Consider the following 56,014-nt stretch of genomic DNA (forward strand, 5'->3'; position numbering starts at 1 on the left):
GGCGGGACCGACGGCGAGTCGCTGCGCCGTGGCGCTGGCGCGGGTGCGTCACGCGGGCGTACGCTCGCACCGTGAGCCAGACGCAGCCGGCAACCGACCGCGTGCACAGCACGCTCGCCACCGTGGACTGGCGTCGGATGACCTTCGACCTGTACCGCCGGGTCCGGGCCACGCCCGATCCGGAGACGGCGCACGCGCTCTGGCGCGAGACGCGGGACGCGATGTTCGGGGAGCACCCGGCGAGCCCCCTCCTCGACGAGGACGCCCGTGACTTCGAAGCGCTCCCGGTTCCGGACTACGACCCGTCCTGGCGTTTCCACGCACGCATCGAGGCCACGGAGCCGGCGAGCATGGACGTCGAGACCGGAACCGACGGCATCGTGCACTTCGACCGTCTCGGAGCGGTCCGGCTGCCGGGCATCGGTTCGCTCGACGTGTGGTCGCACGGCGGGTACGCCGGGGGCGTGTTCATCCCCGTCAAGGACGCCAGTGCCGGCAAGGCCCGCGGGACCTACGGCGGTGGACGGTACCTGATCGACACGATCAAGGGCGCCGACCTCGGGGGCGAGGACGCCGAGATCGTCCTCGACTTCAACTTCGCGTACAACCCGTCGTGCGCGTACGACCCGGCGTGGGCGTGCCCGCTCGCGCCGCCCGGCAACACCGTCGACGTGCCGATCCCGGTCGGCGAGCAGTACGACTTCTAGGGTGGTCCACATGTCGACGACCGGACTCGTGGCGCTGGACGCCGGCGGGCGCGTCCCGCCCTTCGAACAGGTGCGGTCGCAGATCGCAGCGCAGATCGCCGCGGGCTACCTGGTCGACGGCGAACGGCTGCCGAGCGTGCGCGGCCTGGCCGAGGAACTCGGTCTCGCGGCGGGGACCGTCGCGAAGGCCTACCAGCTGCTCGAGGAGTCCGGGCTGGTCGAGACCGCGCGGGGTGCGGGGACCCGGGTCGTGCGGCCCGTGTCGGTGCCGGCCCCGGTGACGGAGGCGGCGCACGCGTTGGCCGTCGCGGCACGGGAGGCCGGGTTGTCGGCCGATCAAGCCGCTGCTGCGCTCCGGGACGCCTGGCCCGCGTAGAGGCTCCCGGGCGGGTGCAGCGGGCACGCAGGGTCGCGGCGCCGATCCGGGGTGTGCGTCAGCAGTGCTCGAACACGTGGGCCGGGTCGGACGCCGGCACGAGCTCCCGGTCGCGCAGGATCGTCATCGCGGGCCGGTCGTGGGAGGCGCAGACGCTCGACCACTGCCGCTCGAGCGTGTCCGAGTACTCCACGTCGATGACCCGCGCGCCGTAGGCCGTCGTGTAGGCGCCGCACTCCTGGTACTGCACGCACTCCTCGGCCACGACGAAGTCGAACCCGGTCTGCTGCCGCCCGGCCTTCCCGAGCTGTGGCGTGTTCTTCTGCCCGACCGCGAGGTGGTGCTCGTGCCCGACCTGGACGAGCGCCACGGCGAGTGCCAGGTTGCCGGACCGCTTCAGCGCCCCGTGGGACCGCGTCCACGAGTCGAGGTTGTCGAACTCCACGGCGTCGAACCCGCGGTCGGCGCAGCGGGCGATCGTGCGCGTGAGGACCCCGACGATCTCCGAGCGTTTCGCGGCGGTCGTGGTGTCGAGCAGCATCTCGTCCGGCCACCCCGGGTCGGACACCGGCTTGCCGTCGGCACCGCGCAGGATCGCGTCCGGGTGATCCTGGAGCCACGCGTGGGCATCGCCCGGCTGCGTCTGGAAGCCGTTGACGTAGCAGATGCCGTACTTCCCGGGGGCCGGCCGGTCGGTGCTGTCGCGCTCGACGATCGTGACGCCCGCTGGCGGCGTCGAGGGCCCGCCGAGCTGGTAGTCGGGCAGTCCTGAGGTCGGCAGGTTCGTGTACCGGGGCGCGGGCGATGAAGCCGCCGCCGATCCTGCGGACGACGGGGCGCATCCGGAGAGTCCGAGGACGGCGACGACGGCGACGGTGACGGGCAGCAGGAAGGTCCGGAGGAGCACGTCGGCATCCTCGCACGTGGACCCGGACAGTCTCCTCCTGGGACGCTTCCTGGGGTTTGGGCCCGATCACCGCTATGCTGGTCGTACTCGAGGCGCCGATCGCCTCGTGCGTCGTACGGACGCCCCGAACTCCCGACCACTCGATCCCCGGATCGCGGTCGATGTATCGTGCACCACCTCGTGGTGCCAGGCTCTCTGCTGCGGCGAATGCGCCAGCCACTCGTGCTGGTGCGCATCCCGCCCGCGCGCCCACCTCGCAGCGCGCCCACGGCCGGTTCCCGTACCGGCCCGAAAGGTCACCATGACCGACATCACCTCAGACCTCCGTTTCTCCGACCTCGGCGTCCCCGCGCCGATGGTCGACGTCCTGGCCAAGCAGGGCAAGGACATCGCCTTCCCGATCCAGGCGGACACGCTCCCCGACTCCCTCACGGGCAAGGACGTGCTCGGCCGCGGCCGCACCGGGTCCGGCAAGACGATCGCCTTCGCGATCCCGCTCGTCGCCCGCCTCGCCGGCAACCCGCGTCAGCGTCGTGCCGGCCGCCCGCGTGCCCTCATCCTCGCGCCGACCCGTGAGCTCGCGACCCAGATCGACGCGGTGGTCGCACCGCTCGCCCACGCCATGGGCCTCACCACCACGACCGTCTTCGGTGGCGTGGGTCAGGGCCGTCAGGTCGAGGCCTTCAACCGCGGCGTCGACATCGTCGTGGCGTGCCCCGGCCGCCTCGCCGACCTCATGCAGCAGGGGCACGTGAAGCTCGACGCGATCGAGGTCACCGTCCTCGACGAGGCCGACCACATGGCCGACATGGGCTTCCTGCCCGGTGTCACGAAGATCATGCAGGCGACGCCGGAGAAGGGGCAGCGCATGCTGTTCTCCGCCACGCTCGACAACGGCGTGGACAAGCTCGTCAAGAAGTTCCTGCACAACCCGGTCATGCACTCCGTCGACGAGGCGAACAGCCCCGTCGAGGCGATGACCCACCACCTGTTCGAGGCCGCTGACGCCGACGGCAAGAAGGACCTCGTCCACGCGCTCGCTTCGGGCACCGGTCGTCGGATCCTGTTCATGCGCACGAAGCACCACGCCAAGCGCCTGGCGAAGCAGCTCTCCAGCCAGGGCATCCCGGCGGTCGACCTGCAGGGCAACCTGTCGCAGGGCGCCCGTGAGCGGAACCTCGCGAAGTTCTCCTCCGGCGAGGCCCTCGTGCTCGTCGCCACCGACGTCGCCGCCCGCGGTGTGCACGTCGACAACGTCGAGCTCGTCGTGCACGTCGACCCGCCGACCGAGCACAAGGCGTACCTGCACCGTTCCGGTCGCACCGCCCGCGCGGGCTCGTCGGGTGACGTCGTCACCGTGACGCTGCCGTCCGAGCGTCGTGACGTCGCGCAGATGATGCGTGCCGCCGCGATCAAGGTCACCCCGCAGCAGGTCACCGCGAAGTCCCCGGCCGTCGCGTCGCTCGTCGGCGAGGTCGCTCCGATCCGCCACGTCGAGGAGCAGCCGGTCCAGCAGCAGCGCCAGCGCCAGCCGCGCGTCGGCGAGTCCGATGGTGACGGCGGCGGTCGTCGCCGTGGCCGCGGTGGACGCACGGGAGGCGCGGCCCAGGCCCCGCAGACCGCCTCCGCCGGGTCGTCGGCTCGTTCGGGCGGTCGCCGTGGTGGCGCTCCGCGCGCCGACTCGGCAGCCTCCGCCGGCCGCGGTGGGGCGCCGGCCGCTGGCGGCCAGCGTCGCGCCGGCGGGAGCCGTCGCGCATCGAGCGACGGCGTCCGCGGTGGCTCCGCACCGGTCTGGTCCTCGGAGGGCGGCTACGCCGCCGGTCGTGGTGACGACTCGGCGTCGGGTGCTCGTCGTGGCTCGCGCCGCGCCTCCCGGCCGGCCGGTTCCGCTCGCTGACCCTGCCGTCTCGGCGCAACCTCCACGTCGGCTCCGAACACCACGGCTGCTGAGGCGTACGGTTCTGGTCACCGGATGCCGCGCGAGCGGCTGACGGGGAATCGTCCCCTGTTGGAAGGAGTGCCTATGGCTGGCATGGAAGACATCAAGAACGCCGGCGAGAAGCTCGGCGGCAAGGCCAAGGAAGCTGCTGGCGACGCGAGCGGTAACGACCACCTCAAGGCAGAGGGCAAGACCGACCAGGCCAAGGCCTCGGCCAAGCAGGGCGTGACCGACGTCAAGGACGCCGCGAGCGGCGTTGCTGACAGCCTCTCGGACAAGAAGTAAGCCGGTCACACCGACCGTGCTGCGAAGCCCCCGGATCCGCAAGGGTCCGGGGGCTTCGTCGTACCCGATGCCAGGGCGGCTCCGTCACAGAGCGGCTCCGTCACAGAGCGGCTCCGTCACATGAGGGCGCCGACCGAGGCGAGCCCGGCCTTCAGCAGCGTGCCGCGCCCGCCTTCCATGTCGTCGGCGACGGACACGGAGGCGGCTTCGCTCGGGCTCATCCACGTGAGTTCGAGTGCGTCCTGCCGGGGCTCGCACGTGCCGGTCACGGGGACGACGTACGCCAGGGAGATCGCGTGCTGCCGCTCGTCGGTGAACACCGAGGCGCCCGGCAGCGGGAAGTACTCCGCCACGGTGAACGGCGTCGGGCTGGAGGGCAGCTGCGGGAACGCCATCGGACCGAGGTCCTTCTCGAGGTGGCGGAACAGCGCCGTCCGGATCGATTCGCCGAACATCACCCGCCCGGAGACCAGCGTGCGGACGATCGAGCCGCTCGGTGCGACCCGCAGGAGCACACCGACCTCGGTCACGACGCCGAGGCCGTCGGTGCGGACGGGGATCGCCTCGACGTAGCAGATGGGCAGTCGACGACGCGCGTTCGCGAGTTCTTCGTCGGACAGCCAGCCGGAGTCGGGGTCGGGGGTTTGCAGCGAGGCCATGGGTCGTGTCTACCAGTGACTCCGGCGAGTTCAGCGCACGGCGCGGACGTTGGGGATGGTTAGCGTTGTCCACATGATCGATCAGGACATCGTGCAGTGGACCCGCGACCGCGCCGGACGAGCGGGCACGCCGCTCCTCGTCGCGCTGCACGGGGTGGGGTCGAACGAGCTCGACCTGCTCGGGCTCACCCCCGCGCTCCCGGCCGCGTGGACGATCGCGTCCCTCCGGGCGCCGATGCCGTGGGGCCAGGGCTTCTCGTGGTACCCGCTCGGGACGCCGGGCACCCCCGCGGTCGAGGACGTCGACCGAGCGGTCGAGCAGGTCCTCGCGTGGATCGACGCCGTCGCCGACGAGCACCCGCGGATCGGACTGCTCGGGTTCTCGCAGGGTGGGTCGATGGCGCTGCAGCTGCTGCGCGCCCGACCGTCGGCGTTCGCGTTCGCGGTGTCGCTGTCCGGGTTCGTGGTGCCGGGCGTGACGGACGCTCGTGATGAGGCGGTCGCGGCGGTGCGCCCGAAGGTGTTCCTGGGGCACGGGGACCTCGATGCGGTGATCCCGACGGAGGCCACCACTCGGACGCAGGTGTGGGCCGCCGAGCACACGGACGTGACGGACCGCACCTACGAGGGCCTGCCGCACGCGGTGTCGGCCGAGGAACTGGCCGACGTGTCCGCGTTCATCGCGGCCGCGTAGCGCGGCGGCGCGCCCGTCCGTTCTGTGGTTGCGCTAGTCGGCGAGGATCTGCAGGAGGTCCTTGCGGAGCTGGTCGACCTTGGCGGTCGCCGCCTTGGCCTGCTCCTCCGTCGCGCTCGTCCGGTACATGTGCAGGACGCCCATGGTCTTCCGGAGCGCTTCGAAGAACTCGCGCTGGGCGTCGGGGATGCCGGGCGTGGACTCCCACGTCGCGGCGATCTCGTCCGCCTTGGCCTCGGCCTCGGCACGGCCGGCGTCGGTGAGCTCGAAGAGCGTCGTCCGCCCGTCCCCCGTGGAGACCACGAGGTCTTCGTCCACGAGCTGCTGGAGCGTCGGGTAGACCGAGCCGGGGCTCGGCTTCCAGGCGCCGCCGGTGCGTTCGGCGATGGTCTTGATCACGGCGTACCCGTTCTGCGGGCCCTCGGCCAGCAGACCGAGGATCGCCAGACGGACGTCGCCGCGGCGGCGGCGTTCCCGGCCGAAGCCGGGCCCACCGAAACCAGGGCCGCCGAAGCCCGGGCCACCGAAGCCGGGACCGAAGCCGGGACCGAAGCCCCGACCGAACCCGGGGCCGAAGCCGCGTCCGCCGTGGTCGTGGTCACCGCGGTCGCGGCCGGGGAAGCCGGCGCCGTGGTGCTGCCGCGCGCCGCCGAAGCGGGGGCCGCGCGGACCGATGCCGCGCTGGGCGCGGTGGGGCGTGTTGCTGTCGTCGTCATACACGGGGCGCATGATGACTCCTTCCTTGTTGCATGTCTGCTCGCGATTGGAGTATCGCGATGTGTCAACGATAGATCGGTACGTATCGGCATGTCAAGGGGTACCTCGCGCTGGGGCTGCTGTCGGTGGCGACGGGCAGGATGGGTCAGACGATGACGGACGTGCTCGAGCGCTTCTCCCCCGCGACCGCGGCCTGGTTCCGTGGCGCCTTCGCGGCACCGACCCCGGCACAGGCCGGCGCGTGGGACGCCATCTCGACCGGGCAGCACGCGCTCGTGATCGCGCCGACGGGGTCCGGCAAGACGCTGGCGTCCTTCCTGTGGTCGATCGACCGCCTGATCAGTGCCACGGACCGTCCGCCCGCCAAGCAGCGCACCCGCGTGCTCTACGTCTCACCGTTGAAGGCGCTCGGCGTCGACGTCGAGCGGAACCTGCGCAGCCCGCTGGTCGGCATCACGCAGACCGCCAGGCGGCTCGGCACCGAACCGCCCGACGTCACGGTCGGGGTGCGGAGCGGTGACACCCCGTCGTCCGACCGGCAGAAGCTCCTGCGCCAGCCGCCGGACATCCTGATCACCACGCCCGAGTCGCTGTACCTGATGCTCACGTCGCAGGCCCGCGAGACCCTGGTGAACGTCGACACCGTCATCGTCGACGAGGTCCACGCGGTCGCGTCGTCCAAGCGCGGGGCGCACCTGGCGGTCTCGCTCGAGCGCCTCGACGACCTGCTCGAAAAGCCCGTCCAGCGCATCGGGCTGTCGGCGACCGTCCGCCCGGCAGAGGAAGTAGCGCGGTTCCTCGGTGGGCGAGCCCCGGTGACGATCATCGCCCCGCCCGCGCAGAAGACCTTCGACCTGCGCGTGGTCGTGCCGGTCGACGACATGACCGAACTGGGGGCACCGCCGGTCGGTGCGGATGCCTCCGACGCCCCGACGAACGGGTCGATCTGGCCGCACGTCGAAGAGCGCGTCGTCGACCTGGTGGAGCAGCACCGGTCGACGATCGTGTTCGCGAACTCCCGGCGGCTGGCCGAGCGGCTGACCGCCCGCCTGAACGAGATCCACGAGGAGCGCGTCCTGGCGGCCGCGGGCGACGGCGTCTTCGTCCCCGCGGGTGCGTCCCCGGCCGACGACGGACTGCCCGTCGCCCGGGCGCAGTCGCCGGCCCGGATGTCTGCGCACTCGCGGCCGCCGGCGCAGCTGCTCGGCGGATCCGGACAGACGCAGGGCGGCGGTTCGGACACCACGGTCCCCGTGCTCGCCCGCGCCCACCACGGCTCGGTCTCGAAGGACCAGCGCGCGATCATCGAGGACGACCTGAAGTCCGGACGGCTCCGGTGCGTCGTCGCGACGAGCTCCCTCGAGCTCGGCATCGACATGGGCGAGGTCGACCTGGTCGTGCAGGTGGAGGCGCCACCGTCGGTCGCGAGCGGGTTGCAGCGCGTCGGTCGCGCGGGTCACCAGGTCGGCGAGATCTCCCGCGGCGTCCTGTTCCCCAAGCACCGCGCCGACCTCGTGAACAGCGCCGTCACCGTCGAGCGCATGGTGTCCGGGCAGATCGAGTCCATCTCGGTCCCCGCCAACCCGCTCGACGTCCTGGCGCAGCACACCGTCGCCGCCGGGGCCATCGACACGCTCGACGTCGAGCACTGGTTCGAGCTGGTGCGGCGGAGCGCCCCGTTCAGTGGGCTGCCCCGCTCGGCGTTCGAGGCCACGCTCGACCTGGTCACCGGCCGGTACCCGAGCGACGAGTTCGCCGAGCTCCGCCCACGCCTGGTCTGGGACCGTGTGCACGGCACACTCACCGGTCGTCCCGGGGCCCAGCGGCTCGCGGTGACGAGCGGTGGGACGATCCCGGACCGCGGCATGTTCGGCGTCTTCATGGTCGGCGAGAAGGCCTCACGCGTCGGCGAGCTCGACGAGGAGATGGTCTACGAGTCGCGGGTCGGCGACGTCTTCGCGCTCGGTGCGACCAGCTGGCGCATCGAGGAGATCACCCACGACCGCGTCCTGGTGAGCCCCGCGTTCGGCCAGCCCGGCCGGGTGCCGTTCTGGAAGGGTGACGGCATCGGTCGTCCCGCCGAGCTCGGCCGTGCCACGGGTGCCTTCGTGCGCGAGGTCGACGCCGCCTCCGACGAGGACGCCCGTGCTCGCGTCGCCGCCGGCGGGCTGGACGAGCGTGCCGTCACGAACCTGCTGGCCTTCCTGCGCGACCAGCGTGCGGCGACCGGGCACGTCCCGAACGACACGACGCTCGTGGTCGAGCGCTTCCGCGACGAGCTCGGGGACTGGCGGCTCATCCTGCACTCGCCGTACGGCATGCAGGTGCACGCGCCGTGGGCCCTGGCGGTCGGGGCACGTCTGCGCGAACGACTCGGCATCGACGGGGACGCGATGGCCGCCGACGACGGCATCGTCGTGCGCATCCCCGAGACGGACGCCGAGCCCCCGGGCGCGGACCTGTTCGTGTTCGAGCACGACGACCTGGAAGCCCTGGTCACCGACGAGGTCGGCGGCTCGGCACTGTTCGCCGCCCGGTTCCGGGAGTGCGCCGCACGCGCCCTGCTCCTGCCGCGGCGGAACCCCGGGCAGCGGTCCCCGCTCTGGCAGCAGCGCCAACGGGCATCGCAGCTGCTCGAGGTCGCGATGAAGTACCCGACGTTCCCGATCGTGCTCGAGACCGTGCGCGAGGTCCTGCAGGACGTGTACGACGTCCCCGCCCTGCTCGGCATCGCGGACGACATCGCCGGACGGCGCATCCGCCTGGTCGAGACCGAGACCGAGCAGCCGTCGCCGTTCGCACGGTCGATCCTGTTCGGGTACGTCGCCGCCTTCATGTACGAGGGCGACTCGCCACTCGCGGAACGGCGGGCTGCGGCACTGTCGCTCGACTCGACGCTGCTCGGGGAACTCCTCGGCCGGGCCGAACTCCGCGAGCTCCTCGACCCGACCGTCATCGACACCGTCGAGCGCGACCTGCAGCGGTTGTCGCCGGACCGCCGGGCACGCGACGTCGAGGGGTTGGTCGACGTGCTGCGGCTGGTCGGCGCGCTCGACCTCGACGAAGCCGTCGCGCGCAGCTGGGTGGCGGACGGGCCCGACGGTCCGGACACGCTCCGCCCCGCTCTCGAGGCGCTGGAACGGGACCGCCGCGTCCTGTCCTTCACCCATGCCGGGGCGACGCGCTGGGCCGTGATCGAGGACGCCTCCCGACTCCGGGACGCGCTCGGCGTCCCGCTGCCCATCGGGGTGCCGACCGCCTTCGTGGAACCGGTCGCCGACCCCCTCGGCGACCTGATCGGGCGCTACGCACGCTCGCACGGACCGTTCTCGGCGCACGACGCCGCCGCGCGTCTCGGGCTCGGGATCGCGGTCGTGCAGGACACCCTCCGCCGACTGGTCGCCGACCGCCGGGTGGTCGAGGGCGAGTTCCGACCCGATCGCCAGGGGTCCGAGTGGTGCGACGCCGAGGTCCTCCGCCGCATCCGCACGAAGTCCCTCGCCGCGCTCCGGCACGAGGTCGAACCGGTCACGCCGGACACCCTCGCCCGGTTCCTTCCCGCGTGGCAGCACGTACGCACCCCCGGGACGCGCGGCGGTCTGCGCGGGGTCGACGGCGTCCTCCAGGTCATCGACCAACTGGCCGGGGTCGCGCTACCCGCCAGCGCGTGGGAGACCCTGGTGCTGCCGTCCCGCGTCAGCGACTACGCCACGAGCATGCTCGACGAGCTCACCGCGACGGGCGAGGTCCTGTGGTCCGGAGGCGGGTCCCTGCCCGGGAACGACGGCTGGATCCGGCTGCACCTCGCCGACACCGCCAGCACCACGCTCGCCGAACCGAGCGGTGACGAGACCACCGCCCTGCAGCGGGACGTGCTCGGGGCGCTGGCCGGTGGCGGGGCCTACTTCTTCCGGCAGCTCGGCCAGGCCGTCGGCAGCACGGACGACCAGGCACTCACGACGGCGCTCTGGGACCTCGTCTGGGCCGGCCAGATCACGAACGACACCTTCGCGCCGCTCCGGGCGATGCTCGGCGGCAAGGCGAAGAGCACGAGCGCGCCCCGGACCCGGGCGTACCGGGGCCGCCGACGCCCGACCCTGCCGACCCAGGCGGGGACGCCGAGCGTCGGGGGTCGCTGGTCGATCCTGCCGCTCGCCGAGTCGGACTCCACCGTCCGGGCCGCGGCGACCGCGGAGCAACTGCTCGAGCGGTACGGCGTGGTCACACGGGGTGCCGTGCAGGTCGAGGGCGTCCGTGGTGGGTTCGCCGGGGTGTACCGGGTCCTGTCCCGCTTCGAGGAGTCCGGCCGGGCCCGGCGCGGGTACTTCGTCGAGGGGCTCGGCGCAGCGCAGTTCGCGACCGGCCCGACGGTCGACCGACTCCGGACGTACGCGCGCGACCTCGACGACGACGAGCGCGCCGACCCCGACCGGCAGCGCGAGGCCCTCACGCTCGCCGCGACCGACCCCGCCAACCCGTACGGCGCCTCGCTGCCCTGGCCGTCCGACGCTGCCCCTGCTGGTGACGTGACCGACGGTCCGGCCGACGCCGGGGCGGACACCGGGAGCACCGGGGCGGCCGCTCCGTCGGCACGCGCGACCGGCGCGAGCGCGGGAGGCACGACGGGTGCGAACGCGACCGGCGGACGTGGGCACCGGCCGGGCCGGAAGGCGGGCGCCCTCGTGACGACCGTCGACGGCAAGCTCGCCGTCTACGTCGAGCGCGGCGGCAAGTCCGTGCTGACCTTCACCGACGACCCGGCCGACCTGGCGGCAGCCGCGGCCTCGATCGCCGCGACCGTGCGCACCGGGCTCCGGAAGCTCTCGGTCGAGCGCGTCGACGGCGACTTCGTGCTCGAGACGCCGCTCGGCGGCGCACTCCGCGAGGCCGGGTTCACCGCGACCCCGCAGGGACTGCGGCTGCGTGTGTGAGGCGAGCCGCGCCTCCCGGCCGGTGGGGGTGACCCGTGCCTGAGGGCGACACCGTCTACCGGGCGGCGAAGCGGCTGCACACCGCGCTCGCGGGGAAGGTGCTCACGCGCAGCGACTTCCGCGTCCCGGCGTTCGCGACCCTGGACCTGGTCGGCCGGACCGTCGACGAGGTCGTGCCACGCGGGAAGCACCTGCTGCACCGGATCGGCGACCTGACGGTGCACTCGCACCTCAAGATGGAGGGGCGGTGGGACGTCTACGCTCCGGGCGAGCGCTGGCGACGGCCCGCCCACCAGGCCCGAGCGATCCTGGACGCGGCGGACGTCTCGACGGTCGGCTTCACGCTCGGGGTGCTCGAGGTCGTGCCGCGCGACCAGGAGTCCGAGGTGGTCGGGTACCTCGGTCCGGACCTGCTCGGGCCCGACTGGGACGCCGACCTCGCGCTCGCGAACCTGACCCGCGACCCGGAGCGGCCGGTCGGGTTGGCGTTGCTCGACCAGCGGGTGCTCGCTGGCCTCGGGAACGTGTACCGGAACGAGCTGTGCTTCCTGCGCGGGGTGCTCCCCACCCGACCCGTCGAACAGGTGCGGGACCCGGCGCGGGTGATCGCGCTCGCGAGCCGGCTCATCCTGGCGAACCGGGACCGGAGCGCTCGCGTCACGACCGGTGTCGACCGTCCGGGGCGGCGCTTCTGGGTCTACGGTCGCGCGGGCAAGCCGTGTCTCCGGTGCGGCACGCCGATCCGGTACGGCGAACTGGGCGAGTCGGACCTGACGCTCCGCGACACGTACTGGTGCCCGCGCTGCCAGACGTGACCCCGTGCCCACCAGGCCGACTCGTCGGCCCCGACCGGGGTCACTGGGTGGACGACTCGACCACGCAGCTCTTCACCTTGCGGGCACCCGTCGATCCGGCGGTGAACGAACTCGGCGCGGGCGAGGCCGAGGCGGTGCGGGCGGCGCTGGCGTCCTTCGCGGCCTTGTTCACCGCGTAGAGCTGCCCGTCGAAGCCGTCCTTCGTGGGGTCGGTGGTCGTCGCCCAGATCGTGACCTCGTCCTGGTTCGGGTCGTGGCTGTCCGCCGGGACGATGTCCGCGCCGAGGTACCAGCCGCCGTCGGCCTTCGCGACGTTCGCGACCTCGGTGGTGTCGTGCGCTCCCACGGCGGCGGCGATGCGGTCGACCGCGGCCTTCGAGGCGACACTGCACGCCGCCGGCTGGGACTTCTCCTCCGCGCCCGGCACCTTGCCCACCGGGTTGATGTTCTGCGCGTCCCCGGGGGAGCAAGCGGTCAGCAGCAGGGCGATGGTGGCGGCGCCGATCAGCGCCGAGGCGGTCTTGGCTCGCGTCGTCATGCCTGGGACGGTAGGCGGCGCGCGGTGTGCCGCCGCCCAGACGATCCGCCTCGCGCGGGGGCCTCAGGCAGCCGGACGCTCGGCGACCGGGCGGCGGCGGAGTCCGGGCTGGAGCACCGCGGGCGGGTTGTACTGCTGGTCCAGCCGACCCACGTCGGTGCCCGGCGGCACGATGGCGTCGATGCGGTCGAGCACCTCGTCGGACAGGGTCACGTCCACCCCGGCGAGCAGGTCGTCGAGCTGCTCCATCGACCGTGGTCCGATCAGGGCGCTCGTGACGCCGGGGTGCGCGATCGCGAACGCCATCGCCAGGTGGGTCATCGGGATGCCCGTCTCCTCGGACAGGGCGACGACCTGCTCGACGGCGTCGATGCGTCGTTCGTCCCGGTTGTGCTGGAACATGTCGACCCGTGCGAGGTCGCTCGGCTGCCCCTTGCGGAACCGGCCGGTGAGCATGCCCCCGGCGAGCGGGCTCCAGACGAGCGCGCCCATGCCGTAGCGCTGGACCACGGGGAGGACCTCGCGCTCGATCCCACGGTTCAGGATCGAGTAGGTCGGCTGCTCGGTGCGGAACCGCTCGAGTCCACGGCGCTCGGAGGTCCACTGCGCCTCGACCTGCATCGATGCGGGGAAGTCCGACGACCCGATCGCACGGACCTTGCCGCTCCGCACCAGGTCGGTCAGCGCCGAGAGGGTCTCCTCGACGTCCACCGTGTCGTCCGGGCGGTGCGCCTGGTACAGGTCGATGTGGTCGGTCTGCAGGCGGCGGAGCGAGCCCTCGACGGCGGACATGATCCACCGGCGCGAGTTGCCGCGGTGGTTCGGGTCGTCGCTCATCGGGCCGTTGAACTTGGTGGCGATCACGACGTCGTCGCGACGGCCCTTGAGCGCCTTGCCGACGAGGGACTCCGAGCCGCCCTGCGAGTAGCGGTCGGCGGTGTCGATGATGTTGATGCCGGCGTCGAGCGCGCGGTGCACGATGCGGATCGAGTCCTGTTCGTCGCCGTTGCCGATGCGGCCGTCGGTGCCGAGCATCATCGCGCCGAGTGCGAAGGGGCTGACCTGGATGCCGGTCTTGCCGAGGGTGCGGTACTGCATGAGCGTGCCTCCTGTTCGATGGCGTCCCCGCCTCCGGTGCCGTATGGTGACCCGAAGCGGAACGCTCTTCCGGAACTATACGGAACGTATTTCCGTTTATGCAAGAGCATTCTGAAGAACGTCCCGAACGAGGAGGATCCGTGCGCGCCGACGCCCGACGCAACCTGGACGCCCTGGTCGACGCCGCGAAGTCCGTGTTCGCCGCGGACGGGGTCGACGCACCCGCCAAGGTGATCGCGGACCGGGCGGGGGTCGGGGTGGGCACGCTCTACCGGCACTTCCCGCAGCGCTCGGACCTGGTCGTCGCGGTGTTCCGGCAGGCGGTCGACGCATGCGCTGCGGCGGCCGACGAGCTCAGCGCCGCGTACGCCCCCGACGAGGCACTCGCACGCTGGCTCCAGCGGTTCACCGAGTTCGTCGCCACCAAGCGGGGGCTCGCCGCGGCGCTGCACTCCGGCGACCCCGCGTTCGAAGCGCTGCCGGCGTACTTCCTCGGGACGCTCGGGGACGCCCTCACCGGACTCCTCGACGCCGCCACGGCCGCCGGATCGATCCGCCCGGACGTCGACGCGTCGCAGCTGCTGCACGCGGTCGCGGACCTCTGCCACGGCGCTCCGACGGCCGAGCAGAGCCAGCTGATGGTCGGACTGCTCGTCGACGGGCTCCGCTACCGCGCGATCGCCTGACCGCCGGCAGCCCGCGGTGGGTGGAGCCGGTCGGCAGCGGTGGTGCGCACGGCCTCGGTGACCCGCTCGAGCAACGGCGACGCCAGGTTCCACCGCTGCCACCAGAGCGCGACGTCCGCTCGGCGCCCGGGGGTCAGTTCGACGAGCTCGCCGCGGCCCAGGGCGCCGAGACACTGCGCCTCGGGCAGCAGCCCCCACCCGAAGCCGAGCGACACCGCCCGCGCGAAGTCGGCCGACGTGGGGACGAAGTGGCGTGGCCCGCGGGGAGCGTGTCCGAGGACCCGGCGGAGGAACCCCTGCTGCAGGTCGTCGGCACGGTCGTAGTCCACGAGCGGGACCCGGTCGAGCCGGCTGAGCATGCGCCGCTCGGAGTCCGCACCGCCGAGGTACCGCTCGACGAACGCCGGAGCCGCCACCGCCCGGTACCGGTCGATGCCGAGCGGGACCGACGAGCACCCCTGCACCGGGTCGGCTTCCGCGGTCACGGCCGCCATCACTGTCCCGGCCCGGAGGAGGGCAGCGGTCCGGTCCTGGTCCTCACGGTGCAGCTCGAACACCACCTCGGTGTCCGCGCGCACCAGGGCGAGGGCGTCGAGGAACCACGTCCCCAGGGAATCGGCGTTCACCGCGAGCGGGATCGACGGGACGGTGTCCTCCGGGTGCTCCGCAGAGCCCAACGCCCGCGAGGTCTCCTCGTCCAGCAGGCGCGCTTGCCGAGCATGGCGGAGCACGACCTCACCGTCGGGGGTGGGGAGCACCGGCGTCGTGCGCTGCAACAGCACGCGTCCGACCTGCTGTTCCATGGACTTGATGCGCTGCGACACCGCGGACGGGGTGATCGACAACGCTCGCGCGGCGGCGTCGAGGGTCCCGTGGTCGACGGCGGCGAGGAGGGTCTCGAGGTGTTCACGCTGGAACCGGAGCATGCAGCGCAGCTTACGACGGTGAAGGAACGTGAGCTGGTCTACAGGCACCGCCGGCCGTAGCGTCGTCGTCGTGACCGCACTCCACACCCTGCTGCCCGCCCTGTCCGGCCTCGGGACGGGGCTCGCCCTGATCGTCGCCATCGGGGTGCAGAACACCTACCTGCTGCGACTGGCCGTGAGCGCGCGGCTCCGCGTCGTGGCCGCCGCCGTCGTCGTGTGCGCGGCCTCCGACGCTGCGCTCATCGTCGCCGGGGTACTCGGGGTCGGGGTGGTCGTCGAGCGGTTCCCGGTGGCGCTCGTGGTGGTCCGGCTCGTGGGAGCGGCGTTCCTGGTCACCTACGGTGTGCTCGCGGCACGGCGGGCGCTCCGGCCGACCGGCGACGTGATGCGGGTGGCGGAGGACGGGGACTCGGTCCCGGTTCCGGTCGCGGTCGGCCTGGAGGCGCGTGCGGACCTGGCCGGGCAGGTCGCGGAACCGGCGGCGCAGCCTGCGGAACCGGCGGGGCGGGCGGGCACCGTGCCTCCAGGCCGGAACGAACCGGAGGGACGTGGCGGACGCGACACCCGTCGCCAGACCGCCGGGGTCTCGATGCGCACGGCGGTCCTGACCATGCTCGTGTTCACGTGGGCGAACCCGCACGTGTACCTCGACACGCTCGTGTTCCTGGGGGCGGTGGGCAACCAGCAGGGCATCGACGACCGGTGGTGGTGGACCGCCGGTGCCATCGCCGCGAGCTGCCTGTGGTTCGGGGCACTCGGGTTCGGGGGGCGGCTGCTGCGGCCGCTGTTCGCGCGGCCGGTGACCTGGCGCGTGTTCGACGGGCTGGTCGCCGTGGTGATGCTCGGGTTCGGGGCCTCGCTCGCGCTGGGGGTGTGAGCGCCGGACGCGAGTCGAACCGGTGCCTCGCCCGCGCTACCGCATCGACTGGCCGACGCGGCTGTTGCGCCGGCTGTAGCCGAAGTAGACCGCGAAGCCGATGACGAGCCACACGACGAAGCGCAGCCAGGTCTCGACCTCCAGGTTCAGCATCAGCCAGAAGCACAGCACCGCCGACAGGATCGGCACCACGGGCGACCACGGCACCCGGAAGGCCCGCGGTGCATCCGGCCGCGACTTCCGCAGCACCACGATGCCGACCGACACGAGCACGAACGCGGACAGCGTCCCGATGTTGATCATGCCCTCGAGCTTGTCGACCGCGGTGAACCCGGCGAGCAGCGCCACGACCACGCCCGCGACCACCTGGACGCGGACCGGGGTCTGGGTCTTCGGGTTCGTCTTCGAGAACCAGCGGGGCAGCAGTCCGTCACGGCTCATCGCGAACACGATGCGGGACAGGCCGAGGAGCAGCACCATGACGACCGTGGTGAGGCCGATGAGGGACCCGATCGCGATGATGCCGGCGGCCCACGGGAGCCCGACGATGTCGAAGGCGGAGGCCAGCGAGGGCGCGTCCTCCTGCGCGAGCCGCTGGTAGGACACCATGCCCGTGATCACGATGCTGACGCCGACGTAGAGCAGCGTCACGATGCCGAGGCCGATGAAGATGCCGCGCGGCAGCGTCTTCTGCGGGTTCTCGGTCTCCTCGGCACTCGTCGCGACGACGTCGAACCCGATGAATGCGAAGAAGACGAGCGAGGCCGCGGCCAGGAGCCCGAAGACGCCGTACTGCGCGGGCTCCGACCCGGTGAACCAGGACACGAGCGACTGCGTCCAGACACTGCCCTCGGCGCCCTTCGACGGCTGGGACGGCGGGATGAACGGCGTGAAGTTCGCCGCCTTGACGAAGAACGCCCCGACGACGATGACGAAGACGACGATCGCGACCTTGATGACGGTGATCACCGCGGACACCCGCGACGACAGCCGCGTCCCGAACGCGAGCAGCACGGTGAAGATGCCGACGATCAGCACCGGTCCCCACGTGAACCCGATGGGTCCGAGCTGGATCGTGCTCGGCAGGGTGACGCCGAACACGTCGAACGCGGTGCTGAGGTAGATGCCCCAGTACTTCGCGATCACGGCGCTCGCGGTGAGCGTCTCGAGGATCAGGTCCCACCCGACGATCCACGCGAGCAGCTCACCCATCGTGGCGTAGGTGAACGTGTAGGCGGAGCCGGCGACCGGGATCGTGGACGCGAACTCGGCGTAGCACATGATCGCCAGCCCGCACGTGACAGCGGCGAGGAGGAACGACACGATGACGCCGGGTCCGGCGAAGTTCGCGGCAGCGTTCGCACCGACCGAGAAGATGCCCGCTCCGACCGCGACGGCGATGCCCATGGCGGCGATGTCGAACGTCTTCAGGGACCGTTTGAGGGAGCGGCCCTGTTCCTCGGAGTCGGCCAGTGAGGCCTCGATGGACTTGATGCGGAGCTTCGTGGCCAAGGGTGGTTCCCGTCATCGGCTGGCGGCGGACCCCGAGATGGTATTGGTGTACCACCGGGGCACGCAAATGGACGGGGGCGCGCGTCGGGCGGGTGCGGCGGGCTGACTGCGCGGGTGCGGTGGGCTGGCTGCGCGCGTGCGGCGCGCTGGCTGCGCGCGTGCGGTGGGCGGCGGCTAGGAGGCTCGACCGGGCTCAGCGGATCGGCGCCAGTCGCGCAGGAACCGGGCGCCGGCCTCGTCGTGGATGACGCCGGCGGGAGCGGTGAGCACCGGGTACGGCGTCGTGGGCACCCCGTCGGCGGGTCGGACGTCGACGTGTGCGACCTGGTGTCCGTTCGCGTGCAGCCAGTCGGCCATCGCGTAGTCGCTCCGGGAGTCGCCCATCGTCCGCCACGCCACCGGCAGTTCACCGTCGAGCGCGAGGAGCTCGAGCGACCGTTCGGCCCCGAGGTCCTTCCCGCTGCGGTCGGACTCGACGTCGGTGGAGATGATCGTCGGGTCCACACGCCACTGCACCGCCCCCGATGCGTCGGGCCGGACGTCGTCGAGCCGGCGGACACCGAGACCGCGGCGCTCGAGCGCGGCCATCGCCTTCGCGTCGAACTCGGGCTGTCGTGCCAGGTAGGTCGGGTTCGGCACGTCGACGCGCTGCTCCACGGACACCATCGCACGCTTGGTCTCGTCGAAGAACACCAGGTCGGCGTACTCGTCGTGGACCAGCTGGCGCATCTCGTCCGCGTAGTCCCGCGGCAGCGCCAGGTCGTCGGCGACGGTCAGTTCGCCCATGCCACCGTCGTACTGCGGGCCGATCGAGCACCACACCGCGCCCTTCTCGCACACGGCGTGCACCCGGCCGCCCTCGGCGAGGCCGCCGGCGAGCAGCGGGCCGACGACCTGCTCGCGGATGAAGGCGTCGCTCCGACCGGTGTTGAAGACGACCGGGATGCCCTCGGCAGCGAGGGCCACGAGGTCCTCGATGATGCTCGGGATCGCGATCGTGCGGGAGACGGGGCTCGCGATGGGGCCGTCGACGTCGAGGAGCAGTCCGAGGCGGGGTGCAGTCACCTGGTCATCCTCTCGCACCGACTGCTCCGCACGCACCGCCGTGCACTCCGCGCGGTCGTCCGGCCATCACGGGGTCGTCGGTCCGGTCACGCGTCGTCGGGCGGATCAGGCGACGGGCTGCGGTTCGGGCTGCGGGGTGGACTCGATGAACCGGTCGAGGAGCATCCCGAGCACCCGCGGGTCGAGCACGTGCCCCTGTCCGCGGACCTCGGCGTACTCCGACCCGGGGATCGCCCCGACCAGGGCGTGCGCTGCCTGCCGCATCCAACCGAACCCGTCGTCGCCCGCGGCCACCAGGACCGGCACACCGACGGACGCTGCCGTCCGCTCGGGGATCACCAGGCCACCGAGCACCCGGACGTCCCGCGCGAGGACGTGCGCGTGGGCCACGAGGGAACGCCACAGTCGTCGCTTGAACCGCAGCGCCGAGATCTGCCCCATCGGGACGCCGAGCACCTGCGCGAGGTACCCGCGGACGGCCTGCGCCCGGCGGCCGACGGCGATGTGTTCGTCGAGCAGGTCGGCGAAGACCACGTCGTCGGCGTGCGGGTCGACACTCGCCCGGTACGGCGGTTCGTACAGCACCGCTCGCACGACCGGGAGCCCACCGGCGAGCCCGTGCAGGACGACGCCGGCACCGACGCACAACCCGACCGCGGTCACCGGGGCGTCCACGGTCGCGACGACGGCGGCGAGGTCCTCGACCTCGCGGTCGATCGACCACGGCAGCGTGTCACCACTGGTACCACGGCCCCGACGGTCGTACGTCACGACGCGGTAGCGGTCCCGCAACACCGCGGCGAGGCCGGTCGTGTACGAGGAGCCGCGGTGGTCGAACGCGCCGGCGACGACGACCAGCGCAGGACCGCTCCCGACGTCCGACACGGCGATGGCCGTGCCGTCCGGGGAGACGACCGTGCGGTCGGCGTGCTGGTCCATGTGGTCCTCGGGAAGGCGACCGCGCCGGGTCGGCTCCGGGTCGGGCTCCTGCAGGCAGGACAGGCCGCGCGGGTCGGTCCTTCGAGCATGACAGCACCCGACGCCGCCGTCGACACCCGCAATCAGGGGAGGACGACCACGTCCGCGAGGCGTCAGACGAGGGCCGTCGTGCCGACCGCCTCGCGTTCGAGCAGGGACCGCTTGACGTCGAGTCCCCAGGCGAAGCCACCGAGCGACCCGTCGGACCGGAGGACCCGGTGACACGGCACGAAGAGCGCCGGCGCGTTCCGCGCGCACACGCTCGCCGCGGCCCGCACGGCATCGGGTCGGCCCATCGCAGCCGCGAGCTCGGTGTAGGTCAGCGCGGCCCCTGGCGGGATCGCCCGCAGTTGCCGCCACCCCTCGGTGAAGAGCTCGGTGCCGAACTGCCGGACGGGGACCTGCATGGCGTGGTCGACCTCGCCGGCGTAGAAGGCGTCGACCGCGTCGGCCGCCGAGACGATGCCGTCGAGCACCCGCTCCGGCCGGTGTCGGTCGGCGAGTCGACCGAGGATCCGGTCCACGGAGTCGGTCCACCCGGAGGCGAGGACCCGACCGTCGGCGTCTTCGAGGACCGTGAAGGGCCCGTCGGGGGTGTCCAGGGTCTGGATGGTCGCAGGAGCAGGAGCAGTGGTCGTCATCGTTCGTCCTTCCGGGGGTTCGTGCGGGTCGCGGCGGCCGTCGTCATCGCGCGGTCGATGACCGGCCGCCAGCAGTGCATCGTCAGGTAGCTCCGCCACGGCGCCACCTGCTCCGACCATAGGGAGAGCTCACGCGCCGTTCCGGGCAGTCCGAGTTCCTGTGCACCGTTGCGCACGGCGAGGTCGCTGTGGAGGAACACGTCGGGGTGGTGTCGGACACGGAGTGCGACGTAGTCGGCCGTCCAGGGGCCGATGCCCTTCACCGCGAGGAGTCCGCCGCGGAGGTCCTCGAGCGACTGCCCGCCGTCGACGACCAGCGACCCGTCGGCGAGCGCCTCGGCCACGCGGATGACGGTGTCGACACGTGTGGCGGGGCCACGGAGGACCTCCCGGCCGCGTGCCGCGACGACCGCTGGCCTCGGGAACAGCCGGCCCCCGCCGTGCAACGGACCGCCGGACAGCGGCTCGTCGACGCCCGACGGGCCGGAGGATGGCCCGACCGGAGCCCCGAGCGCCGCGACCAGCCGTGTCTGCGCCGTGCGGGCGGCCGCCACCGACACCTGCTGCCCGATGAGCGTCCGGACGACGATCTCGTGCGGGTCCACCGCGCCGGGCAGGCGGATCCCCGGGACCCGCGCCACCGCGGCCGCGAGGGCCGGCACCGCCCCGAGCACGGCGTCGACCGCGACCGGGTCGGCGTCGAGGTCGAACAGTGCGCGGACGCGCGCGACCAGCGTCGGCAGGTCCGACAGGTCCGTGACCTGCACACGCAGGTCGATACCCGTCCCCCGCCCGGCCACGTCGGGGACGGAGGCCGACGCGCTGAACCAGGCCGGGCCTCCAGGCAGGTCCACCAACCGACCGTAGGAGGTGACCCGCCCTCGTTCGTCGGTCGTGGTCTCCTCCATACCGGGGAGGGCGTGCAACGCGTGCCAGTCGAGCAGCCCCTGCACGTCGAACGGCGGCCTCGCGGGCAGGTGCACGTGGAGCGTGCCGTCCTGCACGGGCCGATGCGTGCGGCGGGCGCGGAGTGCGGTCGGCGTGACGGCGAAGACCTCGCGGACGGTGTCGTTGAACTGTCGGACGCTCGTGAACCCGGCGGCGAAGGCGACGTCCGCGATCGGCAGGTCCGACGAGGTGAGCAGCGTCCGGGCGGTCTGCGCGCGGTGGGCACGGCTGAGGGCCTTCGGGCCGGCGCCGAGTTCGGTCATCATGATCCGGCCGAGCTGTCGTTCGGAGTAGCCCACGCGGGCGGCCAGTCCGGGGACGCCCTCGCGTTCGACGACGCCGTCGAGGACCAGGCGCATCGCGCGGCCGGCGACGTCCTCGCGGAGGTCCCACTCCGGGCTGCCGGGGGTGGCCTCGGGCAGGCAGCGCTTGCAGGCACGGAAGCCGGCGAGGTGGGCGGCCGCGCTCGTTCGGTAGAAGGTGACGCCGGTCTCGCGCGGGGTGCGGGCGGGGCAGCTCGGGCGGCAGTAGATGCCGGTGGAGTGGACCGCGGTGACGAACTGGCCGTCGAACCGGGCGTCGCGGGAGGCGACGACACGATACCGCTCGGCGTGCAGCGGGTCGGGTGCGGGGGTGTCCATGGGTCCACCCTGACACGGGCGGCTGACGGGGACTGGCGGGAATCGGACGCGGCAGTGGTGGTGGGGCAGGCGGGGTGGGCGGCGCGGGAGGAGCGGGGCTGGGGCTCGGGCCTGAGACGGCGGCGTGTGGGGGAGACGACGGCGTCGGGCCGAGACGACGCCGTCCCGCCGAGAGGACGCCGTCCGCTCGGGACGCCGCACTGCTGCCGAGACGCCGCAGGTTCTCGCGGCGCCTCGCGGCCACCGGGGCGTCTCGCGGGGACGGGGGCGTCTCGCGGCGACCGGGAGGGGAGTTCTGCGAGGACGCCGACGTACTGAGACGACGCCGTCTGCTCGAGACGCCGCACTGTCGCCGAGACGCCGCAGGTTCTCGCGGCGCCTCGCGGCCACCGGGGCGTCTCGCGAGGACGGGGGCGTCTCGCGGCGACCGGGAGGGGAGTTCTGCGAGGACGCCAACGTACCGAGACGACGCCGTCTGCTCGAGACGCCGCACTGTCGCCGAGACGCCGCAGGTTCTCGCGGCGTCTCGCGGCCACGGCGGCGTCTCGCGAGGACGGGGGCGCCTCGCGAGGACGGGGGCGTCCCGTGGCGACAGGGACACGCGGGCTGACGGGAGGCGCTACTACCGTGGGCGCGTGACCTCCGTGGACGACGTGGCCGAGCCGGGCGCGGCCGAGCCGGGCGCGGCCGACGAGCTGCCCGTCCGCACGGAGGTCGAGCTCGTCCTCCTCCTCGTCTCCCCGCGGCACCGGTACGAGGGCCGCCCCGCCGACGGCGCACTCCCCCCGGCGGGCGACGAACTCCCGGACCGCATCGAGCTGCGCGCCGGCCTCGGCATCGTGGGCGATCGGTACTTCGCCGCCCGGGCGCACGTCCACGCGTCGGTGACCCTCATCGGGCTCGAGGGCCTCGAAGCCGTCAGCACCGAACTGGGTGGCGTCGCGATCGACCCGGCCGCCACGCGCCGGAACATCGTCCTGCGGGCTGCCGACGTCGAGGCACTCCGCGGGGAGCCGTTCTCGCTGGACTCCGGGGACGGGCCCGTCCGGTTCCGCGGGTACCGCCCCGCGAACCCGTGCGCCTGGATGGACCACGAGGTGGCCCCGGGCGCCTTCCGGGCGATGCGTGGACGCGGCGGGGTGCGGTGCGACCCGGAGTCCGACGGCGTGCTCACCCTCGGCCCCGCCGTCCTCCGCACGGCCCGTCCCGTGCCGATCACGGCACTGCCGATCACGGCAGCGGGACGCGGTCCGATCGCGACCACCTGACGGACGGGAGGCGCGGTGCCAGCTGGCACCGCGCCTCCCGTCCGACTGTGGTGGCGGCGCGATGGCGCGCCGCCACGCGATCAGGCGGTGAGGGCCTGCTCGATCGCGTCGACGAAGGCGGGCAGGTCGTCCGGGGTGCGCGAGGTGATCAGGTTGCCGTCGACCTGGACCTCCTGGTCGACCCACTGCGCACCGGCGTTCCGGACGTCGGTCTGCAGGGACGCGAAGGACGTGATGGTCTTGCCGGTCAGGACGCCGGCCTCGATGAGGGTCCACGGGCCGTGGCAGATCGCGGCGACGGGCTTGCCCGCCTCGACGAACGCCGACACGAGGGCGACCGCGTCCGACTGCTGCCGGAGGGTGTCGGCGTTGATGGTGCCGCCGGGGACGACGAGCGCGTCGAAGTCAGCCGCACTGACACCGTCGATGGTGGTGTCGACGTCGACCGTCTTGCCCGGGTCCTTGTCACCGACGAGGGTCTGGATCGCATCGGAGGTCGTCGCGGCCACGGTCACCGTCGCTCCGCGTTCGCGCAGCTGCTCGGTCGGGACGACGATCTCGTCCTGCTCCACGCCGTAGTTCGTCGCGATGACGAGGACGTTCTTGCCGTCGAGGGTTGCCATGGGGTGCTCCTTCCGCGGCACGGGGGTTCCGGCCGCAATCCCGAGCGTCGTCGGCGGCGGCTGAGCGCGTGCGGAGTCGCGGGCGGAGCGGGTCCGGAGTTCGGGTCGAGCGCTCCGGAGCTGGTGACGGTGGGTCAGCCGCGGATGCGGAACCCGGGGCCCTCCGGCTCGACGGTGAAGCCCTCGTACCCGGCGATGCGCGGGAGTCCGACCGTCACGGGTGCCTCCAGGTCGCCGACGACGACAGTGGTCGCGCCGGAGTCCACGGCCGCCTGCACGCCGGCGGGTGCGTCCTCGAAGGCCAGGCACTCCTCTGCGGCGACGCCGAGGAGTGCAGCGCCACGCAGGTACCCCTCGGGGTGCGGCTTGCCCTGCTCGGCGTCCTCGGACGGGACGACGGCCGCGGGGACGGGGATCCCGGCGGCCCGCATCCGGTTCACGGCGAGATCACGCGGAGCACTGGTGACGAGGGCGACGGGCACGCCGAGCGCCTCGAGCCGCCGGACGAACGCGCGGGCGCCGGGGACCTCGACGATGCCCTCGACCTTCTCGACCTCGACGGCGATCATCTGGTCGACGATGCGCTGCTGCTCGTCGAACCGCAGGTCGGGCAGGAAGTGCTGGATCGTGTCGATGGTCTGGCGTCCGTGCGAGAACGCGAGGATCGTCTGCAGGTCGAACCCGTGCCGGTCGCCGAAGCCCGTCCATGCTTCCTCGACCACCGCGGTCGAGTCGACGAGCGTCCCGTCCATGTCGAACAGGACTCCGGACACCACGATGTCGATCACGGCACGACCCTAGCGGAGCGCCGGCGGGCGCCGCCCGAGACCCGGGCGCGTCAGCGCGCGCGGACGTACCGCGTCAGCAGCACGCCGTCGGCACCGAGCAGCACGTGCGCCGGCCGCATCCGCCGGAGCGCCGACGACGCGCCCGTCGCGATGCGCGGCCCTGCCCCACCCTCCAGCGACGGGTCGATCGTCAGCGCCAACTCGTCGACGAGGTCCGCCGCCACGAGTGCCCCGAGGAACGACGGCCCACCCTCGCAGTGGATCCGCCCGAGCCCACGGGCCACCAGGGCATCCCGCACGAGCGAGACGTCGACCGCGTCCGTCCCGCACGCGACCACCTCGGCCACGGCTGCCAGCGCCGAACCCCGGGCCGACCCCGCCGCGGACGCCGACGTCAGCACGACGGGTCGCACCGGGGCCTCGGTGAACACCCGCGACGCCGGGTCGAGCGCTAGGGATCCGGACACGATCGCGAACACCGGGTGGTCCGACCGCCCGTGGGCCCGGCGCCAGGCCACGTCCTCGTCGTGCAGGAACATCGGACCGTAGCCCTCGTCGCGCACCGTCCCCGCGGCCACGAGCACCACGTCGGACAGGCGGCGCAGCAGGTCGAACACGCGCAGGTCGTCCGCTCCGCCGAGGGACCCGGAGACCTCCCCGGCCGTGGCCGAGCCGTCGAGCGTCGCGACGAAGTTCACGCGGAGCCACGGAGCGTCCGCCCCGTCGACGTACAGGTCGAGCAGCGCGTCGTCGGACAGGTCGGCGATCGACGCAGGCAGCACGCTCACGTGTTGTGCCGCACTTCCACCGGTTCCCGCCAGCCGAGGGTCGCCTCCACCATGCGCATCGCGTCGACGCTCTCGAGGACGTCGTGCATCCGGACGATCCTCGCGCCGAGCATCGCGCTCACCGTGGCGACGGCCAACGAGCCGGACAGCCGCTCCCCGCGCGGCCGCCCGAGGGACTCCCCCACGAAGTCCTTGTTCGACACGGCGGCCAGGACGGGGTAGCCGAGCGCCACCACCTCCGGCAACCGACGCGTCAGCTCGAGGGTGTGCAGCGTGTTCTTGTTGAGGTCGTGCCCGGGGTCGATGATGATCCGTGACTCCGGGATGCCCGCGGCGAGCGCCCGGTCCACGCGCTCCCGCAGGAAGCCCACGACCGAGGCGGCGACGTCGTCGTAGTGCGGCGGCTCGGGCAGACGCTGCCGCGGCGGCGCGATCGAGTGCGTGATGACGATGGTGGCGTCCGAGTCCGCGACGACGCTGGCCATCCTCGGGTCGCTGAGCCCGGTGGTGTCGTTGACGACGCTGGCGCCGGCGGCGATCGCGGCGGTCGCGACCTCCGGCCGGAAGGTGTCGACGCTGATCGTGACGTCGGACTCCCCCGCGAGCTGCCGGACGACCGGGACCACGCGGTCGATCTCGTCCGCGGCGGACAGCTCGGGCCCGGGCGCGAACTTCACGCCGCCGATGTCGACCCAGTCGGCACCGAGGTCCGCTGCTCGCACCGCTGCCTCGACGGCCCGGTCGAGCGCGAACGTGGCGCCCTTGTCGTGGAACGAGTCCGGGGTGCGGTTCACGATCGCCATGACGGCGATTCGGTGGTCGAAGTCGAAGGTGCGGCGGCCGATCCTGCGCACGGGCTCGCGCAGGTGCGGCACCACCCAGCCGGGTGCGGTCACGTCGTCGGCCGGGAGGCCCGTGGCCCGTCCGTCGGTCGTCATGCGTCCGCCCCGTGGTCGGTCGCGGCCCCCACGGGCACGGCACCGCCGACGGTGGTTGCCACTCCCGATCCGATCAGCGCGATGGCCTCGGCACGACCGGCCGGCTCGGCGAGGGCCCCCGACGCGGCGACGGTGACGGTGGTCGACCCGGACTGGCGCTCCCCACGGGTCGTCACGCACTGGTGCTGCGCGTCGAGCACGACGAGCACCCCGGCGGCGTCGAGGCCCTCGGCGATCGTCGCCACGACCTGCTCACCGAGTCGCTCCTGCAGCTGCGGGCGGGACGCGATCGTGTCGAGCACGCGGGACAGGGTGCCGAGGCCGATCAGCCGCGAGCCGGGCGCGTACGCGAGGTGTGCGACACCGGTGAACGGCAACAGGTGGTGCTCGCACACCGACCGGAACCGGACGTCCCGGACGATCACGAGCTGACCCCGCTCGCCGTCGCCGGCGGGGACCGTGCCGGCACGGGCGATCTCGGCCGCGTCGACACCGATCCCGCTGAAGAACTCGGCGTAGGAGTCGGCCACCCGGCCGGGGGTGCGGAGCAGTTCGAGGCGGTCCGGGTCTTCCCCGATGGCCAGCAGGAGCTCGCGTACGGCGGCTTCCACGCGACCTCGGTCCATGCGTGACGTCACCCGCTCATCCAACACCAGCGGTTGCCGCGGAACGCGAGCGGATGCTCGGCGGGACGTACCCCGGAAACCGGGCCGAGCCTCCCGTCCATCCTGGGAAGTCCGTGGGAAACAGCCGGATCCCAGCGTCCTCTAAACTCGTTCGGTGAGCGCCCAGCAGACCGACACCTCGCCCCGGAACCGCTTCGCGTCCGGCCTCGACCGCTACTTCTCGGTGACCCAGCGCGGGTCGACCATCCCCCGCGAGATCCGAGGCGGTCTCGTCTCGTTCGTGACGATGGCGTACATCGTCATCCTCAACCCGCTCATCCTGGGCGGCTTCAGCGCCGACCAGGCGGCGAAGGACGTCACCGGCGGCTGGCTCGAGAACGCGCAGGTCGCGGCGGCGACCGGTCTGGTCGCGGGGCTGATGACGATCGCCATGGGGGTCATCGCGAACCTGCCGTTCGGGATCGCCGCCGGGCTCGGGATCAACTCGTTCCTGGCCGTGAGCGTCGTGCACCAGGTCACCTGGGCCGAGGCCATGGGGCTCGTCGTCATCAACGGTGTGATCATCGTGATCCTGGCGCTCACCGGCGTGCGGACGATGATCTTCACGGCGGTGCCTGCTCAGCTCAAGGCCGCGATCACGGTCGGCATCGGGCTGTTCATCGCGTTCATCGGCCTGGTCGACTCCGGGTTCGTCCGGTCCTCCGGGCTGGCCTCGCCGCCGCTGCAGCTCGGCGAGAACGGCTCCGTCGGGGCGCTCCCCACGATCGTGTTCCTGATCGGGCTGGTCATCATCGGGACGCTCATGGCGCGCAAGGTGAAGGGCGCGCTGCTCATCGGCATCGTCGCGACGACGATCATCGCGATCATCCTGCAGGCGATCTTCCACGTGCCGACCTCCGTCGACTCGAAGACCGGCTGGAACCTGAACGCCCCCGGCCTGCCGAGCGCGCTGTTCGCCGTGCCCGACCTGTCGCTCGTCGGCCACGCCGACCTGTTCGGAGCCTTCGGTCGCATCGGACCGTTGGCCGCGTCGATGCTCGTCTTCACGCTCGTGTTCACGAACTTCTTCGACGCGATGGGCACGATGACCGGGCTGGCGAAGGCCGCCGGCGTCGCCAAGCCCGACGGCACCTTCCCCCGCCTGAAGTCCGCGCTCGTCGTCGAGGGCGTCGGGGCCATCGCCGGTGGTGGCGCCTCGGTGTCGTCGAACACCGTGTTCATCGACTCCGCCGCGGGCATCGGTGAGGGCGCCCGCACCGGGATGGCGTCGGTCGTCACCGGGCTGCTGTTCCTGCTGTCGATGTTCCTCACGCCGTTGACGCAGGTCGTCCCGCTCGAGGTCGCCGCCGCGGGGCTCGTGGTCGTCGGCGCGCTGATGGTCGCGCAGGTCGCGGACATCTCGTGGACGGACTTCGGGTCGGCGCTGCCGGCGTTCCTGACGATCGTCGTGATGCCGCTGACGTACTCGATCGCGAACGGCATCGGGGCCGGCTTCATCAGCTGGACGCTCATCAAGCTGCTGTCCGGCAAGGGCCGCGAGGTGTCGTGGCTGCTGTACGTGGTGGCCGCGGGCTTCCTGCTGTACTTCGCGCGGGGGCCGCTCGAGGCGGCGCTCGGCGTCGGCTGAGCCCGGGGGCGAGACGGGGGCGTCTCGGCGCCGAGTACCCGCGAGACGGGGGCGTTCCGTTAAGACGCCGCTGAGCACGCGAGACGGGGGCGTCTCGGCGCCGAGAGCCCGCGAGACGGGGGCGTTCTGTTGAGACGCCGCCGAGCACACGAGACGCCGCCGTATTCGGCGGCGTCTCGTCAGTCCCGGGGCGTCTCGCGCGGACGGGGGCGTCTCGCGCGGACGGGGGCGTTCCGCGGCGGGGGGCGAGTCAGCTGGGCAGGTCCGCCGGGAGCGCCTCGTGGTGGTCCCGGCCCTTGGTGCGCCGGTCCTCCTTCATGCCGGCCTCGAACAGGTGGCGCTTCCCACCGACGAGCTGCTCGCGGGCAGTCCGCTCCAGCTCCTTCGCGAGCGCGTAGTAGTTGTCGTCGTAGTCCTCGACGATCTGGAACGTCCACCGCCCGGCGATCACGTTCCGCCCCACCAGCTCGGTGTCGATCCGCTCCGCGAGCTCGGTGTGGCCGGCCTTCCGCAGCTGCTCGACGGCCTCGCCGAGGTTGAGGTCCGCCGTCCCGGTCAACCGGTGGAACCCGTAGAGCAGTCCCCGTGCGTGCTCGAGTACCTCGACGGCTGCCGACAGGGTCCCGAGCGCCTCCACGGTCGCCTCGGACACCCCCTCCGGCACCTGGTGCGCTGCGTCGGGACCCTGGTCGTCGTGTCGTTCGTCCGTCATGGTTCCCGTCTACCGGAGCAGTGCTGGGACGGCACGCGGCGATCGCCGCCTCGGTCGTCCCCCGATGACGGTCGGACAGGAGGCACGCCGCACGTCCGTCACCCGCGGTACCGTTCCGACATGAGCAGGTGGGTCGCGCTGCTGCGCGGGGTCAACGTCAACGGGATCACGATCAGGAGCGCCGAGCTCGCCGCACTGTTCCGCGAGCTCGGGTTCGAGGACGTGCGGACCGTGCTCGCCTCCGGCAACGTCGTGTTCTCCACCGCGGACGGCCCGGGCACCCCGGACGGCCCGGACGCCCCTGCCGCCGGAGCGCTGCGGTCCCGCATCGAGCGGGCACTCCGCGACCGGTTCGGCTACGACGCGTGGATCGTGCTCGTGCCGCACGGCTCACTCGCCGCCGTCCTCGACGGTTTCCCCTTCGACTCCGCACCCGACCGTCACGACTACGTCGTCTTCGGTTCGGATCCCGCGGCGTTCGACGACCTGCTCGCGGACCTGGCCCTCGACGAGTCGGTCGAACGGGTGGCGCGCGGGGACGGCGTCGTCTACTGGTCGTGCCCGAAGGGCTCGAGCACGGACACGGCGTTCGCGAAACGGGCCGGCGCCGCGCGGTTCAAGCGCACGACGACGACCCGGAACGCGAACACCCTCCGCAAGCTGCTCTGACGCAGCGTCAGGCCTGGGGCGGCTGGCCGTTGCTCGCGGTCGTGCCGCCATCGACGGGCAGGATCGCGCCGGTGATGAACGAGGCCGCGTCGCTGGCCAGGAACAGGATCGCTGCGGCGACCTCGTCCGCCCGCCCACCACGGCCGAGGGCGATCCGCTCGCTGAACTTCGCCTTGAGGTCGTCGTCCTCCGCCTGCGACTCCGTCATGTCCGTCCAGATCAGGCCCGGTGCCACGGCGTTCACGCGGACGCCGAACGGCCCGTTGTCGAGCGCCGCGGCCTTCGTGAAGTTCGTCACGCCGCCCTTCGCCGCGTTGTACGGGCTCATCCGCCAGTCGGCGGCCTGCCCGGAGACCGACGAGGTGTTCACGATCGACCCCTTCGTCTCGCGGAGCGACGGCAGCGCGGCACGGGTGCCGTAGAACACGCTCGACAGGTCCGTCTCGACGACGCGGCGCCATTCCTCGGGGGAGATCTCGGTGATGTCGCCCGAGGTGAACGTCCCCGCGTTGTTCACGAGGACGTCGAGCCGTCCCCAGCGGTCGACCGCGTCCGCGACCACGGTCTCCCACGCCTGCGGATCGGCGACGTCGCCCTGCAGCGCCACCGCCTGGTTGGTCGGCAGGGTGTCGGCGACCTCGCGCACCTTGTCCTCGACGCTGTCGACCAGCAGCACGTTCGCGCCCTCGGCGACGAACGCCCGAGCCGTGGCCGCGCCGATGCCGGAACCCGCCCCCGTGACGATCGCGACCTTGCCCTCGAACCGGTTGCCCATGGTGTCTCCTGTTCCGTGGATGCACCCGGGCGGAGCCGTCGTCGGCGCCGTCGGGTGCGATCACTCACGCTGCTCGTCGGTGCCTGGACACCCTGCCGAGCTGGGCGCCGTGACGGGGCCGACCCGCGCCTCCCGGACGAGGGCGCCGTGCGTCAGGCCGTCGTCTCGTCCGCGTCCAGCCCGCGCTCCAGGGAGATCGTCGGGATCGACGCCGTGATGACCGATCCGTCGGCCCGCAGCGTGCCCTGGATGTCGCTCGTCGTCGGGGCGTGCCCGGACATGCGCGGTCCGTGGTGGGGCAGCGGCACGACGGTGGGTTCCGCGGCCGTGATGTCGAACTGCTGGTTGTGCACCCAGGCGGTGAAACCGTCGCCGGTCTCCACCGTGAACGTCAGGGTGTCCTGCTGCAGGTCCACCCGGACACGCGATCCGTGGACGGTGATCCGGTACGTCAGGCGGTCCCAGTGCATCGGCAGCCGCGGGTTGAAGGTCATCCGGCCGCCGTGGTCCCGCATGCCGCCGAACCCGTTGACGAGCGCACCCCAGATGCCGCCGGTCGACGCGATGTGCACGCCGTCCGAGGTGTTGCCGTGCAGGTCCGCCAGGTCGACGTACAGCGCGGTCTGGAAGTACTGGTCGGCGAGTTCGTGGTACCCGACCTCGGCCGCCATGATCGACTGCACGACGGCGGAGAGCGTCGAGTCGCCCGTCGTCAGCGCGTCGTAGTAGTCGAAGTCACGGCGCTTCTCGGCTGCGGTGAACTCGTGGCCCTGCAGGAAGAGCGCCAGCACGACGTCGGCCTGCTTCAGGACCTGGAACCGGTAGATCACCAGCGGGTGGTAGTGCAGCAGCAGGGGGCGCTTGGACTCCGGCGTGTTCTCGAGGTCCCAGAGCTCCTTGTCGAGGAACTGGGCGTCCTGCGGGTGGATGCCACGGTGCGGGTCGAACGGGATCTCCATCGACTCGGCGGCGTGCTCCCACCCGAGGACCTCGTCCGGCTGGAGCCCGGTGCGCCGGACCATGCGCGCGTACTCTTCCGGGTCGTCAGCGGCGAGCTCACGGCACGCGTTGACCGCGAACCAGAGGTTGGCCCGTGCCATCACGTTCGTGTACAGGTTGTCGTCGACGACGGTCGTGTACTCGTCCGGACCGGTGACCCCGTCGATGTGGAACTTCTGGTCGCCGTTGGACCTCCAGAACCCGAGGTCTTCCCACAGCCGCGCGGTCTCCACCAGGATGTCGATCGCCCCGCGCTTGAGGAACTCACGGTCGCCCGAGGCCCGCACGTACTGCATGAGCGCATGGGCGATGTCGGCGTCGATGTGGTACTGCGCGGTGCCTGCGGCGTAGTAGGCGCTGGACTCCTCGCCGTTGATCGTCCGCCACGGGAACAGCGCCCCGTGCTGGTTCAGCTCGCGTGCCCGAGCGCGGGCGGCGTCGAGCATGTTGTAGCGGAACCGCAGTGCGTTGCGGGCGACGATCGGTGCCGTGTACGACAGGAACGGCAGGACGTAGATCTCCATGTCCCAGAAGTAGTGACCGCCGTACCCGGAGCCCGTGACGCCCTTCGCAGCGATGCCGTGGCCGTCGGTGCGGGCCGTCGCCTGGGCGAGCATGAACAGGTTCCACCGGACGGCCTGCTGGACCGCGGGCTGCCCGGCGATCTCGACGTCACTCCGCGCCCAGTAGTCGTCGAGCCACTCGCGCTGCCGCGCGAACACGTCGTCGACGGTCTCGGCACGGGCCCGGTCCAGCGTGCGGTCGCAGCGGTCGGCGAGCTCGCGCGCCGGCACCCCGCGGGACGTGTGGTACACCAGGGTCTTCGTCAGGCGGATCGGCTGTCCCGCCTTCGCCTGCACCCGGAAGACGTGCTTCGCGAGGTCGTCCTCGATCGACGACGACTCGTCCCAGCTGTTCTCGGTCTCGAGGTGGTGCTCCACCCCGACGCAGATCGTCATGCCCGAGCTCGACGCCTGGTAGCCGAGCAGGGAGCGCCCACCGGTGCTGCGCTTCAGCTTCGGTTCGAGCACCCGGTCGTGGAACGCCTCCGCCTTGCGCGGGTCGAAGGCGTTCGCCGCGGCCCGCATGCCAGCGTGGTACTCGTCCTGGACGTCCTGACGGTTGAGGATCTGGCTCGAGAGCAGGATCGACGCGTCGGCGTCGAGCACGGTGACCTCGTAGTCGATGACCGCCAGGTGTCGGTCGGTGAAGGACACTAGTCGGCGCGCACGGATGAGCACGCGCTTGCCGGACGGCGTCGACCACTCGGTCTCACGGAACAGGTACCCGCCCCGGAAGTCCAGGCGCCTGGTGTGGCGGAGGATGTCCGCCTCGGCCAGGACCAGGGGTTCGTCGTCGACGTACAGGCGGATCACCTTGGCGTCGGGCGCGTTGATGATCGTCTGCCCGGTCTTCGCGAAGCCGAAGGCGTCCTCGGCGTGACGGATCGGCCAGATCTCGTGGAAGCCGTTGACGTAGGTGCCGTAGTGCAGGCCGCCCCGCCCCTCGTCGAGGTTGCCGCGGAGCCCGAGGTACCCGTTGCCGACGGCGAAGTTCGTCTCCGCGACGCCCTGCTCGTCCGGCGCGTACTCGGTCTCGACGAGCGCCCACTCGTCGATCGGGTACCGCACGCGGTCGAGGGGGTCAGAGGTGATGGGGTTCATGCTGCTCCGGGGGGAGGGAGGTGGTGGGGGTGTCTGGTGCGGGCCGGGAGGCGTGGGTCGCCTGGGCCGTGGAGCCTACGGCGTGCCGGTGGCCGCGTCGGGCTCCGGTGCAGCGCCGGGCAGTTCGTCCAGCAGCTCCGCCAGGTCGCTGACGACCACGTCGGCCCCGTGCTCGCGGAGGGCGTCCGCCCCCGCGCCGCGGTCGACGCCGACGACGAGCCCGAAGGCACCGTTCCGACCGGCTTCGACCCCGCTCGTGGCATCCTCGACCACGACGCACTCGGCCGCGGTCAGCCCGAACCGGCCGGCGGCGTCGAGGTAGGTGTCCGGCGCGGGCTTCCCCGCGAGGCCGTCCTGCCGCGCGACGAGCCCGTCGACGACGACGGGGAAGCGGTCGAGGATCCCCGCGGTCCGGAGCACCTGCGTGGCGTTCGCGGAACTGGACACGACCGCGACGGCCAGTCCGGCGTTGATCGCGGCGGTGAGGAACCGGAGCGACCCCGGGTACGGCGCGACGCCGTGCTCGGTCAGTTCGGCCGTGAACTCCGCGTTCTTCCGGTTCCCGAGCCCGCACACGGTGTCGAGGTCCGGGGCGTCGTCGGGCGTGCCCTGCGGCAGGTCGATCCCCCGCGACCCGAGCAGGGAACGGACGCCGTCGTAGCGCGGCTTGCCGTCGATGTAGGCGAAGTAGTCCTGCTCGGTGTACGGAGCGACCCCGTGCGACTCGAGGTAGGGCGTGAACAGCCGGCTCCACGCGCGCATGTGGACGTCGGCCGTCGGCGTCAGCACGCCGTCGAGGTCGAACAGGAGGGCGCGCTGGTCGGCGAGTCGCGCGGGCGTGCGCCGGTCGGGCGTCGTCATGGGCTGCCTTCCGAGGAGGGGCGGTGGATCGTGCTCGTGCGAGTCTAGGTCCGCTCCCGGGCCCCCGCCCCGTCGCGCCGCCGAGGTGTGGAAAGTGTTCACACAGGGCGGTCCTGTTGGGGAATGCCCGCGTCGCGCCGGTGCTGTGAGGACGTGGAGGAAGCGCCCGGAACGCTGATCAGGACGAGAGGCAGCTCCATGACCAGCGACACCGCAGCACCACCGCAGGACGGCACGGGCTCGAAGCTCAAGCAGGCGATCACCGGCCCGCTCCTGTACCTGTTCATCCTCGGCGACGTCCTCGGCGCGGGCATCTACGCCCTCATGGGGACCCTGTCGAAGGACGTCGGTGGTGCGCTCTGGGCACCGTTGCTCCTCGCGCTGGTCCTGGCGCTCCTCACCGCCGGCTCGTACGCCGAACTCGTGACGAAGTACCCGAAGGCCGGTGGTGCAGCAGTCTTCGCGGAGCGTGCGTACAAGGTGCCGATCGTCTCGTTCCTCGTCGGCTTCTGCATGCTCGCGGCCGGCGTGACGAGCGCCGCGGGCTTGTCCCTGGCGTTCGCCGGTGACTACCTCGGCACGTTCGTCGACCTGCCGCCGATCCCGACCGCGATCGTGTTCCTGGCGCTGGTCGCCTGCCTGAACGCGCGGGGCATCTCCGACTCGCTGAAGAGCAACGTCGTGATGACGATCATCGAGGTGTCCGGCCTCGTCATCGTGGTCGTCGTCGTGGCGATCATGCTCGGCGGTGGCGGCGGGGACGTCTCGCGCGTCGGGGCCTTCCCCGCCGGCGCGAACCCGGCGCTCGCGACCCTCAGCGCGGCGATCGTCGCGTACTACTCCTTCGTCGGCTTCGAGACGAGCGCGAACGTCGCGGAAGAGGTGCGCGAGCCGCGCAAGGTGTACCCGAAGGCACTGTTCGGCGCCCTTGCCACGGCCGGCGTCGTCTACGTGCTCGTCGGCCTGGCGAGCGCGATCGCCCTACCCGCGTCGAAGCTGTCCGGCTCGAGCGGTCCACTACTCGACGTCGTCGCCGCGTCGGGCGTGCCCGTCCCGGACTGGGTGTTCAGCATCATCGCCCTGGTGGCCGTCGCCAACGGTGCCCTCCTGACGATGATCATGGCGAGCCGCGTGACCTACGGCATGGCCGAGCAGCGCCTCCTGCCGAACACCCTCAGCAAGGTGCTGCCGAACCGCAAGACGCCGTGGGCCGCGATCATCGCGACCACCGTCGTCGCGATGCTCCTCACCCTGATCGGGGACGTCGGCACGCTCGCCGAGACGGTCGTGCTCCTGCTGCTGTTCGTCTTCATCAGCACGAACGTCGCCGTCCTGGTCCTCCGGAAGGACCACGTCGACCACGACCACTTCCGGGTCTGGACGTTCGTCCCCGTGCTCGGGGTGGCCTCGTGCATCCTGCTCCTGACGCAGCAGAGCGGGCAGGTGTGGCTGTACGCCGCGCTGCTCCTGGTCGTGGGCGTCGTGCTGTACTTCGTGGCCCGGTTCACGGGTCGCCGTGCCGGACGCGGCCACGAGGCGGGCGTGATCCGCTGATCGGCTGAGCCGCTGAGCCGCTGAGTCGCTGAGTCGCTGAGCTGGCGCGTGTCGCGCCTCCAGGCCGACGGCCGTCGGACGGGAGGCGCGGCACCAGGCCGCCACGCGCCTCCCGTCGACGGCGCAGCCGCTCCGCGACCGGCGCTACCGCAGGTCGCGGGCCCAGGCCTCGATCGCCGCGCTGATCTGCTGGCGGGCCTCAGTCCGGGGGATCGTCGCCGTCATGTCGCCCGGCTGCACGCCGTACGCCCCGAAGTCGGCGTGGTTCGCGCCCTGCACCTGGGTCATCGTCGCGGTCGAGGGCAGCAGGTGCCGTGCCGCGTCGACCTTCGCGGGTGTCGACAGCCCGTCCCGAGAGCCCGACACGCTGAGCACCTTGATGTAGGAGTGGCTCAGGTCGTTCGCGCAGTAGCTGCCGAGCAGCAGGAGCCCGTCCGCGTCGGGTGCGAGCTGGCAGGCCCGGACCCCGCCGAGCGAGTGCCCGCCGACCGCCCAGGTGCGGACGGCCGGTGCGTGGGACTCGAACGCCGAGAGCGGGCGCGTGTCGAAGAAGGCCAGGTGCAGCGTCGGCTTCGTGATGATGACCGTGGTGCCCTCGGCGACGACCTGCCGGAACGTCGCCATGTAGGCGTACGGATCGACCTTCGCGCCGGGGATGAAAACGATCCCGACGCCGTCCGCGTCGCCCGTCGGGGTCATCACGACCGAGTCGCCCGTGTCCCGCACGGCGACGCGGTCGTCCCGCCAGACCTGCAGGGCGTCGCTCCGCGTGCCCTGCATGACGATGTTCGCCCAGACCAGGAAGACGACCGCGATCAGGACGACGACGGCGACCACCCAGGCGGTCCAGCGGAGTGCTCGGTTCACGGTCGTCCTGCTTCCTGGGGGCGCTCGTCGTCGGCCGCGGCGGCATCGATCACGACGTGGTCCCATCCTGCCCGCTCGGTCACGGCTGCGGGGTGCCTCTGAGGGCTCGGCGCATCACGAGTTCGTGTCGGCCGTCGGGCAGTTCGTCGCCGGGTCGTCCGGACGCGACGAAGCCGGTCCGCTCGTACACCCGCTGCGCCACGACGTTGTCCGGCATGACCGAGAGTTCGAGCGTTGTGGCCCCGGAGTCGGCGGCCCATCGGGCGATCGCGTCGATGAGCGTCGTCGCGACTCCCCTGCCCCGGACCGAGGGGTCGACCCACATCGAGATGAGCTCCGCCGTCCCGGGTTCGTCGCCGGGGACGCCGCTGGCCATCCCCACGGGGCGCGGCTGCGGTCCGTCGAGCTGCTCCCCGTCGAACCGCGCTCCGTCGAACCGCGCTCCGTCGAACGCGAGCAGGTCGAGCCCACCGGGGAGCGACAGCCGGGTCCGCCAGCGGTGCTCGGGGGCGTCGACCCAGTCCGCGAGGGTCGACCCGAACGCGTCGGGCGCCTCGGCGAGGGCTGCGAGGCGCACGGGGCGCCAGGTGCGCCAGTCGGCGGCGGTCACGCGGCGGAGTTCGATCGTCACGTGCCGACGGTAGCGGGGTGCGGGGCGGCCGGGAGCCCGTCGTCCCGACACGACGCCGTCGTCCCGACACGACGGCGTCACCGCGAGACGCCGCAGCCCGGCCGAGACGCCCCCAAATACCGCGGCGTCCCGTGGACCCGGCCGCGCCTCACGAGGATGGGGGCGTCTCGCACCCTTCACGCCCGGCCACACCCCGCGCCTCCCGACACGACGGCGTCACCGCGAGACGCCTCAGCCCGACCGAGACGCCGCCAGAAACCGCGGCGTCTCGAGGACCCGGCGGCGCCTCACGAGGACGGGGGCGTCTCGCACCCTCCACGCCCGGCCGCACCCCGCGCCTCCCGACACGACGCCGTCACCGCGAGACGCCGCAGCCCGACCGAGACGCCGCCAGAAACCGCGGCGTCTCGAGGACCCGGCCGCGCCTCACGAGGACGGGGGCATCTCGCACCCTCCACGCCCGGCCGCACCCCGCGCCTCCCGACACGACGCCGTCACCGCGAGACGCCGCAGCCCGACCGAGACGCCGCCAGAAACCGCGGCGTCTCGAGGACCCGGCCGCGCCTCACGAGGACGGGGACGTCTCGCACCCTCCACGCGCGCCCCGCCCGCCCGCCGCACGCGCCCCGCGCCGCGCGTCAGGCCGCGGTGATCGCCGCGCGGATCTCCGCAGCGGCAGCGCCCACGTCGGACGCGCTGTAGATCGCGCTCCCGGCGACGGCGACCCGCGCCCCCGCAGCCTGCACGGAGGCGACGGACGCTGCCGTCACCCCGCCGGCGACCGAGAACGACACCCCGGAGGCCTTGCCCTCGTCGAGGAGCGTCGAGAACGTGAACCCGTCCTCCGCCTGCTCGTCGAGCCCGGCGTGCATCTCGACGAACTCGGCGCCGAGCGCGATGACCTCGCGGGCACGGGCAGCCTTATCGGGCACGCCGATCAGGTCGACGACGATGCCCTTGCCGTGCTTCTTCGCCGCGGCGACCGCACCCGCGATGGTGCTGTCACCGGCGACGCCGAGGACGGTGACCAGGTCCGCGCCGGCGGCGAACGCGATGTCCGCCTCGAGCTCGCCGGCGTCCATCGTCTTGAGGTCGGCGAACACGATCTTGTCCGGGTGGGCCTCCTTGATCGCGGTGACGGCGGAGAGTCCGGCGCTCTTGATGAGCGGCGTGCCGAGCTCGAGGACGTCGACGTGCGGAGCGGCCGCGGCGGCGAGTTCGAGGGCGGCTTCGGTGGTCAGGGTGTCCATGGCGAACTGGAGCTGCATGGTGGTGCCTTTCATTCGAGGTTGGCGTGGCGTGGCCACAGGTCGTCGGCGGAGCGACCGCTCCGCTGCCAGAGCACGTGGAAGAGTGCGTCCCCGAGCAGGACGAGTGCCTGTTCGAAGAGACCGCCGGCGTACTGGGCCGAGGCGGTGCCCGACCGGTCGGTCTTCGTCGCCGCGGGGACCACGAGGGTCACCGTGGCGAGGTCGGCGAGCGGCGAGGCGTCGGTCGTGGAGACAGCGAGCACATCGGCTCCGACGTCCGCGGCGGTTCGTGCTGCCTGCACGATGCCGGCGGTCTGCCCCGACCCACTCGCGACGAGGAGCACGTCCCCCGGTCCGATGGCCGGCGTCGTGACCTCGCCGACGACGTGCACGTCGAGACCGAGGTGCATCAGGCGCATCGCGGTCATCCGCAGCGCGAGCCCGGAACGTCCGGCGCCGTGCACGAACACGCGCCGGGTGCCGTCGAGCAGGCCCAGCGCCCGGTCAGTGTCCCCACCCACCCGGGCGGTCACGTCACGGACTTCACCGGCGATCAGGTCGAGCGCTGCTGCGAGGGGCATGCCTCCATGCTGCGGCGAACGCAGCACCCGCGCCGCTACCCGGCACGACGGGCAGCCCACCCGATGGGGTGGCCACCCGGACGGGTGGGTCGGGTAGGTTCGGAACCCATGGACACGGACAGTGACACCACCGCCACCGGCCGGGAGGAACGGATCACCGAGTCCGAGGACCTCGCCGCCGCCAGTCGGTCGGCTGCCGCCGAGCACGCCAGGACGGTCGCCGAGCAGGCCGATCGGCACGCCCTCACCCTCGAGTCGGTGCTCGCGGTCCTCCGATCGCCGCGGGTCTCCGACGCCGCCGCGCGTGCCGAGGCCACCGAGATCGCGTCGGCCGCGCTCGTCGCACTCCGCACGGCCACGGACCGGCAGCGGAGCACCCTGCTCGAACCGGTCACCGGGGCCTTCTCACGACTGCGCGCGGACCTGCGCCCGCTCGTCCGCTTCGGCGACCTCGACCTGCAGTTCATCGAGCCACCCGCGACCGGCCGGGCGCTCCCGGGTGACGTCGCGCACGCTGCCCGCGCCATCGTCCGGACGGCGGTGCTCGCCCTGGTGGACGACGGCTCGGCCGGTCGGGTCCGGATCCAGTGGGACTGCGACGGCCGGAACCTGCTCATGCAGCTCCGCGACGACGGCACCGGCACGCTCGACGCCCACGACGACGCGGTGCGGCCGATCGCCGAGCGGGTCGTCGCCCTGGACGGACGGCTGCGCGTCGAGTCGACGCCGGGCTGGGGGTCGACGCTCGACATCAGCCTGCCGCTCGACCCACCGCCGGGAGCCGTCGACCTGCCCGAGGACACCGGCTTGACCCCGCGGGAGCGTGACGTCCTGCGGCTCGTCGCGACCGGGGTCGGCAACCGGGAGATCGCGGGCAGCCTCGGCATCAGCCTGAACACGGTGAAGTACCACGTGGCGAACCTGCTCCGGAAGCACGGCGCCAGGACCCGGGCGGAACTCGCCGCGGTCAGCTCCCGGGGCTGAACCGGTAGCCCATCCCGGACTCGGTGACCAGGTACCGGGGCGCAGAGGGATCCGGTTCGAGCTTCCGCCGGAGCTGCGCCATGTAGAGCCGCAGGTAGCCGGAGTCGGTGCCGTGCGACGGCCCCCACACCTCGGTCAGGAGCATCTCGCGGGTCATCAGCCGGTCGGGGTTCGTCACGAGCACCTCGAGCAGACGCCACTCGGTCGGGGTGAGCCGGATCGCGGGACCGGTCGGCGGTGTGACCTGCTTCGCGACGAGGTCCACGACCAGGTCGCCCACCCGGATGGTCGGCGCGGCGTCGACGGCCGCCTGCCGCCGTCGCCCGAGGGCACGGAGCCGCGCGAGCAGTTCGTCCATCTGGAACGGCTTCGTCACGTAGTCGTCCGCGCCGGCGTCGAGCGCGTCCACCTTGTCCGACGAGTCCGTGCGCCCGGAGAGCACCAGGACGGGCACCTGCGACCACGCCCGCACCGCCTCGAGCACCCCGATGCCGTCGAGCCGCGGCAACCCGAGGTCGAGCAGCACCAGGTCGGGTCGCTCCGTGATGACCGCGTCGAGCCCGGCCCGGCCGTCGCGGGCGGTGACGACGTCGTACCCACGCGCGGCCAACGTCACGGCGAGCGCCCGGACGAGCTGCGCGTCGTCGTCCACGATCAGGACCTTCGTGCTCATCGGACCTCCACCCCCACGTGCCCGGCGATCGGCAGGCGCACCACGACGGTGAGCCCACCACCCGGGGTGTCGTCGACCTCGATCGTGCCGCCCATGCCCTCGGTGAACCCGCGCGCGAGCGCCAGGCCGAGTCCGAGACCGGTCTCGTTGTCGGTGTCCCCGAGTCGCTGGAAGGGCTGGAACACCTCGTCGCGGCGGTCCTCCGGGATCCCCGGTCCGTGGTCGGCGATGCGCAGTTCGACGCCGCCGCCGAAGGCGCTCGCCGCGACGCGGACGCGGGTGCCGTCGGGGGCGTACCGGCTGGCGTTCGCGAGCAGGTTCACGACGACGCGTTGGAGCAGCACGGGGTCGGCGAGCACCGGCGGCAGGTCGGCGGGCAGGTCGAGGTCGACCTCCTCCGGACCGAGCTCGAGTTCGTCGAGGGCCGGGGCGACCACGGTCTCGACGGCGGTCGGCACGGGGGTCGCGGCGAGCACCCCGGCCTGCACGCGGCTGACGTCCAGCAGGTCCGCCAACAGCACCGCCAGGTGACGGAGGCTCTCGTCGGCGGTCGCGAGCAGGGCCTCCCGGTCGGCATCGGACAGGGCGATGTCGCTGGCACGGAGGGTCTGCACGGCCGCGGACGCGGCCGCGATCGGTCGGCGCACGTCGTGGCCGACCGCGGCGAGGATCGCGCTCCGGACCCGGTCGACGGCGGCGATGCGTTCCGCGTCGACCGCGGTCCTGGTGAGTTCGCGGTGTTCGACGGCGGCGTCGAGCTGCTGTTCGACCACACGCAGCAGTCGTCGTTGGGTCGGGTCGTCGGGTGCACCGGCGAACTCGAGCACCGCGCCGGATGCCAGGGTCGTCGCGGCGTCGGGCGTGCCGTCGAACGTCCCGGAACTCGCCGGCACGTCCTCCCCCTGACGGATCCGGACGCCGGTGAAGCCGAACGCCTCGCGCGTCCGGTCGAGCAGCGCCTGCAGGGCGTCGTCACCGCGGAGCACGCTGCCGGCGATCCCGACGAGCAACCCCGACTCCGCCGCGGCTCGGCGTGCCGTGCGCGACCGACGGGCCGAGCGGTCGACCACGAAGCTCACGAGGACGGCGCTGATCACGTACATCACGAGCGCGAACAGGTGCCAGGGCTGCTGGACGGTGACCTGGTACAGGGGTTGCACGAAGAAGAAGTCGAGGCTCAGCCCGGACAGGACCGCGGCGAAGACGGCCGGCCACATCCCGCCGACCAGGGCCACGACCAGGACGAGGAGTTGGTACGCGAGCACGTCCACCGTGATCGCGTCCGGGTCGCTACCGAGCGAGAGCAGCCAGGTGAGCAGCGGCCCGACGAGCACGGCGAGCACGAACGCGGCGAGCACGCGGCCGCGGGACAGGCTGCCGCCGAGCTTCGGCAGGGCGAACCCGCCGCCGGCCCGCTCGTGGGTGACCATGTGCACGTCGATGTCGCCGGACTCGCGGATGACCGTGTTCCCGATGCCGGGGCCGGTGATCGCCGCCGACAGTCGGCTGCGCCGGCTCACGCCGATGACGATCCGGGTCGCGTCGATCGACCGGGCGAAGCGGACGAGGGTGCTCGGCACGTCGTCGCCGACCACCTGGTGGTACGTGCCGCCGAGCTGCTCGAGGAGTGCGCGCTGCGTGCCGAGTGCGCCGGGGTGCCGCTCTCGGAGTCCGTCGTTCGTCGTGACGTGCACTGCGGCGAGCTCCCCGCCTGCACTCCGGGCGGCGATCCGGGCACCGCGGCGGAGCAGCGTCTCGCCCTCCGGTCCCCCGGTGAGCGCGACGAGCACCCGCTCGCGCGTCTCCCAGCGGTGGTCGATGCCGTGTTCGGCGCGGTAGGCCTTCAGGGCGTCGTCGACCTCGTCGGCCAGCCAGAGCAGGGCGATCTCGCGGAGGGCGGTCAGGTTGCCGAGCCGGAAGTAGTTCGACAGCGCCGCGTCGATCCGCGCCGCCGGGTACACCAGCCCCTCGGACAGGCGCTCGCGGAGGGCCGCGGGCGACAGGTCGACGACCTCGACCTGATCGGCCGCCCGGACCACGGCGTCCGGCACGGTCTCGCGCTGCACGGTGCCGGTGATCTCGCGGACGACGTCTCCGAGCGACTGCATGTGCTGGACGTTGACCGTCGAGATGACGGTGATGCCCGCGGCGAGCAGGGCCTCGACGTCCTGCCAGCGTTTCTCGTGTCGGCCACCCGGCGCATTCGTGTGCGCCAGTTCGTCGACGAGCGCGACGTCGGGGTCCCGCGCCAGGACGGCGTCGAGGTCCATGTCGTCGAGCTCCACGCCCCGGTGCTGGACCGTGCGGCGCGGGACCACTTCGAGCCCGGGGACGAGCGCCGCCGTCGCGACACGGCCGTGGGTCTCGACGACGGCGACGACCACGTCCTTGCCCTCGTCGAGCAGGCGGCGGCCCTCCTCGAGCATCGTGTAGGTCTTGCCGACGCCGGGGGCGGCGCCGAGCAGGACCCGCAGCTTGCCTCGCTTCACGGGCTCATCCTCTCGCGTGACGGGCGGGGGCGGCGGCACGCGAGTCGTTGCACCGCCGCCTGGCCGCGCCCCGGGACGCGCGTGTGGACCCACGCTCCCGACATCGAACCGACCGTCGAGCGTGGTTCGACGTCGGGATCGTGGTTCGACGGCATCACGACGCTGCGGCCGTCACGACGCTGACGCCTTCGCCAACGCCAGGTTCAGCTCGAGCACGTTCACCACGGGCTCCCCCAGGAACCCGAGCTGGGGCGACTCGGTGTGCTGCTCGACGAGCCTCCGCACCGCCGACTCCGACAGGCCCCGGGCCGCGGCCACCCGCTTCACCTGCTGCAGCGCGGACATCGGGCTCACGTCCGGGTCGAGACCGGAGCCCGACGCCGTCACCGCGTCCGCCGGAACGTCGGCAGGGTCGACCCCGTCGGCCTTCGCCACCGCGGCCTTCCGCTGCTCGATCGCCTTGGTCAGGTCGGGGTTCGACGGCCCGAGGTTCGAGCCGGACGAGGCGTTCGCGTCGTAGCCCTTCTCGCCGGCGGCGGACGGGCGCGACTGGAACCACCGGTCGGCGCTCTTGCCGTCGAAGGACTGGCCGATGAGCGACGATCCGACGACCTTGCCGGACGCGTCGGTGATCGTCGAGCCGTTGGCCTGCGCGGGGAAGGCGACCTGCCCGACACCCCAGACGGCGAGCGGGTACGCGATCCCGAGCACGACGGTGGACAGCAGGGTGAGGCGCACGGCCACACCGGTGGAACGGAAGAACGAGCGAGTTGTCATGAGGAGAATCCCGGGATGAGACCGACCACCAGGTCGATGAGCTTGATGCCGATGAAGGGGACGACGACGCCACCGAGCCCGTAGACGAGCAGGTTGCGGCCGAGGACGGACGACGCGGACGCCGCCCGGTACCGCACTCCGCGCAGGGAGAGCGGGATGAGCGCCACGATGACGAGCGCGTTGAAGATGACCGCCGACAGGATCGCCGACGACGGGCTGTGCAGGCCCATCACGTTCAGGGCCGCGAGCCCGGGGAACGCGATCTGGAACATCGCCGGGATGATCGCGAAGTACTTGGCGATGTCGTTCGCGATCGAGAAGGTGGTGAGCGCACCACGCGTGATGAGCAGCTGCTTGCCGATCCGGACGATGTCGATGAGCTTCGTCGGGTCGGAGTCCAGGTCGACCATGTTGCCGGCCTCCTTCGCCGCGGTCGTCCCGGTGTTCATCGCCACGCCGACGTCCGCCTGCGCCAGGGCCGGCGCGTCGTTCGTGCCGTCGCCGGTCATCGCGACGAGGTTGCCGCCCTCCTGCTCCTTGCGGATCAGGGCGAGCTTGTCCTCCGGGGTGGCCTCGGCGAGGAAGTCGTCGACGCCGGCCTCACGGGCGATCGCCGCCGCGGTGCGGGGGTTGTCGCCGGTGATCATCACCGTGCGGATCCCCATCTCGCGGAGCTCGGCGAAGCGCTCGGCCATCCCCGCCTTGACGACGTCTTTGAGGTGCACGACGCCGAGCAGCGCGACCCGGCCGGACGGGTCCCGACGGGCGACGACCAGCGGCGTCCCGCCGGAGTCGGAGACCTCGGCGACCGTGGCGTCGATGGCGGCGACCAAACCCGCATCGGAGGTGTCGGCCCAGTTCAGCACTGCAGCAGCGGCTCCCTTGCGGATCTGCGACCCGTCGGGCAGGTCGAGACCGGACATCCGGGTTTGCGCCGTGAACGGCACCTCGACCGCACCCGCGGGCGCGCCCTCAGCAGCACCGGCAGCCGCGGCGAGCTCGACGATGGAGCGCCCTTCCGGGGTCGTGTCCGCCGCGCTCGACAGCGCGGCCGCCCGCATCAGCTCGGCCTCGGTCACCCCGGGCACCGGCACCACCCGGGACGCACGCCGGTTGCCGTACGTGATCGTGCCGGTCTTGTCGAGCAGGAGGGTGGTGATGTCACCGGCCGCCTCGACCGCGCGTCCGGACATCGCCAGGACGTTGTGCTGCACGAGCCGGTCCATCCCCGCGATGCCGATGGCCGACAGCAGCGCACCGATCGTGGTCGGGATCAGGCAGACGAGCAGGGCGATGAGCACCGGCACGCTGACCGTCGCGCCGACCATCCCGGCGAGGGGCTGCATGGTCAGGCAGACGATCACGAAGACGATCGACAGCGACGCGAGCAGGATGTTCAGCGCGATCTCGTTCGGCGTCTTCTGGCGAGCAGCGCCTTCGACGAGCCGGATCATCCGGTCGATGAAGGTCTCGCCCGGGGTCGAGGTGATGCGCACCACGATCCGGTCGGACAGCACGCGGGTCCCGCCGGTCACCGCACTCCGGTCACCACCCGATTCGCGGATGACGGGCGCGGATTCACCGGTCACGGCGGATTCGTCGACCGAGGCGATGCCGTCGATCACGTCACCGTCGCCCGGCACGACCTCGCCGGCCACCACCAGCACCACGTCGCCCTTCGCGAGGTCGACGGACGCGATGTCCTCGACGGACGCGGCGAGCGCCGCCGGGTCGGCGGCGTCGTACCCGACGACCCGGCGGGCGCTCGTGGTCGACCGGGTCTTCCGCAGGGTGTCGGCCTGCGCCTTGCCGCGGCCCTCGGCGACCGACTCCGCGAGGTTCGCGAAGACGACCGTCAGCCACAGCCAGACCGCGATCGCGGCCGTGAAGACGGACGGCTCGACGACGGCGGTGACCGTCGTCAGCGCGGCGCCGACCTCGACGATGAACATCACGGGGTTCCGCCACATCAGTCGCGGATCGAGCTTCCGGAACGCGCCCGGGAGGCCCGCCACCAGTTGGCGGGCTCCGAAGGCGGTGGAGCGGGTGGCCGGCCGGGAGGCTGGGCCCCGCCCGCCGGTACCGGATCGACGCGCCAGCGGCGAGCCGGCCGTGTCGGGTGGGAGGGTCGCCTCGGTCTCGGAGGACACGGTGGTCATGGGTTCGGCTTTCATCGGTTCGCTGCGCACCGGTTCGGCGCTCATCGGTTGAAGGCTTCGGCGAGGGGGCCGAGGGCGAGCACCGGGAAGTACGTGAGCGCGGTGACGACGATGGCGACGCCGCCGAGCAGGACCACGAACAGGGGCCGGTGGGTGGGGAGGGTGCCGGCGGTCTCCGGCACGCGGTCCTGCGCGGCGAACGACCCGGCGAGCGCCAGGACGAAGACCATCGGCACGAAGCGGCCGAGCAGCATCACGACGCCGAGCGCGGAGTTCATCCAGGTCGTGTTCGCGGTGAGGCCGCCGAACGCGGAGCCGTTGTTGTTCGCTCCCGAGGTGAACGCGTAGAGCATCTCGGAGAACCCGTGGTTGCCGGGGTTCGACACCGACGTGCCGAGGACCTGCTCGCGGACGCCCGGGATCACCAGCGACAGGCCGGTGCCGAGCAGCACGAGGGTCGGGGTGACGAGGACGTACAGCGCCGCCGCGGTCATCTCGCGCGCTCGGATCTTCTTGCCGAGGTACTCCGGTGTCCGTCCGACGAGCAGACCACCGATGAACACCGCGATGACGGCGAGCACGAGGATGCCGTACAGGCCCGATCCGACGCCGCCCGGCGCGATCTCGCCGAGCATCATGTTGACGAGCGCCATCATGCCGCCGATCGGCGTGAAGCTGTCGAACATGCCGTTCACCGCTCCGGTGGAGGTGGCGGTCGACGCGGTCCCGAACAGGGTCGTCCCGAGGATGCCGAACCGGGCCTCCTTCCCCTCCATCGCGGCACCGGCCGCGTGGGTGGCGGCGCCACCGGCGCCGAGCTCCGCGATCGACATGATGGACAGCGACACCAGGAAGATGCCGGCCATCACGGCGAGGATCGCGTACCCCTGGCGGTCGTCCCCGACCATGCGGCCGAAGGTCCGCGGGAGCGAGAACGGGATCACGAGCATGAGGAACACCTCGACGAGGTTCGTCCACGCCTGCGGGTTCTCGAACGGGTGCGCCGAGTTGGCGTTGAAGGAGCCGCCGCCGTTCGTGCCGAGTTCCTTGATGGCCTCCTGCGACGCCACGAACCCGTCGGGGATGTGCTGGGTGCCTCCGGCGAGGGTGGTCACGTCCATCCCGGAGCCCCACGACTGGATGACCCCGCCGGCGACGAGCACGATCGCGAAGACGAACGCGCCGGGCAGGAGCAGCCGGCCGGTCCCGCGGACGATGTCCACCCAGACGTTGCCGAGCGTCCCGGAGCGGCGCCGGGCGAACCCGCGGACAAGGGCGACCGCGACCGCGAGTCCGACCGCCGCGGACAGGAAGTTCTGCACCGCGAGGCCCGCCATCTGCACCGCGGTGCCCATGGTCGCCTCGGGCGAGTACGACTGCCAGTTCGTGTTCGACACGAAGGACGCCGCGGTGTCGAACGCGAGCGACGGTCCGACCGCGGGCAACCCGAGGTCTCCGGGCAGCACGACCTGGATCCGCTGGAGCAGGTAGACGAGCAGCACGCCGACGACGCTGACGAGCAGCACGCCCCGCAGGTAGGCGGGCCACGACTGCTCGGCGTCGGGGTCGACACCGATCACCCGGTACACGCCGCGCTCGATGCGGCCGTGCGTGGTGCCCGAGTACACCCGGGCCATCCAGTCGCCGAGCGGGCGGTACGCGACGACGAGCAGGAGGACGAGGGTCGCGACCTGGACGATGCCCGCCCAGAGGTCCGCGGTGCCCATCAGAACCGCTCCGGGCGGACGAGCGCCCAGACGAGGTACACGACTGCTGCGGTACCGAGGACGGCCGCTGCGATGGTGATGCCGATCACAGCCGCTCCACCCCCTTGGCGATGAGTGCCACCACACCGAAGACGGCGAGGACACCAGCGACGACGAAGACGTCGAACACGAGGGACTCCATGGGTTCTGCGGATCCGCACCGGGTGGTGTGGACGGCACCACGTGTGGTGCCGAACCGATGGTGCGGCCGCAGCCGTGCCTCCAGGCCGTGTCCTGACGGTTCCCTAACGCTCGCCCTGCGGACGCATGCGCGCCCCTAACGCGCCGGGCGCCCCCGGCGCTGCCCCGGGGCGATCACGCGGTCCGCGGAGCCCCGCTCGCGGTCAACGCGGCCAGCAGGGCCGTGCCGTCCGGGGACCCGAGGCCCGTGCAGGCGTCCCATCCCGGCGCCGCGTCGTAGGCCCCGTTCGAGCCCGAGGTCACGTCGTGGAAGGTGTGCGCCGCGGCGTAGAGGGCCGGCTGCGCGAGTCCGAGTGGACGGCCGGTGGACTGCACGATCCGCGCGATCAGCGCTGCCCACAGCGGGGCCACCGCGCTCGTCCCGCCGATCACGGTCCGGGTGCCGTCGACCACCACCTGGTACCCGGTCTGCGGGTCGGCGTCCGCTGCGACGTCCGGCACGCCCCGGCCGCCCGTGGCTCCCGTGCCCGTTCCGGTCGGTACCGCGACACCCTGCTGCCACGACGGCCGCGGGAACGTGTCGCTCACGCCTCCGCCCGTCGCTCCCCCGCTCGCTCCGTCGTCCCACACGGTCTCGGACCGGATCGTCGCGCCCGACGCCTCGAGCCGCGTCCCACCGCAGGCGAGCACGTGCGGGCTGGCGGCCGGGAAGTCGACGTGCGGTCGCCCGTCGGTCGCTCCGTCCGAGCTCCCGCCGTCCCCGGCCGCCGCCGTCACCGTGACGCCGAGCGTGACGGCGTCGACGACCGCGTCGTCCAGTGCGGTCCGGGCCTGCGCGGTCCAGGCGTCCTCGCTCTGCCCCCAGCTGATGCTCATCGACGTCGGGGTCGGCGTCGCGTGCGCCGCACGGGCGACGGCGTCGACGAACCCGGCGTCCGTGTTGGGCGCGAAGTAGACGACGATCGACGCCGCCGGGGCCAGGGCGCCGACCACCTCGATGTCGAGCATGACCTCGCCGTCCGCGCCCTGGGGGTCACCGCCCGGGACGTTCTCCGCCCCGTCCACGCCCACCGCGGTCACCGACGGCGAGCCGACGCCGAGCGTGGAGAAGTAGGTGTCCAGGTCGGCCTGTTCGTACCCGCCGCCGAGCTCGATGATCGCCACCGTCTGCCCGGAGCCGTCGGTCCCCGCGGGGAACGCGTACGCCTCACCGAGCTGGATCGGGGTGTAGCTCGTGCTCACCGCGGCTTCCGGCACGGAGCGGAACTGGGTGCGGGCCTGGGGACGGTCGTCGAGACCGAGGACGGCGACGACCACGCCGTCGAGGTCGGCGGGCACGCTCAGCCCGCCGGAACGGTGCCGGTGCTGTGCGGTACCGCCCGTCGGCGCGTCACTCGTGACGGACTCCAACTCGGTCCCGAAGGCGCGACTCATCTGCGCCGCCGTGCCCTCCACCCGGACGTGCCGCGTGGCGGCGTCGGCCTCGAGGACGGTCAGGCCGAGGCCCTCCAGGGTCGTGCGGACCAGTGCGAGGTCCGCGTCCGTCGCGCCGTGCTCACGGGCGAAGGTCTCCGGGTCCATCGGCGCACCACCGTCCCGCGATCCGACCGGCTGGGCGCGCCGGACCACCACGGTCACGGGGATCACGGTGTCGGCGGGGAGCGGCGTCGCGTCCCGCGCTCCCGGGGCCGGCAGACGCTCACTCCCGGCGAGGGGGACGAGTCGTGGGTCGTTCGAGGTGTCCGTCATGGGACCGGTGTACTCCGCCCCACCGACGGCAGCGCCCCCGGGTCGCCCCCTGTGGACAGACGGGGATCGCGATCACGTGGCCGCTGTCAACCGGTCGGCGAGGGCCCCGACCGCATCACGGAGCGGTGCCGGTCCTTCGACCTCGAAGTCCACCGTGAGACCGGCGATCCGACCCGCGAGTCCGTCCCACGACCACGACCCGATCGTCAACCGTCGGCGGCCGGTGTCCCCGTCCTCGAGCTCGGCGTCGTCGGGCAGGTACGGGGTCACGACGTGGGCGTCCGCGACTGAGAGCAGCACCGAACCGGTGCACGGCCAGACGTCATCCCGGTCCGAACCCTTGAACCGCGCGGCCACGAAGGCAGCGGCATCGTCTCCCGGGATGGCCCGCGGCGCGAACCGGAGCCTGGTGCGTCCGCTGGGCGCGATCCGGTCGACCCGGTAGGTCCGCCAGTCGGCGCGGTCGAGGTCCCAGGCCAGCAGGTACCAGCGGCCGTTCCGGGCGACCACGGCGTGTGGCTCGACCCGGCGCGCGGGTGCCGCCACGTCCGAGCCGGAGGGGAAGTGGAAGCGGAACACCTCGCCGAGGTGCACCGCCTCGCTGACCGCCACCAGGACCTCCGGATCGACGCGGACCGGGCCGACCGGCGCGATCGCGTCGATTGCGTCGACCCGGTGCCGGAGGCGCGCCGGCATCACCTGCCGCACGGTGGCCAAGGCGCGCGCTGCCGACTCGGCGATGTCCGCTCCCGACGCGGGTGCGACCGCGAGGGCGAGGGCGATCGCGACCGCTTGGTCGTCGTCGAACAGCAACGGCGGCAGATCGGAGCCGGCCTCGAGTCGGTACCCGCCGGCCGGACCCCGGAGCGATCCGACGCGGTAGCCGAGCTGCCGGAGCCGGTCGACATCGCGGCGGACGGTTCGCGGGCTGACCTCGAGCCGTCCGGCGAGCTCATCGCCCGGCCAGTCACGGTGCACCTGCAGCAGCGACAGCAGCGCGAGCATCCGCGAGGAGGGTCCGGCCATGTCGTTCAGTCTGCCTCGAGAAGCGGACACGATCTGACCGGATCCGTCGACACACTCGTCCCATGAGCATCCAGACGACCACACACCTCAACTTCGACGGACAGGCCCGGGCGGCCCTCGACTTCTACGCAGCGGCCTTCGGCGGTGCCGTGTCCGCGACGACCTACGGCCAGATGGGCGCCTCCGACGACCCGGCCTGGTCCGACCGCATCGTGTTCGGCCAGGTGTCCACCGCGGACGGCTTCCGCGTGATGGCGTTCGATGTGTGGCCCGGCCAGCCGTACGAGCAGGGCACCGATGCGTTCTACGTCTTCGTGCACGGGGACGATTCCGTCGAGATCACCCGGTACTGGGATGGACTGTCGGACGGTGCCGAGGTCCGGCAGCCCCTCGCCCCGTCGGCGTGGGCACCGCTCGCCGGACAGCTCCGCGACCGCTTCGGCGTGGTCTGGGTGCTCGACGTCGCACCTGCTGAGGACGCGGCACCTGCCGGAAACGCGGCACCGGCCGAGTAGGAGTCCTCAGCGCGGACGTGGGTCGGAGTCGAGCATCGCCATCCGCACGGCGTCGACCCACTCCCCGTCCCACCGCAGGGCATCACGTGCCCGACCCTCGACGACGAAGCCGATCTTCGCGTAGGAGCGCTGCGCGGCCGGGTTGAACGCGTACACCTCGAGCGAGATCCGGTGCAGCCCCACCACGTCGAACCCCCAGTCGACGACGGCTCGACCGGCCTCGGTGCCGTACCCGCGACCCCGGAGCGACGGACCCGCGAGGGCGATGCGGTAGTTCATCGCGAGGTCGTCCTCTTCGAGCTCGTTGAGGACGACCTCGCCCAGGTACGCGCCGCTCCGGTCGGTGATCGCGAAGTCGGCGCGGTCCCCTGCGCCGGGGAGCCGCTCCAGGTGCGCTCGGACGCGCTCACGGGTGAAGGTCCCGCGCGTCCCGGTCAGGCGCATCGCGTCGAGGTCGTCGAGTGCGGCGAAGGACGCATCCAAGTGCTCCGGCCCGAGCTGCACGAGGGTCAGGCGCTCGGTCGTCAGGGTCGGCTGTGCGGCAAGGCGCTCTGCGATCACGCTCACGGGGCTCCGAGCCTAGGAACAGGCGTCCAGGTGCTCACCGTCACCGCAGCGGTGACCGCCGCGGGCTCGAACACCGCGTCGGCCGCGACGTGGTGGTGGCTCGGTCCCATGTGCACGACGTCGTGGACGTCCTCCGCGGACAGGTCCATCGTCCAGGTCAGGTCGTCGGACGACCGCAACGCGAACGACGGCGTGAGCGAATCGTGCAACCGCCGCTCCTTCTCCGGGTCGACCGTGATCGTCGCCGCCGCCAGCTCCGCGAGGTGCCCGGGTCGCGGTGTCACCACGACCAGGACGCCGTCGGGGTGCAGGACCCGTGCGTACTCGCGCTGGTTGCGCGGCGCGAAGACGTCGAGCACGACGGCTGCGGCGCCGTCGACGACCGGGAGGCGCTCGGTCACGTCCCCGACGACGGCCCCCGCCCGCTCGTGGGCGCGAGCCGCCCGCCGGATCGCGACGGCCGACAAGTCCAACGCGACCCCGAGCCTCCCGTCCGCCGCGCGCAGCGCATGCGCCAGGTACGTGCCGGGGCCGGAACCGACGTCGAGGACGACCCCGGGTGCCTCCGCGTCGGCGACGATCGCGGCGAGCGCCCGCTCGACGGGCGCGTAGTGGCCGCGTCCGAGGAACCGGAGTCGCGCGTCGACCATCTCCGGGGTGTCGGCGGTGAGCGTACGACGCTTGGCGGGCAGGAGGGTGAGGTGCCCCTGCCGGGCTTCGTCGTACCGGTGTCCGTGCGCGCATCCGGCTTGGCCGGCCGCGACCCGGGCGAGCGGCTCGCCGCACACGGGACAGGCGAGCACCGGGAGCAGGTCGTCACGCACCCGACCAGCGTACGGGCGTCGGTAGCCTGACCGGATGGCACCCACCTCCCTGGAGCACCTGTTCGGCTCGGACGGCCGCGTGGCCCTGGTCACCGGGGGCAGTTCGGGCATCGGCCGTGCCATCGCCCTCGCGCTCGCGAGTGCGGGGGCGCACGTCCTCGTCGCGGCCCGGACCCCCGCGACGATCGACGACACGGTCGCCGCGATCCGGGCGCTGGGCGGTTCAGCGGCGGGGATCATCGCCGACCTGTCCACCCGTGCCGGGGCACATGCCCTGGCGGAGGCCGCGGGCGACGTCGACGTCCTGGTGAACAGCGCGGGCGTGAACCTCAGGCCGCCGATGGCCGAGCTGGACGAGGCCACCTGGGACGCCACGATGGCAGTGAACCTCGACGCACCGTTCGTGCTCGGGCAGCGGCTCGTTCCCGGGATGGCGGCGCGGGGGTTCGGCCGCGTGATCTCGGTCAGCTCGCAGCAGGCCCATCGCCCGTTCGCCGCGAGCGGCGCCTACGGGGTCTCCAAGGCGGGTCTGGAGGCACTGGCCCGGTCCCAGGCGGAGGCCTGGTCAGACCAGGGCGTCACCTCGAACGTCCTCGTTCCCGGCTTCGTCCCCACGCCGTTGAACGAGCGGCTTCGCTCGGACCCGGCGGCGGTCTCCGCGCTCGCGGCGCGGACGCTCGTCGGCCGGAACGGCCTGCCCAACGACTTCGCCGCCGTCGCGGTGTTCCTCGCCGGCCCCGGGTCCGGGTACGTCACCGGGCAGTCCATCGCCATCGACGGCGGCTTCTCGGTGCACTGAGTCCCGCAGGGCCTCCGACAACCGGTGGGCGAACCGCTCGACCGCCGCGGCCTCGTCGTCCGTCAGGCCGTCGATGACCTCGATGACCGGGCCGTGGATGTGCCCGTACGCCCGGGCCAGTTCCACCATCGCGCTCTCGGTGGGCTGCACGACGATCCCCCGGCGGTCCTTCGGGTTGGGCTGTCGTTCGGCGCGGCCGTCGCGGACGAGCCGGTCCACGAGCTTCGTGATCGCCGCGGTCGTCAGGCGCAGCAACCCGGCGAGCTGGGTGGGGTTGAGGGAACGGCCCTCCCCCCGTGCGTTCGCGAGCTGCTGCAGTGCGAGCGCATCGCTCGACCGCAGCTGCAGGGCCTGGAGTGCCTGCTCGTCGGCTTCGTGCACGGCGTCGCTGAGTTCCTGGAGGCCCTCGAGGGCAGCCGCACCCGCTTCCGTACGCGGGCGGCGGGCGAACAGCCGCGGCCCTCGGGTCGTCTGCTCACCGTGTGCCATGCGGGCCTCCTCCAAGAGACCGTCATGATGGCACCTCGCGCTGGGAGGACTAACTGAGAAAGTAATCAACCGAGTGAGACAACCGTCTCCTGCAGCGAGCGCCACAACGTGTGGCGTTCAGAGAAGGAGCAACCATGTCGAACACGGCACACACCCCGGCGCGGTCGAACTCCGTCGCCCGCCGCACCTGGGACGAGACCAAGTCCGCCCTGAAGACCACGGAGTTCTACGCCTGGATCGTCGTCTCCATCGCGATCCTGATCGCCTCGGCGGTCGTGGACGGCCACAACGGCCACGGCGGCTTCGGTGCCGACCACGCCTGGCAGTACGTCGCCTTCGTGACGGTCGCCTACATCCTGAGCCGTGGCATCGCCAAGGCCGGCGTCCGCAAGCCGGACACCGAGACCGACGAGCGCGACGTCAACGGCCGCTAGTCCTCCGTCGACCACTCCCGTCCGGACCCGACCGGGCGGGAGCGCCTGCGGGCACAGCCGCGAACCCCGGTGTGGCACCCGGCGACGGGCCGCTCCGATCCATCCGGAGCGGCCCGTCGGCATGTCCGCCCCGCGTCACGGGTACGGACAGTGCCTGCTTGTCCGTACCCCGAACTGGCAGGATCGTCGGTGTGAAGACACTGGAGTTGCCACAGACCGACCTCACCGCGTCCGACGTCGTCCTCGGACTCATGCGGATCAACGACATGAGCGACGAGGACATCCGTTCGCTCTACGCCGCGTCGCGTGACGCCGGCGTCACCATGTTCGACCACGCGGCCATCTACGGCGGCTGGCACGGGTGCGAGGAGCGCTTCGGCGCCGCCGTCACCCTGTCGGCAGCCGAGCGCGCCGAGATCGTCCTGCAGACGAAGGTCGGGATCCGTTCCGGGTTCTTCGACTTCTCGTACGAGCACATCCTCGAGTCCGTGCACGAGTCGCTCGAGGCCCTGCGCACGGACTACATCGACGTCCTCCTGCTGCACCGCCCCGACGCCCTGGTCGAGCCCGAGGAGGTCGCGAAGGCCTTCGACGAACTGCACGCCGCCGGCAAGGTGCACCACTTCGGTGTCTCGAACCACACGCCGGGTCAGGTCGAGCTGCTCAAGAAGCACGTCCGGCAGCCCCTCGCGTTCAACCAGGTGCAGCTGAGCATCACCCACGCGAACGTCATCGCGCAGGGCGTCGCCGCGAACATGGGCGGCCTGGAGCAGTCCGTCGACCGCGACAACGACATCCTCAACTACTCCCGCCTGAACGACATCACGCTGCAGGCGTGGTCGCCGTTCCAGAAGGGCTTCTTCGACGGCGTCTTCCTCGGTGACCGCGAGCAGTACGCGGAGCTGAACGACGTCCTCGACGAGGTGGCCGCCGCGCACGGGGTCACCCCGACCGGCATCGCCGTCGCCTGGATCACCCGCCACCCGGCGCACTTCCAGGTCGTCCTCGGCACGACGAACCCGCAGCGCGTCCGCGACTCCGCCGCAGGTTCCGACGTCCGGCTCTCGCGCGAGGAGTGGTACCGGATCTTCACGGCAGCAGGGCACACCGTCCCGTGATCGGGCTGCGGTCGGCGCGGGTCGAGGCCCGCGCCGACCGGCCGGCTCGGAACCGCGTCGGCTAGGGTCCTCTCGTGGCGCAACGACTGACCCATGCCGACATCGTCGCTGAACCCGCCCGTCGGGTGCGTTTCGGGTACAACCCGGCCCTCGATGGTCTCCGAGCGATCGCCGTGTTCGGCGTGGTCGGCGGCCACGCACACTTCGGCGGGCGGGTGGCCGGGTACCACGGCGTCACGGTCTTCTTCGTGATCAGCGGCTACCTGATCACGAGCCTGCTCACCGCCGAGCACGCCGAACGTGGGCGGATCGCGCTGGGGCGGTTCTACGGCCGCCGGTTCGC

The 56,014-nt window shown here is 72.3% G+C and carries 53 protein-coding genes and 1 pseudogene (1 of these 54 cut by a window edge); 19 read left to right on the forward strand and 35 right to left on the reverse strand.

All coding sequences use genetic code 11. The features are described from left to right. Window positions 1-71 precede the first annotated feature (71 nt). Both J7E22_RS05560 and J7E22_RS05565 read left to right on the forward strand, forming a co-directional pair. The gene (locus tag J7E22_RS05560) at window positions 72-707 is read left to right on the forward strand and encodes a DUF1684 domain-containing protein (protein ID WP_374193256.1); all 636 of its coding nucleotides are present in this window, start codon (window positions 72-74) and stop codon (window positions 705-707) included. Between the two features lie 10 nt (window positions 708-717). Beyond that, window positions 718-1,083 carry a GntR family transcriptional regulator gene (locus tag J7E22_RS05565; protein ID WP_214979704.1) on the forward strand — a complete coding sequence of 122 codons (366 nt, stop codon included), beginning with the start codon at window positions 718-720 and terminating at the stop codon, window positions 1,081-1,083. A gap of 58 nt (window positions 1,084-1,141) precedes the next feature. On the opposite strand, the gene J7E22_RS05570 is transcribed toward J7E22_RS05565, so the two are convergent. Then, complete coding sequence (locus J7E22_RS05570) at window positions 1,142-1,990, reverse strand: endo alpha-1,4 polygalactosaminidase (protein WP_214979705.1); 849 nt, start codon at window positions 1,988-1,990, stop codon at window positions 1,142-1,144. A 301-nt stretch (window positions 1,991-2,291) separates the two neighbouring features. Between J7E22_RS05570 and J7E22_RS05575 the strand changes: the two genes are divergently transcribed. Beyond that, window positions 2,292-3,887, forward strand: coding sequence for a DEAD/DEAH box helicase (locus J7E22_RS05575; RefSeq protein ID WP_214979707.1), 1,596 nt, complete (start codon window positions 2,292-2,294; stop codon window positions 3,885-3,887). A 135-nt stretch (window positions 3,888-4,022) separates the two neighbouring features. Continuing rightward, the gene (locus tag J7E22_RS05580) at window positions 4,023-4,214 is read left to right on the forward strand and encodes a CsbD family protein (protein WP_374193257.1); all 192 of its coding nucleotides are present in this window, start codon (window positions 4,023-4,025) and stop codon (window positions 4,212-4,214) included. 116 nt (window positions 4,215-4,330) lie between these two features. On the opposite strand, the gene J7E22_RS05585 is transcribed toward J7E22_RS05580, so the two are convergent. After that, a complete protein-coding gene (locus tag J7E22_RS05585) occupies window positions 4,331-4,873 on the reverse strand; it encodes an NUDIX hydrolase family protein (RefSeq protein WP_214979710.1) in 543 nt (180 codons plus the stop codon). A gap of 73 nt (window positions 4,874-4,946) precedes the next feature. Between J7E22_RS05585 and J7E22_RS05590 the strand changes: the two genes are divergently transcribed. Then, window positions 4,947-5,567, forward strand: coding sequence for an alpha/beta hydrolase (locus J7E22_RS05590; protein WP_214979712.1), 621 nt, complete (start codon window positions 4,947-4,949; stop codon window positions 5,565-5,567). A gap of 33 nt (window positions 5,568-5,600) precedes the next feature. Here J7E22_RS05590 and J7E22_RS05595 read toward each other — a convergent pair whose 3' ends face one another. Beyond that, a complete protein-coding gene (locus tag J7E22_RS05595) occupies window positions 5,601-6,296 on the reverse strand; it encodes a PadR family transcriptional regulator (protein WP_214979714.1) in 696 nt (231 codons plus the stop codon). 140 nt (window positions 6,297-6,436) lie between these two features. On the opposite strand from J7E22_RS05595, the gene J7E22_RS05600 reads away from it, so the two are divergent. Both J7E22_RS05600 and J7E22_RS05605 read left to right on the forward strand, forming a co-directional pair. After that, window positions 6,437-11,215 carry an ATP-dependent helicase gene (locus J7E22_RS05600; protein WP_214979715.1) on the forward strand — a complete coding sequence of 1,593 codons (4,779 nt, stop codon included), beginning with the start codon at window positions 6,437-6,439 and terminating at the stop codon, window positions 11,213-11,215. A gap of 35 nt (window positions 11,216-11,250) precedes the next feature. Further along, window positions 11,251-12,030: an Fpg/Nei family DNA glycosylase gene (locus tag J7E22_RS05605; protein ID WP_214979717.1), complete on the forward strand. Its 780-nt coding sequence runs from the start codon at window positions 11,251-11,253 to the stop codon at window positions 12,028-12,030. 40 nt (window positions 12,031-12,070) lie between these two features. On the opposite strand, the gene J7E22_RS05610 is transcribed toward J7E22_RS05605, so the two are convergent. Together J7E22_RS05610 and J7E22_RS05615 are read right to left on the reverse strand one after the other, a co-directional pair. Beyond that, the gene (locus J7E22_RS05610) at window positions 12,071-12,568 is read right to left on the reverse strand and encodes a hypothetical protein (protein WP_214979719.1); all 498 of its coding nucleotides are present in this window, start codon (window positions 12,566-12,568) and stop codon (window positions 12,071-12,073) included. 63 nt (window positions 12,569-12,631) lie between these two features. Next, a complete protein-coding gene (locus tag J7E22_RS05615; protein WP_214979721.1) occupies window positions 12,632-13,666 on the reverse strand; it encodes an aldo/keto reductase in 1,035 nt (344 codons plus the stop codon). 140 nt (window positions 13,667-13,806) lie between these two features. Between J7E22_RS05615 and J7E22_RS05620 the strand changes: the two genes are divergently transcribed. Further along, window positions 13,807-14,352, forward strand: a complete 546-nt coding sequence (locus J7E22_RS05620) for a TetR/AcrR family transcriptional regulator (RefSeq protein WP_308159161.1) — start codon at window positions 13,807-13,809, stop codon at window positions 14,350-14,352. Here the strand turns inward: J7E22_RS05620 and J7E22_RS05625 are convergent. Next, the gene (locus J7E22_RS05625) at window positions 14,334-15,278 is read right to left on the reverse strand and encodes a LysR family transcriptional regulator ArgP (protein ID WP_214979725.1); all 945 of its coding nucleotides are present in this window, start codon (window positions 15,276-15,278) and stop codon (window positions 14,334-14,336) included. The two genes, J7E22_RS05620 and J7E22_RS05625, sit on opposite strands and share 19 nt — an antisense overlap. A 70-nt stretch (window positions 15,279-15,348) precedes the next feature. Here J7E22_RS05625 and J7E22_RS05630 point away from each other — a divergent pair, with 70 nt between their 5' ends. After that, window positions 15,349-16,155: a LysE family transporter gene (locus J7E22_RS05630; RefSeq protein ID WP_214979727.1), complete on the forward strand. Its 807-nt coding sequence runs from the start codon at window positions 15,349-15,351 to the stop codon at window positions 16,153-16,155. Between the two features lie 36 nt (window positions 16,156-16,191). Here J7E22_RS05630 and J7E22_RS05635 read toward each other — a convergent pair whose 3' ends face one another. The 5 genes from J7E22_RS05635 to J7E22_RS05655 all read right to left on the reverse strand — a co-directional run bounded on the left by J7E22_RS05635 (window position 16,192) and on the right by J7E22_RS05655 (window position 21,940). Then, complete coding sequence (locus tag J7E22_RS05635; protein WP_214979729.1) at window positions 16,192-17,667, reverse strand: amino acid permease; 1,476 nt, start codon at window positions 17,665-17,667, stop codon at window positions 16,192-16,194. A 174-nt stretch (window positions 17,668-17,841) separates the two neighbouring features. After that, the gene (locus J7E22_RS05640; RefSeq protein WP_214979731.1) at window positions 17,842-18,732 is read right to left on the reverse strand and encodes a hypothetical protein; all 891 of its coding nucleotides are present in this window, start codon (window positions 18,730-18,732) and stop codon (window positions 17,842-17,844) included. A gap of 105 nt (window positions 18,733-18,837) precedes the next feature. Continuing rightward, window positions 18,838-19,671, reverse strand: a complete 834-nt coding sequence (locus J7E22_RS05645; protein WP_214979733.1) for an alpha/beta fold hydrolase — start codon at window positions 19,669-19,671, stop codon at window positions 18,838-18,840. Window positions 19,672-19,823: 152 nt separating this feature from the next. After that, window positions 19,824-20,351: a methylated-DNA--[protein]-cysteine S-methyltransferase gene (locus J7E22_RS05650; RefSeq protein WP_214979735.1), complete on the reverse strand. Its 528-nt coding sequence runs from the start codon at window positions 20,349-20,351 to the stop codon at window positions 19,824-19,826. After that, a complete protein-coding gene (locus J7E22_RS05655) occupies window positions 20,348-21,940 on the reverse strand; it encodes a DNA-3-methyladenine glycosylase 2 family protein (RefSeq protein WP_214979737.1) in 1,593 nt (530 codons plus the stop codon). The genes J7E22_RS05650 and J7E22_RS05655 overlap by 4 nt, the downstream gene beginning before the upstream one ends. 644 nt (window positions 21,941-22,584) lie before the next feature. Here J7E22_RS05655 and J7E22_RS05660 point away from each other — a divergent pair. Then, window positions 22,585-23,208, forward strand: a complete 624-nt coding sequence (locus J7E22_RS05660) for an MOSC domain-containing protein (RefSeq protein ID WP_308159180.1) — start codon at window positions 22,585-22,587, stop codon at window positions 23,206-23,208. Window positions 23,209-23,288: 80 nt separating this feature from the next. Here the strand turns inward: J7E22_RS05660 and J7E22_RS05665 are convergent, their stop codons facing one another. From J7E22_RS05665 to folE, 5 genes are all read right to left on the reverse strand, one after another. Continuing rightward, window positions 23,289-23,831, reverse strand: a complete 543-nt coding sequence (locus tag J7E22_RS05665; RefSeq protein ID WP_214979739.1) for a type 1 glutamine amidotransferase domain-containing protein — start codon at window positions 23,829-23,831, stop codon at window positions 23,289-23,291. A gap of 134 nt (window positions 23,832-23,965) precedes the next feature. Next, window positions 23,966-24,619: an HAD-IA family hydrolase gene (locus tag J7E22_RS05670; protein ID WP_214979741.1), complete on the reverse strand. Its 654-nt coding sequence runs from the start codon at window positions 24,617-24,619 to the stop codon at window positions 23,966-23,968. Window positions 24,620-24,669: 50 nt separating this feature from the next. Then, window positions 24,670-25,407, reverse strand: coding sequence for a pyrimidine reductase family protein (locus J7E22_RS05675; protein WP_214979743.1), 738 nt, complete (start codon window positions 25,405-25,407; stop codon window positions 24,670-24,672). Further along, window positions 25,404-26,345, reverse strand: a complete 942-nt coding sequence (gene folP / locus J7E22_RS05680; RefSeq protein WP_214979745.1) for a dihydropteroate synthase — start codon at window positions 26,343-26,345, stop codon at window positions 25,404-25,406. Before folP ends, J7E22_RS05675 begins: the two co-directional genes overlap by 4 nt. After that, on the reverse strand, window positions 26,342-26,971 hold the full coding sequence (folE, locus tag J7E22_RS05685; protein ID WP_214979747.1) for a GTP cyclohydrolase I: 630 nt from the start codon (window positions 26,969-26,971) through the stop codon (window positions 26,342-26,344). Before folE ends, folP begins: the two co-directional genes overlap by 4 nt. Window positions 26,972-27,125: 154 nt before the next feature. Between folE and J7E22_RS05690 the strand changes: the two genes are divergently transcribed. Continuing rightward, complete coding sequence (locus J7E22_RS05690) at window positions 27,126-28,598, forward strand: NCS2 family permease (protein WP_214979749.1); 1,473 nt, start codon at window positions 27,126-27,128, stop codon at window positions 28,596-28,598. A 250-nt stretch (window positions 28,599-28,848) separates the two neighbouring features. On the opposite strand, the gene J7E22_RS05695 is transcribed toward J7E22_RS05690, so the two are convergent. After that, window positions 28,849-29,310, reverse strand: coding sequence for a hypothetical protein (locus tag J7E22_RS05695; RefSeq protein WP_214979751.1), 462 nt, complete (start codon window positions 29,308-29,310; stop codon window positions 28,849-28,851). Window positions 29,311-29,430: 120 nt separating this feature from the next. Here J7E22_RS05695 and J7E22_RS05700 point away from each other — a divergent pair, with 120 nt between their 5' ends. Then, entirely contained in the window at window positions 29,431-29,979 is a 549-nt protein-coding gene (locus tag J7E22_RS05700; RefSeq protein WP_214979753.1) for a DUF1697 domain-containing protein, read from the forward strand. A 7-nt stretch (window positions 29,980-29,986) separates the two neighbouring features. Here the strand turns inward: J7E22_RS05700 and J7E22_RS05705 are convergent, their stop codons facing one another. From J7E22_RS05705 to J7E22_RS05715, 3 genes are all read right to left on the reverse strand, one after another. Then, the gene (locus J7E22_RS05705) at window positions 29,987-30,754 is read right to left on the reverse strand and encodes an SDR family NAD(P)-dependent oxidoreductase (RefSeq protein ID WP_214979755.1); all 768 of its coding nucleotides are present in this window, start codon (window positions 30,752-30,754) and stop codon (window positions 29,987-29,989) included. A 152-nt stretch (window positions 30,755-30,906) separates the two neighbouring features. Continuing rightward, window positions 30,907-33,417, reverse strand: a complete 2,511-nt coding sequence (locus J7E22_RS05710; protein WP_214979757.1) for a glycoside hydrolase family 65 protein — start codon at window positions 33,415-33,417, stop codon at window positions 30,907-30,909. A gap of 75 nt (window positions 33,418-33,492) precedes the next feature. Beyond that, window positions 33,493-34,278: an HAD family phosphatase gene (locus J7E22_RS05715; protein ID WP_214979759.1), complete on the reverse strand. Its 786-nt coding sequence runs from the start codon at window positions 34,276-34,278 to the stop codon at window positions 33,493-33,495. Window positions 34,279-34,476: 198 nt separating this feature from the next. On the opposite strand from J7E22_RS05715, the gene J7E22_RS05720 reads away from it, so the two are divergent. Next, entirely contained in the window at window positions 34,477-35,832 is a 1,356-nt protein-coding gene (locus tag J7E22_RS05720; RefSeq protein WP_214979761.1) for an APC family permease, read from the forward strand. Between the two features lie 144 nt (window positions 35,833-35,976). On the opposite strand, the gene J7E22_RS05725 is transcribed toward J7E22_RS05720, so the two are convergent. From J7E22_RS05725 to hxlB, 4 genes are all read right to left on the reverse strand, one after another. After that, window positions 35,977-36,699 (reverse strand): alpha/beta hydrolase, encoded by a 723-nt coding sequence (locus J7E22_RS05725; protein ID WP_214979763.1) that lies wholly within the window; start codon window positions 36,697-36,699, stop codon window positions 35,977-35,979. A gap of 79 nt (window positions 36,700-36,778) precedes the next feature. After that, window positions 36,779-37,330, reverse strand: coding sequence for an N-acetyltransferase (locus J7E22_RS17870; protein ID WP_214979765.1), 552 nt, complete (start codon window positions 37,328-37,330; stop codon window positions 36,779-36,781). Window positions 37,331-37,968: 638 nt separating this feature from the next. Further along, complete coding sequence (gene hxlA, locus J7E22_RS05735) at window positions 37,969-38,598, reverse strand: 3-hexulose-6-phosphate synthase (RefSeq protein WP_214979767.1); 630 nt, start codon at window positions 38,596-38,598, stop codon at window positions 37,969-37,971. Between the two features lie 11 nt (window positions 38,599-38,609). Continuing rightward, window positions 38,610-39,161: a 6-phospho-3-hexuloisomerase gene (gene hxlB, locus J7E22_RS05740; protein WP_214979769.1), complete on the reverse strand. Its 552-nt coding sequence runs from the start codon at window positions 39,159-39,161 to the stop codon at window positions 38,610-38,612. A gap of 108 nt (window positions 39,162-39,269) precedes the next feature. On the opposite strand from hxlB, the gene J7E22_RS05745 reads away from it, so the two are divergent. Beyond that, window positions 39,270-40,145 carry a LuxR C-terminal-related transcriptional regulator gene (locus J7E22_RS05745; protein WP_214979771.1) on the forward strand — a complete coding sequence of 292 codons (876 nt, stop codon included), beginning with the start codon at window positions 39,270-39,272 and terminating at the stop codon, window positions 40,143-40,145. On the opposite strand, the gene J7E22_RS05750 is transcribed toward J7E22_RS05745, so the two are convergent. The 8 genes from J7E22_RS05750 to J7E22_RS05785 all read right to left on the reverse strand — a co-directional run bounded on the left by J7E22_RS05750 (window position 40,129) and on the right by J7E22_RS05785 (window position 50,925). Next, window positions 40,129-40,818: a response regulator gene (locus tag J7E22_RS05750; RefSeq protein ID WP_214979773.1), complete on the reverse strand. Its 690-nt coding sequence runs from the start codon at window positions 40,816-40,818 to the stop codon at window positions 40,129-40,131. The two genes, J7E22_RS05745 and J7E22_RS05750, sit on opposite strands and share 17 nt — an antisense overlap. Next, window positions 40,815-43,307 carry an ATP-binding protein gene (locus tag J7E22_RS05755; RefSeq protein ID WP_214979775.1) on the reverse strand — a complete coding sequence of 831 codons (2,493 nt, stop codon included), beginning with the start codon at window positions 43,305-43,307 and terminating at the stop codon, window positions 40,815-40,817. Before J7E22_RS05755 ends, J7E22_RS05750 begins: the two co-directional genes overlap by 4 nt. 171 nt (window positions 43,308-43,478) lie before the next feature. Then, on the reverse strand, window positions 43,479-44,084 hold the full coding sequence (gene kdpC / locus J7E22_RS05760) for a potassium-transporting ATPase subunit KdpC (RefSeq protein ID WP_214979777.1): 606 nt from the start codon (window positions 44,082-44,084) through the stop codon (window positions 43,479-43,481). After that, complete coding sequence (gene kdpB, locus J7E22_RS05765) at window positions 44,081-46,243, reverse strand: potassium-transporting ATPase subunit KdpB (protein ID WP_251008743.1); 2,163 nt, start codon at window positions 46,241-46,243, stop codon at window positions 44,081-44,083. Before kdpB ends, kdpC begins: the two co-directional genes overlap by 4 nt. A 41-nt stretch (window positions 46,244-46,284) precedes the next feature. Next, window positions 46,285-47,970 (reverse strand): potassium-transporting ATPase subunit KdpA, encoded by a 1,686-nt coding sequence (kdpA, locus tag J7E22_RS05770; protein WP_214979779.1) that lies wholly within the window; start codon window positions 47,968-47,970, stop codon window positions 46,285-46,287. Then, entirely contained in the window at window positions 47,970-48,059 is a 90-nt protein-coding gene (locus J7E22_RS18125; RefSeq protein WP_110892859.1) for a potassium-transporting ATPase subunit F, read from the reverse strand. Before J7E22_RS18125 ends, kdpA begins: the two co-directional genes overlap by 1 nt. Window positions 48,060-48,324: 265 nt before the next feature. Next, on the reverse strand, window positions 48,325-49,899 hold the full coding sequence (locus J7E22_RS05780) for a protease pro-enzyme activation domain-containing protein (protein ID WP_214979781.1): 1,575 nt from the start codon (window positions 49,897-49,899) through the stop codon (window positions 48,325-48,327). Between the two features lie 72 nt (window positions 49,900-49,971). Then, on the reverse strand, window positions 49,972-50,925 hold the full coding sequence (locus tag J7E22_RS05785) for a YafY family protein (RefSeq protein ID WP_214979783.1): 954 nt from the start codon (window positions 50,923-50,925) through the stop codon (window positions 49,972-49,974). Between the two features lie 62 nt (window positions 50,926-50,987). On the opposite strand from J7E22_RS05785, the gene J7E22_RS05790 reads away from it, so the two are divergent. Further along, the gene (locus J7E22_RS05790) at window positions 50,988-51,440 is read left to right on the forward strand and encodes a VOC family protein (protein WP_214979785.1); all 453 of its coding nucleotides are present in this window, start codon (window positions 50,988-50,990) and stop codon (window positions 51,438-51,440) included. 6 nt (window positions 51,441-51,446) lie between these two features. Here J7E22_RS05790 and J7E22_RS05795 read toward each other — a convergent pair whose 3' ends face one another. Together J7E22_RS05795 and J7E22_RS05800 are read right to left on the reverse strand one after the other, a co-directional pair. Then, the gene (locus J7E22_RS05795) at window positions 51,447-52,007 is read right to left on the reverse strand and encodes a GNAT family N-acetyltransferase (protein ID WP_214979786.1); all 561 of its coding nucleotides are present in this window, start codon (window positions 52,005-52,007) and stop codon (window positions 51,447-51,449) included. Beyond that, window positions 52,004-52,831, reverse strand: a complete 828-nt coding sequence (locus tag J7E22_RS05800) for a putative RNA methyltransferase (RefSeq protein WP_214979788.1) — start codon at window positions 52,829-52,831, stop codon at window positions 52,004-52,006. The genes J7E22_RS05795 and J7E22_RS05800 overlap by 4 nt, the downstream gene beginning before the upstream one ends. A 34-nt stretch (window positions 52,832-52,865) precedes the next feature. Here J7E22_RS05800 and J7E22_RS05805 point away from each other — a divergent pair, with 34 nt between their 5' ends. After that, the gene (locus J7E22_RS05805; RefSeq protein WP_214979790.1) at window positions 52,866-53,630 is read left to right on the forward strand and encodes an SDR family NAD(P)-dependent oxidoreductase; all 765 of its coding nucleotides are present in this window, start codon (window positions 52,866-52,868) and stop codon (window positions 53,628-53,630) included. A gap of 216 nt (window positions 53,631-53,846) precedes the next feature. Here J7E22_RS05805 and J7E22_RS18395 read toward each other — a convergent pair. Beyond that, window positions 53,847-54,119 (reverse strand): annotated as a pseudogene (locus tag J7E22_RS18395) (hypothetical protein); the annotation flags it as partial. A gap of 134 nt (window positions 54,120-54,253) precedes the next feature. Between J7E22_RS18395 and J7E22_RS05815 the strand changes: the two are divergent. The 3 genes from J7E22_RS05815 to J7E22_RS05825 form a co-directional block, all read left to right on the forward strand. Further along, window positions 54,254-54,553 carry a hypothetical protein gene (locus tag J7E22_RS05815; RefSeq protein ID WP_214979791.1) on the forward strand — a complete coding sequence of 100 codons (300 nt, stop codon included), beginning with the start codon at window positions 54,254-54,256 and terminating at the stop codon, window positions 54,551-54,553. A 191-nt stretch (window positions 54,554-54,744) separates the two neighbouring features. After that, complete coding sequence (locus J7E22_RS05820) at window positions 54,745-55,671, forward strand: aldo/keto reductase family oxidoreductase (RefSeq protein ID WP_214979793.1); 927 nt, start codon at window positions 54,745-54,747, stop codon at window positions 55,669-55,671. Window positions 55,672-55,745: 74 nt separating this feature from the next. Further along, window positions 55,746-56,014 carry the 5' end (the start) of an acyltransferase gene (locus tag J7E22_RS05825; RefSeq protein WP_214979795.1) on the forward strand. Its footprint extends 895 nt past the window's final position, so only the first 269 of its 1,164 coding nucleotides appear in the window; it begins with the start codon at window positions 55,746-55,748; its stop codon lies off the right edge, out of view.

Source organism: Curtobacterium sp. ISL-83, assembly GCF_018613895.1.
Taxonomy (GTDB): domain Bacteria; phylum Actinomycetota; class Actinomycetes; order Actinomycetales; family Microbacteriaceae; genus Curtobacterium.

Coding starts and splice junctions, on each gene's coding strand:
- J7E22_RS05710 (WP_214979757.1), bottom strand. CDS start 33,417: ATGAACCCCATCACCTCTGACCCCCTCGACCGCGTGCGGTACCCGATC.
- J7E22_RS05780 (WP_214979781.1), bottom strand. CDS start 49,899: ATGACGGACACCTCGAACGACCCACGACTCGTCCCCCTCGCCGGGAGT.
- J7E22_RS05745 (WP_214979771.1), top strand. CDS start 39,270: ATGGACACGGACAGTGACACCACCGCCACCGGCCGGGAGGAACGGATC.
- folE (WP_214979747.1), bottom strand. CDS start 26,971: ATGGACCGAGGTCGCGTGGAAGCCGCCGTACGCGAGCTCCTGCTGGCC.
- kdpC (WP_214979777.1), bottom strand. CDS start 44,084: ATGACAACTCGCTCGTTCTTCCGTTCCACCGGTGTGGCCGTGCGCCTC.
- J7E22_RS05805 (WP_214979790.1), top strand. CDS start 52,866: ATGGCACCCACCTCCCTGGAGCACCTGTTCGGCTCGGACGGCCGCGTG.
- J7E22_RS05720 (WP_214979761.1), top strand. CDS start 34,477: ATGACCAGCGACACCGCAGCACCACCGCAGGACGGCACGGGCTCGAAG.
- J7E22_RS05655 (WP_214979737.1), bottom strand. CDS start 21,940: ATGGACACCCCCGCACCCGACCCGCTGCACGCCGAGCGGTATCGTGTC.
- J7E22_RS05575 (WP_214979707.1), top strand. CDS start 2,292: ATGACCGACATCACCTCAGACCTCCGTTTCTCCGACCTCGGCGTCCCC.
- J7E22_RS05585 (WP_214979710.1), bottom strand. CDS start 4,873: ATGGCCTCGCTGCAAACCCCCGACCCCGACTCCGGCTGGCTGTCCGAC.
- hxlB (WP_214979769.1), bottom strand. CDS start 39,161: ATGCCCCTCGCAGCAGCGCTCGACCTGATCGCCGGTGAAGTCCGTGAC.
- J7E22_RS05565 (WP_214979704.1), top strand. CDS start 718: ATGTCGACGACCGGACTCGTGGCGCTGGACGCCGGCGGGCGCGTCCCG.
- folP (WP_214979745.1), bottom strand. CDS start 26,345: ATGACGACCGACGGACGGGCCACGGGCCTCCCGGCCGACGACGTGACC.
- J7E22_RS05615 (WP_214979721.1), bottom strand. CDS start 13,666: ATGCAGTACCGCACCCTCGGCAAGACCGGCATCCAGGTCAGCCCCTTC.
- J7E22_RS05700 (WP_214979753.1), top strand. CDS start 29,431: ATGAGCAGGTGGGTCGCGCTGCTGCGCGGGGTCAACGTCAACGGGATC.
- J7E22_RS05645 (WP_214979733.1), bottom strand. CDS start 19,671: ATGGACCAGCACGCCGACCGCACGGTCGTCTCCCCGGACGGCACGGCC.
- J7E22_RS05785 (WP_214979783.1), bottom strand. CDS start 50,925: ATGGCCGGACCCTCCTCGCGGATGCTCGCGCTGCTGTCGCTGCTGCAG.
- J7E22_RS05625 (WP_214979725.1), bottom strand. CDS start 15,278: ATGCTCCGGTTCCAGCGTGAACACCTCGAGACCCTCCTCGCCGCCGTC.
- J7E22_RS05815 (WP_214979791.1), top strand. CDS start 54,254: ATGTCGAACACGGCACACACCCCGGCGCGGTCGAACTCCGTCGCCCGC.
- J7E22_RS05650 (WP_214979735.1), bottom strand. CDS start 20,351: ATGACGACCACTGCTCCTGCTCCTGCGACCATCCAGACCCTGGACACC.
- J7E22_RS05665 (WP_214979739.1), bottom strand. CDS start 23,831: ATGGCAACCCTCGACGGCAAGAACGTCCTCGTCATCGCGACGAACTAC.
- J7E22_RS05715 (WP_214979759.1), bottom strand. CDS start 34,278: ATGACGACGCCCGACCGGCGCACGCCCGCGCGACTCGCCGACCAGCGC.
- J7E22_RS05600 (WP_214979715.1), top strand. CDS start 6,437: ATGACGGACGTGCTCGAGCGCTTCTCCCCCGCGACCGCGGCCTGGTTC.
- J7E22_RS05695 (WP_214979751.1), bottom strand. CDS start 29,310: ATGACGGACGAACGACACGACGACCAGGGTCCCGACGCAGCGCACCAG.
- kdpA (WP_214979779.1), bottom strand. CDS start 47,970: ATGGGCACCGCGGACCTCTGGGCGGGCATCGTCCAGGTCGCGACCCTC.
- hxlA (WP_214979767.1), bottom strand. CDS start 38,598: ATGCAGCTCCAGTTCGCCATGGACACCCTGACCACCGAAGCCGCCCTC.
- J7E22_RS05750 (WP_214979773.1), bottom strand. CDS start 40,818: ATGAGCACGAAGGTCCTGATCGTGGACGACGACGCGCAGCTCGTCCGG.
- J7E22_RS05590 (WP_214979712.1), top strand. CDS start 4,947: ATGATCGATCAGGACATCGTGCAGTGGACCCGCGACCGCGCCGGACGA.
- J7E22_RS05790 (WP_214979785.1), top strand. CDS start 50,988: ATGAGCATCCAGACGACCACACACCTCAACTTCGACGGACAGGCCCGG.
- J7E22_RS05595 (WP_214979714.1), bottom strand. CDS start 6,296: ATGCGCCCCGTGTATGACGACGACAGCAACACGCCCCACCGCGCCCAG.
- J7E22_RS05580 (WP_374193257.1), top strand. CDS start 4,023: ATGGAAGACATCAAGAACGCCGGCGAGAAGCTCGGCGGCAAGGCCAAG.
- kdpB (WP_251008743.1), bottom strand. CDS start 46,243: ATGACCACCGTGTCCTCCGAGACCGAGGCGACCCTCCCACCCGACACG.
- J7E22_RS05610 (WP_214979719.1), bottom strand. CDS start 12,568: ATGACGACGCGAGCCAAGACCGCCTCGGCGCTGATCGGCGCCGCCACC.
- J7E22_RS05705 (WP_214979755.1), bottom strand. CDS start 30,754: ATGGGCAACCGGTTCGAGGGCAAGGTCGCGATCGTCACGGGGGCGGGT.